The 52925-nt window shown below is 64.8% G+C and carries 66 protein-coding genes and 1 CRISPR repeat array (2 of these 67 only partly in view); of the genes, 24 read left to right on the forward strand and 42 right to left on the reverse strand.

Annotation, left to right across the window (positions count from 1 at the left end; genetic code table 11):
* The 4 genes from FBY21_RS08985 to FBY21_RS09000 all read left to right on the forward strand — a co-directional run.
* Nucleotides 1-927, forward strand: partial view of a sensor domain-containing diguanylate cyclase gene (locus tag FBY21_RS08985; RefSeq protein WP_253543690.1) — the 3' portion only. Its footprint begins 567 nt before the window's first position; 927 of the gene's 1494 nt are visible here — the last part of the coding sequence; its start codon lies off the left edge, out of view; it ends in the stop codon at nt 925-927.
* A 94-nt stretch (nt 928-1021) separates the two neighbouring features.
* On the forward strand, nt 1022-1648 hold the full coding sequence (imuA, locus tag FBY21_RS08990) for a translesion DNA synthesis-associated protein ImuA (protein ID WP_142010432.1): 627 nt from the start codon (nt 1022-1024) through the stop codon (nt 1646-1648).
* A 2-nt stretch (nt 1649-1650) separates the two neighbouring features.
* The gene (locus tag FBY21_RS08995; RefSeq protein ID WP_142010435.1) at nt 1651-3063 is read left to right on the forward strand and encodes a Y-family DNA polymerase; all 1413 of its coding nucleotides are present in this window, start codon (nt 1651-1653) and stop codon (nt 3061-3063) included.
* On the forward strand, nt 3060-6140 hold the full coding sequence (locus FBY21_RS09000) for an error-prone DNA polymerase (protein ID WP_142010437.1): 3081 nt from the start codon (nt 3060-3062) through the stop codon (nt 6138-6140). Before FBY21_RS08995 ends, FBY21_RS09000 begins: the two co-directional genes overlap by 4 nt.
* 50 nt (nt 6141-6190) lie before the next feature.
* On the opposite strand, the gene FBY21_RS09005 is transcribed toward FBY21_RS09000, so the two are convergent.
* Genes FBY21_RS09005 through FBY21_RS09015 form a run of 3 tightly spaced genes read right to left on the reverse strand, consistent with a single transcriptional unit; the run spans nt 6191 to nt 7913 of the window.
* On the reverse strand, nt 6191-6859 hold the full coding sequence (locus tag FBY21_RS09005) for a DUF799 domain-containing protein (RefSeq protein WP_044404210.1): 669 nt from the start codon (nt 6857-6859) through the stop codon (nt 6191-6193).
* Nucleotides 6856-7203, reverse strand: coding sequence for a DUF4810 domain-containing protein (locus tag FBY21_RS09010; protein WP_044404236.1), 348 nt, complete (start codon nt 7201-7203; stop codon nt 6856-6858). The genes FBY21_RS09005 and FBY21_RS09010 overlap by 4 nt, the downstream gene beginning before the upstream one ends.
* Before the next feature lie 26 nt (nt 7204-7229).
* Nucleotides 7230-7913 (reverse strand): CsgG/HfaB family protein, encoded by a 684-nt coding sequence (locus FBY21_RS09015; RefSeq protein ID WP_044404206.1) that lies wholly within the window; start codon nt 7911-7913, stop codon nt 7230-7232.
* Between the two features lie 443 nt (nt 7914-8356).
* On the opposite strand from FBY21_RS09015, the gene FBY21_RS09020 reads away from it, so the two are divergent.
* Both FBY21_RS09020 and FBY21_RS09025 read left to right on the forward strand, forming a co-directional pair.
* On the forward strand, nt 8357-8710 hold the full coding sequence (locus FBY21_RS09020) for a DUF3592 domain-containing protein (protein WP_044404204.1): 354 nt from the start codon (nt 8357-8359) through the stop codon (nt 8708-8710).
* A 137-nt stretch (nt 8711-8847) separates the two neighbouring features.
* Nucleotides 8848-9225 carry a hypothetical protein gene (locus FBY21_RS09025; RefSeq protein WP_142010440.1) on the forward strand — a complete coding sequence of 126 codons (378 nt, stop codon included), beginning with the start codon at nt 8848-8850 and terminating at the stop codon, nt 9223-9225.
* A gap of 84 nt (nt 9226-9309) precedes the next feature.
* On the opposite strand, the gene FBY21_RS09030 is transcribed toward FBY21_RS09025, so the two are convergent.
* Entirely contained in the window at nt 9310-9630 is a 321-nt protein-coding gene (locus FBY21_RS09030) for a hypothetical protein (protein ID WP_142010442.1), read from the reverse strand.
* A 62-nt stretch (nt 9631-9692) separates the two neighbouring features.
* Nucleotides 9693-10112, reverse strand: a complete 420-nt coding sequence (locus tag FBY21_RS29390; RefSeq protein ID WP_160158585.1) for a hypothetical protein — start codon at nt 10110-10112, stop codon at nt 9693-9695.
* Nucleotides 10113-10341: 229 nt separating this feature from the next.
* Between FBY21_RS29390 and FBY21_RS09035 the strand changes: the two genes are divergently transcribed.
* The 4 genes from FBY21_RS09035 to FBY21_RS29395 all read left to right on the forward strand — a co-directional run bounded on the left by FBY21_RS09035 (nt 10342) and on the right by FBY21_RS29395 (nt 12284).
* Nucleotides 10342-10686 carry a hypothetical protein gene (locus FBY21_RS09035; protein ID WP_142010444.1) on the forward strand — a complete coding sequence of 115 codons (345 nt, stop codon included), beginning with the start codon at nt 10342-10344 and terminating at the stop codon, nt 10684-10686.
* Between the two features lie 774 nt (nt 10687-11460).
* Nucleotides 11461-11655 (forward strand): SOS response-associated peptidase family protein, encoded by a 195-nt coding sequence (locus FBY21_RS30230; protein WP_142010446.1) that lies wholly within the window; start codon nt 11461-11463, stop codon nt 11653-11655.
* A gap of 141 nt (nt 11656-11796) precedes the next feature.
* Nucleotides 11797-12030: a hypothetical protein gene (locus FBY21_RS09045; protein WP_142010449.1), complete on the forward strand. Its 234-nt coding sequence runs from the start codon at nt 11797-11799 to the stop codon at nt 12028-12030.
* Nucleotides 12031-12116: 86 nt separating this feature from the next.
* Nucleotides 12117-12284: a hypothetical protein gene (locus FBY21_RS29395; protein WP_160158586.1), complete on the forward strand. Its 168-nt coding sequence runs from the start codon at nt 12117-12119 to the stop codon at nt 12282-12284.
* Nucleotides 12285-12765: 481 nt separating this feature from the next.
* Here FBY21_RS29395 and FBY21_RS09050 read toward each other — a convergent pair whose 3' ends face one another.
* From FBY21_RS09050 to FBY21_RS09135, 18 genes are all read right to left on the reverse strand, one after another.
* A complete protein-coding gene (locus FBY21_RS09050; protein WP_142010451.1) occupies nt 12766-12978 on the reverse strand; it encodes a cold shock domain-containing protein in 213 nt (70 codons plus the stop codon).
* Nucleotides 12979-13400: 422 nt separating this feature from the next.
* Complete coding sequence (locus FBY21_RS09055) at nt 13401-13841, reverse strand: PAS domain-containing protein (protein ID WP_142010453.1); 441 nt, start codon at nt 13839-13841, stop codon at nt 13401-13403.
* A gap of 74 nt (nt 13842-13915) precedes the next feature.
* A complete protein-coding gene (locus tag FBY21_RS29905; protein WP_142010456.1) occupies nt 13916-14182 on the reverse strand; it encodes a hypothetical protein in 267 nt (88 codons plus the stop codon).
* On the reverse strand, nt 14179-14544 hold the full coding sequence (locus FBY21_RS09065; protein WP_142010458.1) for a hypothetical protein: 366 nt from the start codon (nt 14542-14544) through the stop codon (nt 14179-14181). The genes FBY21_RS29905 and FBY21_RS09065 overlap by 4 nt, the downstream gene beginning before the upstream one ends.
* A complete protein-coding gene (locus tag FBY21_RS09070; RefSeq protein WP_142010461.1) occupies nt 14541-15185 on the reverse strand; it encodes a glycoside hydrolase family 19 protein in 645 nt (214 codons plus the stop codon). The genes FBY21_RS09065 and FBY21_RS09070 overlap by 4 nt, the downstream gene beginning before the upstream one ends.
* 11 nt (nt 15186-15196) lie before the next feature.
* Nucleotides 15197-16084: a hypothetical protein gene (locus tag FBY21_RS09075; protein WP_142010463.1), complete on the reverse strand. Its 888-nt coding sequence runs from the start codon at nt 16082-16084 to the stop codon at nt 15197-15199.
* Nucleotides 16074-16664 carry a hypothetical protein gene (locus FBY21_RS09080; RefSeq protein WP_142010465.1) on the reverse strand — a complete coding sequence of 197 codons (591 nt, stop codon included), beginning with the start codon at nt 16662-16664 and terminating at the stop codon, nt 16074-16076. Before FBY21_RS09080 ends, FBY21_RS09075 begins: the two co-directional genes overlap by 11 nt.
* Before the next feature lie 39 nt (nt 16665-16703).
* Nucleotides 16704-18224 (reverse strand): hypothetical protein, encoded by a 1521-nt coding sequence (locus FBY21_RS09085; RefSeq protein WP_142010469.1) that lies wholly within the window; start codon nt 18222-18224, stop codon nt 16704-16706.
* 11 nt (nt 18225-18235) lie between these two features.
* Nucleotides 18236-19807, reverse strand: a complete 1572-nt coding sequence (locus FBY21_RS09090) for a hypothetical protein (protein WP_142010471.1) — start codon at nt 19805-19807, stop codon at nt 18236-18238.
* Nucleotides 19808-19941: 134 nt separating this feature from the next.
* Nucleotides 19942-20319, reverse strand: a complete 378-nt coding sequence (locus FBY21_RS09095) for a hypothetical protein (protein WP_142010473.1) — start codon at nt 20317-20319, stop codon at nt 19942-19944.
* A 1-nt stretch (nt 20320) separates the two neighbouring features.
* Nucleotides 20321-22078 (reverse strand): hypothetical protein, encoded by a 1758-nt coding sequence (locus FBY21_RS29400; protein WP_160158587.1) that lies wholly within the window; start codon nt 22076-22078, stop codon nt 20321-20323.
* A 1-nt stretch (nt 22079) separates the two neighbouring features.
* Complete coding sequence (locus FBY21_RS09105) at nt 22080-22592, reverse strand: hypothetical protein (protein ID WP_142010475.1); 513 nt, start codon at nt 22590-22592, stop codon at nt 22080-22082.
* 14 nt (nt 22593-22606) lie between these two features.
* Nucleotides 22607-25978 carry a phage tail tape measure protein gene (locus FBY21_RS09110; protein ID WP_160158588.1) on the reverse strand — a complete coding sequence of 1124 codons (3372 nt, stop codon included), beginning with the start codon at nt 25976-25978 and terminating at the stop codon, nt 22607-22609.
* A gap of 195 nt (nt 25979-26173) precedes the next feature.
* A complete protein-coding gene (locus tag FBY21_RS09115) occupies nt 26174-26695 on the reverse strand; it encodes a hypothetical protein (protein ID WP_142010480.1) in 522 nt (173 codons plus the stop codon).
* Nucleotides 26696-26739: 44 nt separating this feature from the next.
* Nucleotides 26740-27453, reverse strand: coding sequence for a hypothetical protein (locus tag FBY21_RS09120; protein WP_142010482.1), 714 nt, complete (start codon nt 27451-27453; stop codon nt 26740-26742).
* 105 nt (nt 27454-27558) lie between these two features.
* A CRISPR array of direct repeats spans nt 27559-28197; the repeat unit is 29 nt; unit sequence CGGTTCATCCCCACACCCGTGGGGAACAC.
* Between the two features lie 78 nt (nt 28198-28275).
* Entirely contained in the window at nt 28276-29079 is an 804-nt protein-coding gene (locus FBY21_RS29745) for a Bro-N domain-containing protein (protein WP_205895638.1), read from the reverse strand.
* A complete protein-coding gene (locus FBY21_RS09130; protein WP_142010486.1) occupies nt 29076-29360 on the reverse strand; it encodes a DUF3077 domain-containing protein in 285 nt (94 codons plus the stop codon). The genes FBY21_RS29745 and FBY21_RS09130 overlap by 4 nt, the downstream gene beginning before the upstream one ends.
* Before the next feature lie 401 nt (nt 29361-29761).
* Entirely contained in the window at nt 29762-30562 is an 801-nt protein-coding gene (locus FBY21_RS09135; RefSeq protein ID WP_142010489.1) for a hypothetical protein, read from the reverse strand.
* Between the two features lie 146 nt (nt 30563-30708).
* Here FBY21_RS09135 and FBY21_RS09140 point away from each other — a divergent pair, with 146 nt between their 5' ends.
* On the forward strand, nt 30709-30891 hold the full coding sequence (locus FBY21_RS09140) for a hypothetical protein (protein ID WP_142010491.1): 183 nt from the start codon (nt 30709-30711) through the stop codon (nt 30889-30891).
* Between the two features lie 78 nt (nt 30892-30969).
* The gene (locus FBY21_RS09145) at nt 30970-31245 is read left to right on the forward strand and encodes a hypothetical protein (protein WP_142010493.1); all 276 of its coding nucleotides are present in this window, start codon (nt 30970-30972) and stop codon (nt 31243-31245) included.
* A gap of 136 nt (nt 31246-31381) precedes the next feature.
* Here the strand turns inward: FBY21_RS09145 and FBY21_RS09150 are convergent, their stop codons facing one another.
* From FBY21_RS09150 to FBY21_RS30235, 18 genes are all read right to left on the reverse strand, one after another.
* Nucleotides 31382-32158, reverse strand: coding sequence for a hypothetical protein (locus FBY21_RS09150; RefSeq protein ID WP_142010495.1), 777 nt, complete (start codon nt 32156-32158; stop codon nt 31382-31384).
* A gap of 6 nt (nt 32159-32164) precedes the next feature.
* On the reverse strand, nt 32165-32338 hold the full coding sequence (locus FBY21_RS29555) for a hypothetical protein (protein WP_174244723.1): 174 nt from the start codon (nt 32336-32338) through the stop codon (nt 32165-32167).
* A complete protein-coding gene (locus FBY21_RS09155; protein WP_142010498.1) occupies nt 32335-32805 on the reverse strand; it encodes a hypothetical protein in 471 nt (156 codons plus the stop codon). Before FBY21_RS09155 ends, FBY21_RS29555 begins: the two co-directional genes overlap by 4 nt.
* Nucleotides 32802-33119 (reverse strand): hypothetical protein, encoded by a 318-nt coding sequence (locus FBY21_RS09160; protein ID WP_142010500.1) that lies wholly within the window; start codon nt 33117-33119, stop codon nt 32802-32804. Before FBY21_RS09160 ends, FBY21_RS09155 begins: the two co-directional genes overlap by 4 nt.
* Nucleotides 33116-34105 (reverse strand): major capsid protein, encoded by a 990-nt coding sequence (locus FBY21_RS09165; RefSeq protein ID WP_142010503.1) that lies wholly within the window; start codon nt 34103-34105, stop codon nt 33116-33118. The genes FBY21_RS09160 and FBY21_RS09165 overlap by 4 nt, the downstream gene beginning before the upstream one ends.
* A gap of 66 nt (nt 34106-34171) precedes the next feature.
* Nucleotides 34172-34807 (reverse strand): head decoration protein, encoded by a 636-nt coding sequence (locus FBY21_RS09170; protein ID WP_142010505.1) that lies wholly within the window; start codon nt 34805-34807, stop codon nt 34172-34174.
* Entirely contained in the window at nt 34804-36006 is a 1203-nt protein-coding gene (locus FBY21_RS09175; protein WP_142010507.1) for a head maturation protease, ClpP-related, read from the reverse strand. Before FBY21_RS09175 ends, FBY21_RS09170 begins: the two co-directional genes overlap by 4 nt.
* Nucleotides 36003-37454, reverse strand: a complete 1452-nt coding sequence (locus tag FBY21_RS09180; RefSeq protein WP_142010509.1) for a phage portal protein — start codon at nt 37452-37454, stop codon at nt 36003-36005. Before FBY21_RS09180 ends, FBY21_RS09175 begins: the two co-directional genes overlap by 4 nt.
* Entirely contained in the window at nt 37451-37678 is a 228-nt protein-coding gene (locus tag FBY21_RS09185; RefSeq protein WP_074968265.1) for a hypothetical protein, read from the reverse strand. Before FBY21_RS09185 ends, FBY21_RS09180 begins: the two co-directional genes overlap by 4 nt.
* 2 nt (nt 37679-37680) lie before the next feature.
* Nucleotides 37681-39657: a phage terminase large subunit family protein gene (locus tag FBY21_RS09190; protein WP_142010512.1), complete on the reverse strand. Its 1977-nt coding sequence runs from the start codon at nt 39655-39657 to the stop codon at nt 37681-37683.
* Nucleotides 39658-39659: 2 nt separating this feature from the next.
* Nucleotides 39660-40235, reverse strand: a complete 576-nt coding sequence (locus FBY21_RS09195) for a terminase small subunit (protein WP_142010514.1) — start codon at nt 40233-40235, stop codon at nt 39660-39662.
* Between the two features lie 138 nt (nt 40236-40373).
* Nucleotides 40374-41162: a hypothetical protein gene (locus FBY21_RS09200; RefSeq protein ID WP_142010516.1), complete on the reverse strand. Its 789-nt coding sequence runs from the start codon at nt 41160-41162 to the stop codon at nt 40374-40376.
* 2 nt (nt 41163-41164) lie between these two features.
* Nucleotides 41165-41545, reverse strand: coding sequence for a hypothetical protein (locus tag FBY21_RS09205; protein WP_142010519.1), 381 nt, complete (start codon nt 41543-41545; stop codon nt 41165-41167).
* A 569-nt stretch (nt 41546-42114) separates the two neighbouring features.
* Nucleotides 42115-42474 (reverse strand): hypothetical protein, encoded by a 360-nt coding sequence (locus tag FBY21_RS09210; protein WP_260845193.1) that lies wholly within the window; start codon nt 42472-42474, stop codon nt 42115-42117.
* Nucleotides 42471-44687, reverse strand: coding sequence for a VapE domain-containing protein (locus FBY21_RS09215; RefSeq protein WP_142016369.1), 2217 nt, complete (start codon nt 44685-44687; stop codon nt 42471-42473). Before FBY21_RS09215 ends, FBY21_RS09210 begins: the two co-directional genes overlap by 4 nt.
* A gap of 7 nt (nt 44688-44694) precedes the next feature.
* Nucleotides 44695-44919, reverse strand: a complete 225-nt coding sequence (locus FBY21_RS09220) for a TraR/DksA C4-type zinc finger protein (protein ID WP_142010521.1) — start codon at nt 44917-44919, stop codon at nt 44695-44697.
* Nucleotides 44912-45397: a phage regulatory CII family protein gene (locus FBY21_RS09225; RefSeq protein WP_232104199.1), complete on the reverse strand. Its 486-nt coding sequence runs from the start codon at nt 45395-45397 to the stop codon at nt 44912-44914. The genes FBY21_RS09220 and FBY21_RS09225 overlap by 8 nt, the downstream gene beginning before the upstream one ends.
* Nucleotides 45398-45698: 301 nt before the next feature.
* Nucleotides 45699-45959: a transcriptional regulator gene (locus tag FBY21_RS30235; protein ID WP_142010526.1), complete on the reverse strand. Its 261-nt coding sequence runs from the start codon at nt 45957-45959 to the stop codon at nt 45699-45701.
* A 110-nt stretch (nt 45960-46069) separates the two neighbouring features.
* Here FBY21_RS30235 and FBY21_RS09235 point away from each other — a divergent pair, with 110 nt between their 5' ends.
* The 12 genes from FBY21_RS09235 to FBY21_RS09280 all read left to right on the forward strand — a co-directional run bounded on the left by FBY21_RS09235 (nt 46070) and on the right by FBY21_RS09280 (nt 52740).
* On the forward strand, nt 46070-46822 hold the full coding sequence (locus FBY21_RS09235; RefSeq protein WP_142010529.1) for an XRE family transcriptional regulator: 753 nt from the start codon (nt 46070-46072) through the stop codon (nt 46820-46822).
* Between the two features lie 136 nt (nt 46823-46958).
* On the forward strand, nt 46959-47120 hold the full coding sequence (locus FBY21_RS29405; RefSeq protein ID WP_160158589.1) for a hypothetical protein: 162 nt from the start codon (nt 46959-46961) through the stop codon (nt 47118-47120).
* A complete protein-coding gene (locus FBY21_RS09240; RefSeq protein WP_142010531.1) occupies nt 47117-47662 on the forward strand; it encodes a hypothetical protein in 546 nt (181 codons plus the stop codon). Before FBY21_RS29405 ends, FBY21_RS09240 begins: the two co-directional genes overlap by 4 nt.
* Nucleotides 47663-47672: 10 nt before the next feature.
* Nucleotides 47673-47969: a phage antirepressor KilAC domain-containing protein gene (locus FBY21_RS09245; protein ID WP_142010533.1), complete on the forward strand. Its 297-nt coding sequence runs from the start codon at nt 47673-47675 to the stop codon at nt 47967-47969.
* The gene (locus FBY21_RS29560; RefSeq protein ID WP_174244724.1) at nt 47959-48132 is read left to right on the forward strand and encodes a hypothetical protein; all 174 of its coding nucleotides are present in this window, start codon (nt 47959-47961) and stop codon (nt 48130-48132) included. Before FBY21_RS09245 ends, FBY21_RS29560 begins: the two co-directional genes overlap by 11 nt.
* Complete coding sequence (locus FBY21_RS09250) at nt 48113-48577, forward strand: hypothetical protein (RefSeq protein WP_142010535.1); 465 nt, start codon at nt 48113-48115, stop codon at nt 48575-48577. Before FBY21_RS29560 ends, FBY21_RS09250 begins: the two co-directional genes overlap by 20 nt.
* Complete coding sequence (locus FBY21_RS09255) at nt 48574-48888, forward strand: pyocin activator PrtN family protein (protein ID WP_142010538.1); 315 nt, start codon at nt 48574-48576, stop codon at nt 48886-48888. Before FBY21_RS09250 ends, FBY21_RS09255 begins: the two co-directional genes overlap by 4 nt.
* Before the next feature lie 49 nt (nt 48889-48937).
* Complete coding sequence (locus FBY21_RS09260; protein WP_142010540.1) at nt 48938-49480, forward strand: hypothetical protein; 543 nt, start codon at nt 48938-48940, stop codon at nt 49478-49480.
* Nucleotides 49470-49694 carry a hypothetical protein gene (locus FBY21_RS09265; protein ID WP_142010542.1) on the forward strand — a complete coding sequence of 75 codons (225 nt, stop codon included), beginning with the start codon at nt 49470-49472 and terminating at the stop codon, nt 49692-49694. Before FBY21_RS09260 ends, FBY21_RS09265 begins: the two co-directional genes overlap by 11 nt.
* Before the next feature lie 460 nt (nt 49695-50154).
* Nucleotides 50155-50433 carry a pyocin activator PrtN family protein gene (locus tag FBY21_RS09270; protein WP_142010544.1) on the forward strand — a complete coding sequence of 93 codons (279 nt, stop codon included), beginning with the start codon at nt 50155-50157 and terminating at the stop codon, nt 50431-50433.
* Nucleotides 50434-50670: 237 nt separating this feature from the next.
* Complete coding sequence (locus FBY21_RS09275; protein WP_142010546.1) at nt 50671-51414, forward strand: DUF5131 family protein; 744 nt, start codon at nt 50671-50673, stop codon at nt 51412-51414.
* 21 nt (nt 51415-51435) lie between these two features.
* Nucleotides 51436-52740 carry a three-Cys-motif partner protein TcmP gene (locus tag FBY21_RS09280; RefSeq protein ID WP_142010548.1) on the forward strand — a complete coding sequence of 435 codons (1305 nt, stop codon included), beginning with the start codon at nt 51436-51438 and terminating at the stop codon, nt 52738-52740.
* 64 nt (nt 52741-52804) lie between these two features.
* Here FBY21_RS09280 and FBY21_RS09285 read toward each other — a convergent pair whose 3' ends face one another.
* Nucleotides 52805-52925: the 3' end of a tyrosine-type recombinase/integrase gene (locus FBY21_RS09285; protein ID WP_409563790.1), read on the reverse strand. Its footprint extends 1016 nt past the window's final position; 121 of the gene's 1137 nt are visible here — the last part of the coding sequence; its start codon lies off the right edge, out of view; the stop codon is at nt 52805-52807.

Genomic DNA, 52925 nt, shown 5'->3' on the forward strand with positions numbered 1-52925 from the left:
ATCACCGAGATGAAGCGCATGGCCCGCCGGCTGGAACAGAACATCGAACTGCTGACGGACCTCACCAACGAGATCCCCGGCATGGTCTTCCAGTACCTGCGCCACCCCGACGGCAGCGGCGAATACCGCTACGTCAGCGCCGGCAGCCTGGACATCTACGGCCTCTCCCCCGAGCAGGTAAAGGTCGGGCGTGAACGCATCCTCGCGCTGATCCACCCCGACGACCTGCCGGGCTACCTCAACGCCCTGGAAACCTCCGCCATGGCCCTCACCCCCTGGCACCGGGAATACCGCGTGTGCCTGGCCAGCGGCGAAGTGGGCTGGCGCCTGGGCAATGCACACCCCAAGCGCCTGGGCGATGGCAGCGTGCTCTGGCACGGCTTCATCACCGACATCAGCGAGCAGAAGCGCATCGAGGCCGAGCTGCAGGCCCTGGCCATCACCGACTTCCTCACCCAACTGCCCAACCGCCGGAACTTCATGACCCGTCTGGAAGAGCAGCTGGCCCGCCTGCAACGGCCCGGCAACAGCGGCGCAGCACTGCTGATGTTCGACCTGGACCACTTCAAGGGCATCAACGACCGCTGGGGGCACAGCGCCGGCGACGAGGCCCTGCGCCACTTCGCCGCCCTGCTCAGCGAGCAGATGCGCCGGGTCGACTTCGCCGGGCGCATGGGCGGCGAAGAGTTCGCCGTGGTGCTCAACGACGCCGACCACCGCAGCGCCATGGTCTTCGCCCAACGCCTGCAGCAGCGCCTGGAAGACGTGCCGCTGCTGTACCAGGGCGAACGCATCCCCCTGACGGTGAGCATCGGCATCACCACCCTGGGCACCGACGACATCACCGCCGCCGGCGCCCTGTCCCGCAGCGACATGGCCCTGTACCGGGCCAAGGCGGAAGGCCGCAACCGCATCGAGGTGCACTGACGCACCATCCGTCCGGACGCCGCACGGCAGCTTGACCGCCTTCGGGGAGTGAAATTACTGTATTTATATACAGTAATTTCCGACACACCCTCCCATGTCCACCGTCGTCGCCCTCGACCGCCTGTTCAACGAGCGCCGCCTCTGGCGCGGCCAGGCCACGCCCGCTGCACCTGCCAGCCGCTACCCCAGCGGGCACGCCGCGCTGGACGCCGTACTGCCTGGCGGCGGCTGGCCGGAAGCGGCCCTGAGCGAGTTGCTGGTGAGCCTGCCCGGTGTCGGCGAACTGAGCCTGCTGCTGCCCACCCTTGCCCGCCTCAGCCAGGCCGGTGAGCGCATCGTCCTGGTGGGGCCGCCCCACCTGCCCTACCCGCCCGCCTGGCAGGCCGCCGGAGTGGACCTGGGTCAGCTCATCCTGGTCCAGGCCCAGGGCCGGGATGCCCTGTGGGCCGCCGAGCAGTGCCTGCGCTCCGGCAGCTGCGGCGCCGTGCTGACCTGGCCGGACCGGGCCGACGACCGCGCCCTGCGTCGCCTGCAGGTGGCCGCCGAAAGCGGCCAGACCCTGGCCTTCGCCTACCGCTCCCTGGGGGAAGCCCAGAACCCCTCGCCCGCCGCCCTGCGCCTGGCCATCGAAGCCAACCCGGCGCGCCTGCGGGTGATCAAGTGCCGGGGCGGCCAGCCCAGTGCCCGACCGATCCCGCTGGATGCGCGGGTGGGACCCTGACCGTGCGCTGGGCCTGCATCCTCTTGCCCCAGTTGGCGCTGGACGGCGTGCTGCGCGGCCGGGATGACCGCCAGACGCCGCTGGCGCTGCTCACCGGTCCCGCCCAGCGGCGCATCTTGCAGGCGGTCAACGAGCCGGCGCGGGCCCTGGGGCTGCGCCCAGGGATGGCCCTGAGCGCCGCCCAGGCCCTGGCCTCCGGCTTCGAGCAGGCCGAGTACGACACCGAGTCCATCGAGCGCTGGCGCCTGTTCCTCGCCGCCTGGGCCTACGGCTTCAGCTCCCAGGTCAGCCTGCACTACCCACGCTGCCTGCTGCTGGAGGTGCACAGCAGCCTGGGCCTGTTCGGCCCCTGGCCACGCTTCGAGGCCCGCTTGCGGGCCGAGCTGCAAGCCCTGGGCTTTCGCCACCGCATCACCCTGGCGCCCAACCCGGCGGCTGCACGCGCCCTGGCCAACGTGCACGACGGCCTGGCCGTGGACGACCCGGCCCTGCCCTCGGCCATCGGCGCGCTGCCGCTCGCCCGCATCGGCCTGGAGCCGTCGCAGGCCACCGCCCTGGCCCGCATGGGCCTGCGCCAGGTGGCGCAGGTGCTGGCCCTGCCGCGCAACGAACTGGCACGGCGCTTCCCGGACGGGGTGCTGCAGCACCTCGACACCCTGCTCGGCCGACAGCCCCAGGCGCTGGCCTTCTACCGCCCGGCGGACCGCTTCAGCACCCGCATCGAGCTGAACTTCGAGGTGGAGTCCGCCCAGGCTCTGCTCTTCCCCCTGCGCCGCATGACCGCCGACCTGGCTGCCTACCTGGCCAGCCGCGACCAGGGGGTGCAGCGCTTCAGCCTGTACCTGGAACACCGCACGGGCGCGCCGACCCTCGTCGAGGTGGGCCTGCTGAATGCCGAACGCGAGGCGGCCCTGCTGCTGGAATTCGCCCGCGGCCGCCTGGAGGCCCTGCAACTGCCCGGCCCGGTCATCGCCCTGCGCCTGGACGCGGAAGACCTGCCGGCCTTCGTGCCGGACCGTTACAGCCTGTTCGATGACCGCCCCCAGCAGAGCCTCGGCTGGGAGCAACTGCGCGAACGCCTGCGCGCGCGCCTGGGCGACGACGCCGTGCAGGGCCTGATGACCCAGGCCGACCACCGCCCCGAACGGGCCTGGCGCCCGTGCTTCGTGCCCCTGGCGACCCCGCTGCCGGCCACGGGGCCACGCCCGGCCTGGCTGCTGGCCGCGCCCCAGCCCCTGCCGGAGGGCTCGGTGCGCCTGCTGGGCGGGCCCGAGCGCATCGAGTCCGGCTGGTGGGACGGTGACGACATCCGCCGCGACTACTACCGCGTGCTGACCCACCGGGGCCAGCAGGGCTGGGCCTTTCGTCCGCTGGGTGAAACAGGCCCGCTGCAGTTGCAGGGCTGGTTCGCATGAGCGCGCCGGACTACGCCGAGCTGCACTGCCTGTCCAACTTCAGCTTCCAGCGCGGTGCCTCCAGCGCAGCGGAACTCTTCGAGCGCGCCCGGCAACTGGGCTACCGCGCCCTGGCGATCACCGACGAATGCACCCTGGCCGGTGCCGTGCGGGCCTGGCAGGCCGCCAAGGCCACGGACGTGGCGCTGATCCTCGGCAGCGAGCTGCAAGGGCCCGACGGCGAGCGCCTGGTGCTGCTGGTGGAGGACATCGCCGGCTACCAGGCGCTGTGCCAGTTGATCACCCGCGCCCGCCGACGCGCGCAGAAAGGCGACTACCGCCTGCTGGACGCGGACTTCGAAGTGCCCCTGGAGGGGTTGCTGGCGATCTGGCTGCCCAAGCCGACCAGTTGCCCCGAGGCCGGCCAGCGCTGGCTGGCGCGCTTCCCCGGCCGGCTGTGGCTGGGCGTCGAGCTGCACCGGGGGGCGGACGACGACGTCCGGCTGCAACGTCACCTTCACCTGGCCCGCCAGCTGGCGATACCGGCGGTAGCCTGTGGCGACGTGCACATGCATGCCCGGGGCCGGCGCGCCCTGCAGGACTGCATGACCGCCATCCGCCATCACCTGCCTGTCGCCGAGGCCGGGGCACGGCTGTTCCCCAACGGGGAGCGGCACCTGCGCCGCCGCGAGGAGCTGGCCGCGCTCTACCCGCCCGAGCTGATGGCCGAGACCCTGCGCATCGCCGAACGCTGCCGCTTCGACCTGGGCCAATTGAAGTACCACTACCCCCGCGAGCTGGTGCCGGAGGGCCATACACCCGCCACCTGGCTGCGCCAGCTGGTGGAAGACGGCGCGCGCTGGCGCTGGCCAGACGGTGCCAGCGAGAAGGTCCGTACCCAGGTCGAGCATGAGCTGGCCCTGATCACCGAGCTGGGCTACGAAAGCTACTTCCTCACCGTCCACGACATCGTCCGCTTCGCCCGGGAGCAGGCCATCCTCTGCCAGGGCCGAGGCTCGGCGGCCAACTCGGTGGTGTGCTTCGTGCTCGGCATCACCGAGCTGGACCCGGCCCACAGTCGGCTGCTGTTCGAGCGCTTTCTCTCCCGCGAGCGCAAGGAGCCGCCGGACATCGATGTCGACTTCGAGCACGAGCGCCGGGAAGAGGTCATCCAGTACGTGTTCCGCCGCTACGGCCGTGATCGGGCCGCGCTGACCGCCGTGGTCAACACCTACCACGCCGCCGGTGCGGTGCGTGACGTGGCCAAGGCCCTCGGGCTGCCGGCCGATGCCATCAACGCCCTGGCCACCTGCTGCGGCCGCTGGAGCGACCACCTGCCCACCGAGGCGCGCCTGCGCGAGGCGGGCTTCGACCCGGGCAGCCCGCTGCTGCACCGCACCCTGGTGCTGTGCGGCGAGCTGATCGGCTTCCCCCGTCACCTGTCCCAGCACCCGGGAGGCTTCGTCATCTCCGAGCACCCGCTGCCGACGCTGGTGCCGGTGGAGAACGCCAGCATGGCCGAGCGCACGGTGATCCAGTGGGACAAGGACGACCTCGATGCCGTCGGCCTGCTCAAGGTGGACGTACTGGCCCTGGGCATGCTCAGCGCCCTGCGCCGCTGCTTCGACCTGCTGGCCGCCTACCGGGGCCAGCGCTGGACCCTGGCCAGCCTGCCCCGGGAAGACGCGGCCACCTACGCGATGATCAGCAAGGCCGACACCGTCGGGGTCTTCCAGATCGAGTCGCGTGCGCAGATGGCCATGTTGCCGCGCCTGCGGCCGCAGACCTTCTACGACCTGGTGATCCAGGTGGCCATCGTCCGCCCCGGCCCGATCCAGGGCGACATGGTCCACCCTTACCTGCGGCGGCGTAACGGCGAGGAAAAGGTGGAGTACCCCTCCAAGGAGCTGATCCCGGTCTTCGAGCGAACCCTGGGGGTGCCGCTGTTCCAGGAGCAGGTCATGGAGCTGGCGGTGGTGGCGGCGGAATACACCCCCGGGGAAGCGGACCAGTTGCGCCGGGCCATGGCTGCCTGGAAACGTCATGGCGGGCTGGAGCCGCACCGCATCCGGCTGACCGAGCGGATGCTGAAGAAGGGCTACACCCCCGAGTTCACCGCGCGCATCTTCGAGCAGATCAAGGGCTTCGGCAGCTATGGCTTTCCCGAGTCCCACGCGGCCAGCTTCGCCCTGCTCACCTACGCCAGTTGCTGGCTCAAGTGCCACGAGCCGGCGGTCTACGCCTGCGCCCTGGTGAACAGCTGGCCGATGGGCTTCTACAGCCCCGACCAGGTGCTGCAGGACGCGCGCCGCCACGGCATCCGCGTGCGCCCGGTGGACGTGCGCTACAGCGACTGGGACTGCAGCCTGGAGGACGAAGGCGAGCCGCAGCCGGCCATCCGTCTCGGCCTGCGCCTGGTGAAAGGCTTCCGTCAGGACGACGCCGAGGCCATCGGACAGGCACGCCGGCAAGCCCCCTTCCAGGACGTGACCGACCTCTGCCTGCGCGCCCGCCTGGATGGCCGCGCCCGTGAGCGGCTGGCCGATGCCGGCGCCCTGCGGGCCCTCGCCGGGCACCGTCACCGCGCGCGCTGGGCCATCGCCGCCGTGGAGCCGCAGCTGCCGCTGTTCGCCGCCCTGCCCGCTCCGATCGAAGCGCCGGTGGCCCTGCCGCTGCCCAGCGTCGGCGAGAACCTGATGGCCGACTACGCCACCCTCGGCACCACCCTGGGCCCCCACCCGCTGACGCTGCTGCGCGGCGCCCTGCGTGCCCAGCGCTGCCGCAGTTCGCGGGAGCTGGCCGAGGTGGAATCGGGGCGCCCCATCAGCGTCGCGGGCCTGGTGGTCGGTCGGCAGCGCCCGCAAACCGCCAGCGGAGTGACCTTCGTCACCCTGGAGGACGAGTTCGGCATGATCAACGTGGTGGTCTGGCGCGACCTGGCCGAACGCCAGCGCCAGGCCTTGCTGGGCTCGCAGCTGATGCGGGTGGACGGTCGCTTCGAGTGTGCGGACGGGGTGCGCCACGTGATCGCCGGACGCCTGCGGGACCTGTCCGAGCTGTTGACCGGGCTGGATGTGCGCAGCCGGGACTTCCACTGAGCAGAAGCCCGGCTGGAGCGATGGCGCCCCGTGAAGGGGCGCCGAACGGATCAGTCGGTGCCGTACTTCGGCGAACGCGGACCGTAGAGCAGGCCACCGTTGTAACCGGTGGAAAGCAGCCGGGCACTGGTGATGCCGGCGATGGGATAGGCGGCATCCTCGACGGAGCTGTTGATGATCTGCTTGACGGCTGCGGTGACCAGCATGCCGACCAGGCCGCCCCCGTTGTTGTTGTTGCCCTCCTCGCTGGAGGCACTGGCCGAGCCGGTCCACAGGGTGGTGCCGGTCTTCAGGTCCACCAGACGGGCGCTGGCGGTGACGATGGCGGCACTGCTGAACACCATGTACTGGGTGCCGTACTGGGTGACGGTGATGTACAGCGCCGCATCGGCCCCGTAGACCTCATGCAGCTTGGCCGGCGGCAGCTGGTGGATGTCGCCCGGGGAAGTCAGGCCGTTCTGGCGGAAGGTCTCGTCCACCAGGGCCACCGGCAGCACGTAGTAACCGGCCTCGGCCAGCGGGTAGGTGACCTGGGACATCATGCCGTAGGTGGCCTTGACGTCCGGCGACTCGTTCAGCGGCGGCAGCACCAGGATCGAGCGCGGACGGGCTTCCTTGTAGGCGGAGTAATCAACGCTCTTCTGGGTCGATGCGCAGCCGGTGACCAAGGCGCCGAGGACGCAGCAGACCAGCAGTCGGGACAGGTGGCGAAGGCTCATTGCGCACCTCCCTTGGCGTTCTTCAGCAGCATGTCCATGTAGGTGGCGGACTCGGGGAACAGCGCCTTCTCGGTCTCGAACTCACGCACCATCTGGTCATCCTTGCCGATGCTGGAATACAGCAGGCCGAGCTGGGCGTGGTAGCCCGGCGGCACGGCGCCGTTCTTGGCCTTGATCTTCTGCAGGTCGGCTTCCAGCGCCTCCACCTGGGCTTCCTTGGACTCGCCCTTGAAGTACTGGTTGACCTGGGTCTGGTAACCCTCCCACTGGTAGAGGGTCTTGGGCCCGCTGCAGCCGGCCAACATGGCGCTCGCCAGCAGCAGTGCGGCAAGCGAGGTGTTCATCGGTTTCATTGCATGACGTCCTTGTTTCAGTTCTGCGGTTTCCAGGCGCCGCTGTCGACGGCCGCGACCAGCTTGTTGACGGCTTCGCGCATGGCCAGGTCGAGCACCTTGCCGTTGAGGGTGGAGTCGTAGCTGGCAGTGCCGCCGAAGCCGATCACTTCACGGTTGGACAGGGCGTATTCGCCCGCACCCTGGGTGGAATAGACGACTTCGGAGGTGGAGATGTTGACGATGTTCAGCGCCACCTTGGCGTAGGCGATCTGGGTCTTGCCACGGCCAAGGATGCCGAACAGCTGGTGATCGCCCACTTCCTTGCGGCCGAACTCGGTGACATCACCGGTCACCACGTAGTCGGCCCCCTTCAGGCGCTGGGCCTGGCCCTTGATGGCGGCTTCCTGCTGGATCTCGCTCATGTTGTCGCGGTCCAGCACGTTGAAGCGGTTGGTCTGCTGCAGGTGGGTGATGAGGATGGTCTTGGCCTGGCCGCCGAGGCGGTCGACGCCGTCGGAGAAGATGCCGCGCATGTAGCTGGAGCGGTTGTCGAACTTGCCGACGGCGATGGGTGCGCGCGGGCCGCTGTAGGGACGGTTGACGCTTTCGACCTGCTGCACCGCGACGGCGGTGGAGGTTTCGGTGGCGCAGCCGGACAGGCCGGCCAGGGCCATGGCTGCCAGGACCGGCAGCAGGGCACGCTTCGAGACGATGCTCATGGAGACTCTCCTTGTTTTAAAAGCCAAGGCCTTCGCCACCGGCAGACCGGGCGAAGGCCGAAATAATGAGGGGGAGCGGCCGCAACCGGCTCATCGGGCAGGACGCGCCAACGAGGGTGCGATCAATAACGGAGAAAGGCGTGAAAAACGACGACATCCGATGTCCTGCGACTGCGACAACTCCTGGATTCACCCCGCCGCCAGTGGGTTGCAGGGCAAGGCCTGGGCCGGGCGCGCGGAGATTAATGGCATTTGGCCTTTACGCGCAGCACCCGCCGACGGACGGCTTGATAGCACGGTTTGCGGGGTGTTGTCGCGGGTGACGCGGCAGTACTGTGACGGACTTGCCGGCGCGGCATCGCGTGGTCGGAAATCTCCGTGCTAGGATCGCGCGCCGCGCGCAATGCCTGTTGCGTTATCCGGAAAGATTCAGGGACGAATGCATGAAAATCGGAACGTTTATCAAAGTCGGTGCCTGGACAGCAGCCCTGTTCTTCGGCGTGAAGGAAATCCTGACCTTGCAAAGCTGGACCGAAACCAGTGCGACGGTCACGACCATTTCCTACTCGCGCCACTCCGACTCGAAGCGCCTGGGCGGCGGCTACTACACCGTCTTTATCGATGTGGCCTATGAAGTAAATGGCACCCGCTACACCGACCGCAGCAGCACCGACATCAGCCTTGCCAGCCTGCAGACCTATCTAAAACTGTACAAACCTGGGACCCGGATGAAACTCAAGTACGACCCCAAGGAGCCTTGGGAGTCGGAAGTCATCACGCCAGGCTGGCGGGGCTGAGCACCTCCTCCAGAGGCTTGGCGAAGCGGCTCGCTCCTTCCGACTCACCACCATCCCCACCCTTCACAGATCGATTGCCCAGTCTGCGACTATGCTTGCCGACGAGGTAATCCGCTGGACAACAAGGAGATGGAACGATGAGAAAGACAATGCATGTGCTGGCCGGAACCGCACTGATCCTGATGAGCGCCGGCGCATCGGCCAGTGATGTCGGCTTCGGGATCGGCATCAGCTACGTGTTTGGCGAAGGCCCTGCCCTGGGGATCAAGGCCTTCTCGAACGACGAGGACAACGAAGCCGTTGTCTCGGTAGGCCTCGATTACGTGTTCTCCAGTCAGTCGATCCGTCCGAACATCGGCGTCGGCTACCAGGGCGAAGGCTATTACGGCGATGCCAACGTGGGTTACTCGCTGGAGAAACAGACCGTGGACTTCGGACTGGGCGGCGGCTGGTCCAATTCCGACGACCACAAGAAACACCGATCCGAGCCGGCGCCCCCGCCCGTGCTTATCTGACCAGCGCCCCGCACGTAAACTCTCCCTGGGCCCGGCGTCGAGCCCAGGACACACCGAAAAGCCCGCCATTGAGCGGGCTTTGCATCAGCGCCAACTGCCAGACTGCTGGACCAACGGCGAAGTGTTGGACGCATCCTTGCAGGCGCGATAAGCGATGGCCTGGGATTTTTCGTCAGGCTTGACCGGAAACCCGGCCTCCTCTCCGTTGTATCCCCACTCGCCCAACGCGCAATCGACCCACAAAACCTCCGTGCCGCCGCTTCCATTGTCGAGTTCTATCACCGCCTGGGACTCCGCCAGCAGCTCGACCGAGACCACCTTCAGCCCGCCGCCGAGCAGTTCCTCTGCAGACGCAGCGACAGGAATCAGAGCCGCCGCAACAGCCACCAAGAGCACAATACGCATCGATCACCCCTCCATGGTCTGGAGCGATGACTGTAGTAGAGCGCCGCCCATGCAGATGCTGCCTAACGAGATAAAGCGCGAATCGCGCTCTCACGACGAGAGGCTTGCTCCAAGAAGCTGCTTTCAATCGATGACTCAGGATTCTTGATAAACTGCGCACCCTTCGCGCCAGACACGGATCTGAGCGGTGCAACCCACACTGCCGTCTTTCCGTTTCCGTGAGTGATCGTGCCCATTTCCCTATTTGCTACACGGCGAATTTGACTTGCTACCTGTAGCGAGCGCGGCCCGACAACCATCGGAAACGGGGTAAAACGGGCAGAAATCAGACGTCCCCAAATGCCTCTAGAATCAAGCTCTACGCCAGTAACCACGCGCCCTGCGCTGTCCCGCCGCTTCTCCGTGGCGCCGATGATGGATCGGAATGTTTTTTCTATTTTTATCTTTAAAATCAAATAGTTAAAAACATAAAAAGCTTTCATGTAGCAAATTTGTAGCAGACAAACTCAAAACACTTCGAACAGAGTCCCTGGCGCGTTTGGTGTTTGCCAGCGCCTGTAGCGTCATTACAAGGAGGTTTCATGCGTCACGTCATATATCTAGCAGCCTTGACCCTGACCTTGAGCGGCTGCTTGCATCCCCAGAAAAGACCCCCCTCCTCTAGCCACCGATGCACCGGCTGCATGTTTCTCCAAGCCGCAATGTGACGTGATGTGGAGCGAAGCGGCGGTGCAACTTCAAAGCCTGACAAGGAAGAAGCTCGAAATTCATAACGACACGTTCATGGCGACTTTTGAGAAGGGCGGCTCAGGCGTGATGAGTGGAATGGCTCGCAAGGTGCCCATGCCTGATGGCAGTACCGCCTTCTTCGCAAAATTCACATGCTACTCCTGCCAGGAGCTCGACCTGCTTGCGCTCAATTTGTTCATTCGTGACCTCAAGACCGCAGGAGAGAGATTCGGCCCGACGACGCTTGACGGGCGCTTCATTAATGATCAGTCGATGGAAGACAACCACCTGTCGCCTGATGGTCAATCGATCCCCATGAGCCGATAGGCACGGTCCATATGCGCACAGCACTTCTAGTTGTAGGTATCGCTCTCTTCTCCGGCTGCTCATCATCGCCGCCCAAGCCGTATGTGATACCTCCGATGACTCCAGAGCAGAAAGCGGCTAAAGCAGCGGCCTTGGCCGAACTGCTATACAAACCACCGGCTCACTATTCACTCATCCCGCCCGCCTGCCTTGGTTGCAACCTCGGGGAACTGGCAGCGCACAACGAGAAGATAAAGTACCAAGCCGAAGCTGCAGTTATGCCCGCGCAGTTGCGCAGCCAAGGCTGGACGGTTATTGACTGTGACGTGGAGCCGGAGGTTTGCAGGACGGCAGGCCATGCCCCCAGCAAGTGCGATGAGTTTCCGCAACTGTGCAAGCGCGAAGAGGGGCGGTAATACGGATAGATAGCAGGCAACTGTTAGTCGCTCTTCGACCCCTTGTAGAAGTGGGACCACGCCAAGCCACTGAACCCCAAAATACCTGCTACCAAACTACCGTTTTCCTTCATGGCTACGTACAAGCCCAATAGTCCAAACGGTTGAAGTTCCGGCTTTCCTTCCACCAACACAATGTGCGCTCCTGCTTGCCACAAGACGTACAAGGCAAAAGCGGCAAACCCAACAGTAATGCCGCCCCAAACAAACATTCCAATGTCCCTCAGCGCCATGCCAAGCCCTCCCAGATAATGGTTTGACCGGTATAGCTCAAGGCCAGCATCCATGCACCGTCACGCCACTGATCTACCCTTCCAATAGTTGCTTGAAGGAGGATGCAATGTGCGGTCGCGTTGTTCAGGCAATGACTTGGGCGGAGATTCATCACCTGCTGAAAATCCACAGCGAGCCGCCGGCCCAGGCAGAGCCACGCTACAACGTCGCGCCCACCACCCAGGTGCAGATGGTGCTGCTACTCGTGGCAAGCGCCAGGCTAGCGCCGGTGCGCTGGAGGTGGCTGCCACACTGGGCGTGAGCATTCCCCCCCAAATATTTACTTCAGCCACTTTGTCTGGATTCAAGCCCCCAAGAACTAGGCCGGCTAAAAATAAGCAAAATATCCAAAATCCAAATCAGCTTATGTGTCATGCTGACTTTCTACAGAAGGAGAGAAAGCATGAAAGACTCAAGAATAAGTGTTGGTCAAATTTGGGGTGACGACATACCTAATCGCATCCGCGCAAATGGTTACGACTCATTATTTTGCGTTTATGTAGGACTAAAGCTCGAAGCAGTATTTGTGAGCCTAGAAGAACTGAACAAATTTCTGCCCTACATAGAGAACGAAATAGTCGGCAGCTTCAATGGAACAACAGGCCACCCGCCAATAGCCACCCCCTTGATATCATAAATTAAAATAATCAACCACCCGTCAGCTTTAGCTACTTATATCAATCAAGAGGGGATAGTCTGAAATCTCACAAACGGAGAAACAAAATGAAAAGCCAAATGCAAGATCAAGGCAATGGGAAAGTGAATCAGGACAAAGCGGATGCCAAGGAGAAAGCTGGCCAGCATGAGAAAGGGCAAGATGCCGAAAAGGCCAAGCCCGCCCCTCAGGAACAGCAATACAAGGCAGCCCAACCCAAAGGAACAACCCGTTGATTAAATAGCGGGGTTAAAGTCTCGAGACCCAGCCTAGGCTGGGTTTTCATTTATCGGCTGCGCCCCAAGGCAACGGTGGCAGCATAAGATACTCGGCGCCTGGCGGCTCGCAGGGTGCGGCACCTAAAAGTGCTGCAAGCCTTGCAGAATCTGGCGGGAAAAACATATGACTCCCCCCAGAGACTCGATGAATCCCAATAAGAAAAGGCTCTTTCGACTCAGGCATCAGTGCTCGCTGCCTCATACGTAGGCCTTTTATCTCTCTGTATATGGCGTTTCCGAACCCCAAATTTATCTGGCACCAACTCACAGTATCCACAATCACCCCCAACACTTATTTATTGGCAAGGGCAAATATCTGACCAAAGCCTTAACAACTGCGCACGGCCTCCCTTCCAGCCTACATACCGCAGTTGACTCCAAGGATATTGGCATACGGAACAGCTTCAAAAATCCAATGGCGCTCCGCTCTCACGGCTCATTACTCGATAGTTAGAACATCTTCCGCATGAATCCCTCTCGCTCCATTACCGATCAAAAAAGATACGCGCTGACCTTCTATCAACGTCTTATACCCCTCCCCTTTGATCTGCTTGTAATGAACAAAGATATCCGGCCCCTCTTGGCAAGATATAAAACCGAAACCCTTATCAGCACTAAACCAAAGAACCACTCCAACTTGACGTAAAAACATACACCCTCCGCGACTATAAGTAGACACAAAGACATAGAGCAGACTGATTGCGAAGAATAGGGGACCGAGAAGATAGCTAATAACGCGCAAGCACCTGGGCGGTGCCGCTAAACTGAGCAGGCAGCTACACCAGCATACAGGGTCAGCCGCCCAAAGCCACAAATTTAAAAAATATATTTTCGAAAAAGAAAATAACTAGATCTCTCCAAATAGAGAAGGCTTATATCAAAACACCATTTCCATATTCGTCTTGAAATAAGAGACAGGCCTGCTCAAGATAGCTTTCAACACAAGCCAATGATCGTTCAGACGGAGGTTTATCGTGGGCATGCCTCGCTTCAACTGCCTGTAACTTAGCGACACGCACACACGCCGCCGCCAGCTCCCTCTCAAGCAGGAAGCAGCAGGCATTTTGCGTGGTCCTACAGCTTATCGAGATTGGCGCGCATGAAGTTCTGCAGTTGGCGGTGCTGCTTCATGAAGGAGGTGCCATCCTTGATAATCGACAAGGTCTTGTGATGGGAGCCCTCAAGGCTGATCAACGGGATACAGGTAACGTCCAGCCAGATCAGACTCGAATCGCCCCGCACTGCTTGAACATACCCCTGCCTTTTCTCGGTGATGGGGAAATTACCCAGCAAATTTCTGAAGGTTGCTTTCTCTTCACCCCGCACGAGTAACTGGCTGCAGTGGTAACCGCAGAGCTGCCGGGCGTTGTAGGCAAGCATCAAGCAAAGCGTCGAACTGACCTCCGTTATCACCCCAGTACTGTCTGTATAGAGAATCGCCAACGTCTGCTTAATCGCATCCATAACGTCCGAATCATTCACTGCGTCGGCATATGAAATTGGCTCGTAGCCCATGATCGCCCCAGTTGCCTCCCCCACGGCTGATGGTCTTTTCAGTATGGATCCGCTTCGCTTCCACTGCCTGTGACCTAGCGACACGCATTCGACGCCGCCACCAGTTCCCGCTCATATCCGATACGCTGCCGTCTTTCGGCCAGTAGTGCCCTGACTTTCACCTCCAGTGAGTCACCCACCCCCAGCGTCGATGCTGCCCAGGGCGGCACGGCCACCTCCTCAACCCGGCACGGCACCGCCACCGGGACCTCTACGCGCACAATGCGCGGCTCGGCTTCCTGCCGGCCGGCGCACCCCGCCAGCGCGCAACCAATTCCCACCACCACGATTCCCAGCCTCATAGACTCAGCTCCCGGTTGATCACTGCCTCGGCCGCGGCGCACTGGTCCCCGCCGATCCGCTCCTGCTGCAGCCGCTGGGCGGCGGCGTAGTCGCCGGCAGCGGCCTGGCGCGCCTCCTGCTGGGCCTGGACGGCGGCCTGCAGCCGCTGCTCAGCCTCGGCGCGTAACTGGGCCACCCGGTCGTTCTGCTCGCCCACGGCGCTCTCCAGATCCTGGCGCGCCTGCTGGCACCGCACAGCCCTGGCCTGTGCTTCGTCCAGCAGCGGGCGATAGTGCTGGGCTGCCAGCCAGGCTCCACCAGCAGCGGCGAGCAGCAGCGCCACGCCGGATAGCACCAGGCGCAGCGGTACCGAGGCGATCACGACAACACCGCCCGGGCGCGATCCCACAGCAGGCGCCGCTCGGCGCGTCCGTTCTGGCCGCCGTTGATGCGCTGGGTGATGTCGTCGAACCGGCTGGCGTCGGCCAGGAGATTCAGCCCGGCATCCGCCCAGAACCACACCGCCGACAGCGCCGCATGCTCTGGCCGTTCGAGCAGCTCGGGCTGCTCTACCAGAGGCAGGTCCAGTGCACGACCGCACCGCTGGTACTGTGTTCGCCCGGTGATTTGGAACAGCCCCCGGCCACGGTACCGCCAGCCGTCACCGGAGGCGGCCGGGCCGTTGCCCATTCGATTGCCGTAGACCGCATTGGCGATGGCCTCGGGCTGGCGTTCCAGGCGCAGGGCCAGCCCGTTAGGCACGCGCTGGCGAGCGGTCGGGTCCACGGCGAAGCGGCCGGGCCAGGTATTGGCGAGGCCTGCGGCGCCGTAGTTGAGGTTCTCCACCAGCCGGGTCAGCTCGGCGCTCTCGTGCCCGGCCTGGGCCAGGAACGCGGCCAGACGCACGCGGCTGATGATGTCGTACCGGGCCGCCGCTCGGTTGATGGCGGAAACGAAAACGCCCGCGTTTCGGCGGGCGTTCGGGAGGATCTGCAGCAGCTGCTGCTCGGTGATGATGGGCATGCGCCCTCCTTTCAGCTTCGCCGGACCCGCAGGCCCGAACGCAGGATTGTCATCTGAGACGGCGCCCCTCCGCTGGATTTGAACAGGCGGATGGCGTTGCCGACGGTGATGGATGAGGCACGAACCTCGCTGTAGTGGAGGTCGGTCGTGTCGATGAGCAGGACCCCGTTCAACGTGACCTGCAGGCGGTACACGCCCGGCCCCTCGGGCAGGCAACGTGCCTGCAGGGTGGCGGCCTCCCCGGCCACGGGCGGGATGGCGGTGTCGACGAAGACGCTGTTCCGGCCGGCATCCCGGTAGGAGAGCAACCAGCGGCCGCCGTTGACGTTGTCCGTGTAGCTGCAATACAGCCCGCCTGCGGACTGCGTGAACAGGGTCATGAGGGCGGTGTACCGGTTGTAGGCATTGGAGAGCGTCGGCAGGACGCAGGCGGTAAATGCCGCCCACCCATCCGTCGCGCCTGGGCGCCAGACCTGGTTGCGCTCCAGGGAGTGCAGGGTCAGCGCGGCTTGGCCGGCCGCAGTGGAGCCGGTGGTCAGCCGCATGAAGATCGGCGTCCCCAGGAACTCCAGCCCGGCGCCGGTGCCGGACTGGGTCAGGCTGGCCTGGGGATGGTAGAGGCTGCTCTGCACGCCCATGGCCGCCGGGGTCAGGTGCGGCAGCGACAGCACCTCGCCCAGCTGCAGGTCGTTGAAGTACACCCCGTTGCCCTCGCCGAAGGGGTACGTGAGGAAGGTGTCAAGGGTGAGCGCGGCAGGCCCTGCAGGGCCAACCGGCCCGGGGATGCCCGGCGGGCCCTGGCCACCGGCAGCGATGGCCACCCCGGCGACGCGGGTCGGCTCCACCACCACAGCCACGGGCTGGGCCAGGGCGACGACGGCCGGGGTATCAGCAGCCATGGGCGCACCCTCCTCCGCTGTTCACCAGCACCTGGCCGGCCACCCAGCGGTTCACGGTGCCGTCGGGGTGGGTGATGGTCAGGTCCCATTCACCGCGCGCCCAGGTGATGGCGGCGGTCTGCTCGGCGGTGAGGATCAGCAGCACCCGGCCGAGGCCCTGGAGCTGTACGCCGCCGTTGCCCTGGGTCAGCAGGATGGGGGCGGCGCCCTCGCCCCGGATCTCGGCGCGGATCTCGCAGCCGGTCAGGTCCACCGGGAGGCGGTAGACCAGCAGGCCACCGGCGGCGGTGCGCCCCTGGCCGGCCAGGTCGTTGAACTCCAGGGTGTCGGGGTCCACCACGTGGGCCAGGCGCCCGGGGCTTCGGGCCTTGTCCTGGTTGAGGTCGGGCCAGTTGGGCACGCCCTCGCACCACACCAGCCAGTCCCCGGGCAGGCCGTGGGCGGGCACCTGCAGGCGCACCGGGGCGGTGCCGGCCAGGCCGGTGATTGGGCGGTACTGGTAAACGGGCTGCATCAGCAGCAGTGGCTGCTGCAGCGTGGCGCCCGGGATGACGGGCAGGTCTAGGCGGGCCGGCGTCATGCTGGCTACTCCTCGAATGCAGGTGGTGAAGCGGGGCGATCAGCCCCAGTGGCCGCTCGCGTACCAGACGCCGGTGCGGGGGTCGCAGCGGAAGCGGGCGTGATGGCCGGGGGCGCTCAGTTCGATGGGGCCGGTGGGGTACAGCGAGGCGCCGGCAGCGGGCTCGAAACGCCAGGTCCTGGCATTGCCGGCCGTGACGGTCACCTCGACGAACAGGTCGGGGTCGCCGCCCAGCTGGTCGATGCCGTTGTCGCTGTAGGCCGTGCGGACGGTGTCGTTGAAGCCGGCCGGCAGCTGGACGACCAGGGTGTCCGCCGTGGTGTCGTTCAGGTAGTGGTGCTGCTGAATCACCCGCTCGCTGATGGCAAAGCCGCCGTTCGCGTAGCCGCACTCCATCTCATGCCAGGCCGCTCCCCAGGTGCCCCATACGTTCGGCACCACGGTTCGGCTGGGGTTTTTCATGGCGTCCACCCAGGCCGTATCCAGCGGGTCGACTGCTAGCTGCCAGGCGTAGCCGGTGGCGGTTCGCTCCAGCACGTAGCGGCCACGGCCGGATGGCGGGGCCGGCGAGGCGGTGAACGCACGCAGGGCAAAGGGGGCGGCGAGGCCGCCCATCAGTTGCAGCTCCACGCCACCCGGTCGCAGCAAGTCGGCGGCGCTGATGGTGCTACCGCTGCCACTCTCCCCACCGCCGGCCAGGTCGATCAGGATCGGCTGCGGGTGGAGGGTGACGGTCCCCTGCCCTTGCCCCGATGTCAGGTAGCCCACTACCAGGATGGTGGCGACCTGCAGGTCCTCGGCGGTGGCGGGGACCTCCCCGGCCGGGCCGCGCCCGTTGAGGTACGCGCCGCCCACGGTGACGCCGAACGAGGGCCCGGGCCCACCGCCCAGCAGGCAGACCGGGGCGCCAACCCAGTCATCCAGCGTCCCGGCCGGTAGCGCGCCGGTGTCGGCCTTGAGGTCCACCAGGCTGCAGGTGCCGCCCACCAGCACCTGCACCGGGGCGCCTTCCGCCGCGCCGGTCGTGAGCACGCGCCCGACCAGGTAGCCGGGCAACAGGCCGAGGCCGCTGCCGATGTCTTCCTCCAGCAGGTAGGCATAGCGGTCGGTATGGCCGGGGGTATTGGTGTCGCCGCCGACCGGGTACAGCCCCACCAGTTCGCCACCTTCGGTGGTGGCGGGGCTGCCCCACAGGGCGGTGACGGTGTAGGCGCTGGACGCCCCGGCCCCGGCCCCGGCGCTGGCCGCCAGGGCGTTGGCGACGCCGGCGGTCCAGCGGGCGGAGATACGGGTGCCGGCGGGCCAGGCCTGGGCGGCGGTGCCTTCCTGGGCGCGCTGCACGGTGAGCACGCCCCCGGCGATGGCGTCGACCCGGACGATCTCGCCGCTGTCGTCGTCGCCGGCATCGTCGGCGGTCAGGGTAAGGACGTAGTAATCGCCGCCCGTCAGGTTGCCCAGGGCGGCGGCCTTGTCGGCTTCGACAGTCAGGGTCAGGCCGGCCGGGCCGAGGGGCGCCTGCAGGCGGGCCGCCCAGTTGTTGATGAGCAGGGGTCGTGCCACGGGATGAACTCCTAGATGTAGACGACGGGCGATTCCTCGCCCAGGACGTAGTGCCCGGTGAAGGGGTCGTGTGCGCCGTACAGGGGCCGGGGGCGGCCCTCTGCGGGATACGGTCGGTCCCGCCGCACCGGGTCGACGCCGCCGGGGTAGGCGGTGAAGCCGTAGCGGTCGCGCTGCCGCTGGTCGCTGATGAACCGGAAGGCTTCCAGCAGGCACACCAGGTGGTTGCTCCACCAGTGCGCCCAGCACTGCCAGCTGTAGGTTCTGGAGGGCGCGCGCATGGGCAGGGTGAACACCCGGCGGGCGGCACTCACCAGCCACGCCTCGGGCTCGCCGAAGCGGCCCTGTTCGTCGATGGCCAGGGTGTCCCGGCTCGGCCCTGCGCTGCCGGGCATGAACTGAGAGCCGGCGCCGCTTTCCTCGGCCTGGTCGATGGCCTCGCCGTCGATGCTCAATGCCCAGCCCAGCCGCCAGGTCACCGAGCCCTCCGGGCCCATGCCGTACTGCGGGATGCCCTCCCGGGTGGCGTCCATGCGCTTCTCGAACTCGAACACATGGCGCAGGGTGCGCCGGTCACGCTCGACTCCGCCGACCCGCAGGACGTAGGCCAGGGTCTCGGTCACGCTCCAGGCTTCCCGGCCCTGGATACGGAAAGTGCCCTGCTGAATGGTGCCCTGCCCCGTGAACCCGCAGCTGCCCGTTTCCTGGGACAGGGCCTGTTCGCGCAGCTCCACATAGGGCGTCAGTGCCGTGGCGGTACCGCTCATGTCGTGGTCGCACACCAGGCTGTATTCCAGATCGAGGGTCACCGGCTGCAGGGCGCCGTTCTCGTACCAGTAGCCCAGGACGAAGCCGCCTACCTTGGCGCTGCGGCTGCCGGTGACGAGGGTGATGGCCGGGGTGTTCTCCGAGGGGATGCCGTTGGCGTCGGTGAACAGCTCGCCGCCCTCGCAGCGCACTTCCCATGAGTCGCACGGCCCGCCGGACGGCACCCAGCGCGTGGTCATGGGGAACCGCCAGCCGCACACGCCGCTGAACACCGTCATGTTGTCGACGGTTTCAGTCTGCGCCGCCTGCTCGTACCCACTGAGCCGGCGCAGGCTGGCGCGGAAGGGCTGGGCCTGGCCATCGCCCTTGATGAGCAGTTCGGCAAACGGGCCCCAGGGCTGCATGAGGCGAAATCGCTCGGAGCCCTGCGACCAGCCCAGCACGGCGCGCGAGCCGTCTTCGCTGATGTCCCACACCGTCATGCCGCTAAAGGGCTTGTCGGCGGTGTAGCCCTCCAGGGTCACCGGGACGTCGTGGGCGGGCTCGTCGTCCTCGCCGAAGCGGCCGAACGGGGCCAGGTTGAGGGGCGTGTTCAGGGTCTGCCCGTCATCACTGCCGGTATCCCCCAGGGTGGCCAGCCAGGTGCGCCCGACGCCCTGGGTATACAGCAGCCGCCCACGGGCCGGCAGCCAACCCCAGACCCTCAGCAAACTGCCGCCCCCGGCACCCAGGACCAGCGCCGCTGCGTTGCGCCACTGGTAGCCCAGGGCCGTATCCGAGGCGACCTCTTCAGGGGTGCGGACCACTTCAGGCACGCCGGGCACTCGGACCAGTACGCTGCCAATGGCGTCATCGGCGAAAAACCGGTTCGTGATGGTCCGGCCGTTCGGCAAGGTCAGTTGCCAACCCCTTACCAAGCCGTGGTAAGGGCAGCCCCAGACGGGCGCGGTCATGGGACCACCGCCGACACGTCCGCCAGTTGGACCTCGACCGGCTCGCCGTTGGCATCCTGCAGCTTGAGGGTCTTGATGGCGGGCAGGACGAGCAGGCCATCGGTGCTGGCGTACCCGTTGGGCCACCAGGCCCGCTGCTGGGCGTCTGGCTCCACCAGCGGGCCGGCGATGCCGCCGCCGGTACCGGCCTTGGCCGGCTCCTTCCACACGCCCCGGCCCCGGGTGGCCACTCGCTGGCCCTTGCGCTCCAGGGTGTTGAGCACCTGGGTCTGCCGGCGGGCGGTCTCCAGGCTGTTGAGGTCGCGCTTGAACGTGGAGGCGCGCGAGGCCGCCACGCCGCTGCGGGTAGCGGCGCGTTCGTCTGCGAGGGACATGTCATAGCTCCAGCAGGTCAGTGGGTACCGCCACCCGGTACGTCTGCGCCCGGGGCGCGAGGTATTCGTCGCGGTGGTCGGCGGGGATCTCCGGCGCCTCGATGTCGAAGCGACGCTCGAACCGTTCCTGGGTCGAGTTGTAGTTGGTGTAGTTGCCGGCGAAGCCGAGCTTGGCCTCGTCGTAAGGCGGGCTGTCCACGTGCCCGGAGAACTGGCTGGGCAGGCGGATCAGCGTGGGCATCGCGCCGGCCGGCGTGCTGGGTGGAGGCGGCGGCAGCGTCAGCGGGTCGCTGACCTGGCCACCGCCTTGGCTGACGGCCAGCTCAACGGTGGTGAGGGCCGAACCGCTGTCCAGGTCCCATTCGTGGGCGATGCTGAACACCTTGGCCTGGCAGACGATGGCGCGGCCCAGCACCTCGTCCTCGACCCGCAGCGTGTGCTCCAGGCGGAAGCCGATGGCGTCGGCCGCCGGCAACTGGAACACGAAGCGGTTGCCCCGGTGCGTGCCCAGGATGCGGGTGCTGCCGACGTGCAGCAGGCAGACCACGCCCTCGGCCAGGCGGCCGTTCTCGCGCAGGTCCACCACCCAGTCGCCGAGGGCGTCCTGCACGGCGTCTGCCTCGGGGCCGGTGAACTCGGCATCCTCGAACGCCGAGGCGCGGTCGTTCTCGGTCTCGAAGGCCAGGCGCTCGCGCTCCACCACCTCGCCGGCCTGGGCGATGCTGGCCGGCGCCTCCACCCGCAGCGTGTACTGCTCGGTCACCGGCTGCACCCAGCGCATGGCGCTGGTCCAGGTGGCGCGCACCAGCAGGTCCGGGTAGGGGTTGAGCCAGCTTGAGGGAGGCGTACAAAGCGCGCCGGAACCCGACGGAGGCAGGCGATCCCAACCGGCGTTGATCACCGCCTGATAGCCCGCGCTCTGGCTGGCCTCGGTGATCATGGCGATGTCCGGCATCTCGGTGCCGTCGCGGCGCCATTCCAGGCAGAAGCCGTCGATGATGCTGAGCCCGGCCCAGTCCGGGTGCTCCCAGAAGAACGGCTGGTGACGCTCGCGCAGGCGGCTGAACCGGTAGTCGGCCTCGATCTCCACCACGTTGATGCGGTCGCTCAGCTCCACCGGCGCCCATTCCAGGGACTCGAACAGCACCGCCCCCGGCGGCACCCGCCAGGCCGGCGCGCTGGTCGCCCAGGGCGTCACCTGCAGGGCGCCCTCCAGGCTGAGCTGCAGGCTGGCCGGGCGGGTGCTCATGCGCTCGCTGGCGTAGTCCCAGCGCGAGCGCCCTTCCACCGCCTCGAACACGTCCGCCGACCACAGCCCGCCGGTGATGGCGTCGATGGTGGCGAGGTCCAGCAGCTCCACCTGCTCGTTCAGCTGGTCCGCGCACTCGCAGGACAGCACCCGCGTCTGCAGGCTGAACTGCGGGCCGGTGATCTTGCCCCGGAACACCAGGTGATCGACCCAGGCCCCGCCCACCCAGTGGCGAAACCACAGCTCGGCGGCCTGACCCTGGTAGGTGGCCGGGTTGACCGCTTCGCCGAGAAACTGCAGGTCAAAGTCAGCGATGGCCCGGGCGCCCTCCTCCCGCCGGGTGGTGATGCGCCCGGCCAGCAGGTGGCTGGCGTCCACGCCGTTGAGCAGCAGCCGAGCCGACCAGACCATGCTCACCACCGGGACGATGGTCTGCGGCTCCGCCACCGCGCCACGGGCCGGGGCGCCGTTGAGCGTGCGGCTGTTCATCGGCGATCCGTTCAGCTGCATGTCAGACCTCCTCGGCGGTGATGGACCAGTCGTGGCTCGCGGCCGATGGGTCCAGGGACTCCCCCGGCACGTCGCAGAACACGGTAAACACCGGCATCCAGCAGATCTGGTAAAGCGTGGCGCCCGGTACCTGGGTGATGGTGTAAGCAAGGCTGGCCATGGCCACCGGGTGCCGCTCCCATTCGCGGCCCACCAGCGCCATCACCCAGGGGGCGTAATCCGGGCGCGGGGCGCTGGGCAGGGTTCCGGTCAAGGCCGTGGTGGTGAGGCTCAAGTGCTTGGTGCAGCGCAGCTCCAGGGGCTGGCTGAAGTCCAGGCCCGCCAAGCCGGGCCCCATCCAGCCGCTGCCCCGGAGGGTGACGGCGGTCTTGCGCCAGTGCTGCATCTTCACCGCGGCGCCGCCGGAGCGCCGGGCGAGCGTGGTACCGCCGATGGGCGAGTACTCCTGCACGACCAGGCCACTCCACGGGCGCAGCTCGACGCCGCCGAGCATGACGGGCGGGATCGGGTTCATGGTGACTCCTTAGGTTATCGGGGGCGCGGGGCGCCCTTTCCGCGCATGCGTGCCTCGCGGCGCAGCAGCTGGTGGGTGCTGTCTTGCACCAGGGTGGGGACCTGGGTGCCGCCGGGCAGGACCATGGTCAGGCTGCCGTAGTCGGCCAATTCAGATCGCCCGCCACCGGCCAGAGCCGGGTGCGATGCCGAGGGCGTTGGCCTATCGGCAAGGCCGACGAGGCCGCCAACGGAGTAGCCTCGCCAACGGTTTCTGATCTGGTCCAGCACAGCAGCAACGCCACGGGAACGCATTGCGGACAGCACATTGATAGCGCCGGGCTCGTTCACCACCGTCTGTGGCATGACGTACTCACCCCGGTGGACGATGCCTGCAGGCTCCAGGCGGCCGCCGAAGCCGGTGAAACCGCCGGCTGAAAACCCCTGGTTCGGGAACTGGGTGAAGCTGCCCCCGTCCTGGAAGTAAGCGGCGCCCGACTTGGTCTCCTTGGAGCCCACGCTACCGGGCAGGGTCATCACGGGCGTGATGGTAATCACCAGGCTGCTCTTCAACTGCTCGGCGAGCGCCGCTACCGCTGCCTTTGCCTGCTCCACAGCAGCGACATCCATCACGGGCTGAACTGGCACCTTGGCGGCCTTCTCGGTCGCTGCCTTGCCAGCGTCGTCGATGGCTGCATACGCGGCCTCCGCGATCTTCTGCGCTGCCTTCGCCTGGCCGGCCAGCGCCAAGGTGTTCTTGTCGCCGCTCTTCTGCAGCTCTTCCAGCACCTCGGTGGCCTGATCGGCGTATTTCAGCGCCTGCAGGTAGTCCTTGTTCTGCAGGGAGCTGCGGGCCTTAGCGGTGAGCCCGCTCGCCTGGGTAAACGTCGGCTCCTGCTGAGTGTTCTTCTCGCCAGCAATGGCCTTGGTGCGGTCGTTGATGTCCTTCATCAGGGCATCCCGCTCTTGCACAGCCTTCTTCAGCGCAGCCTTTTCCTTGTCGGTCAGGCTAATCCTTTGCCTGGTGCCAGCCTCGGCGTCCTCCGTCATCTTCTCCTGCGCCGCCGCAGCTGCATCTGCAAGCTCGCTCTGGGCCTTGGCAGCAGCGTCGTTGGCATCCTTGGTCTTTTCAGCGTTCTCCCCGGCGATCTGGAACAGGTCGAAGTAACCATCACGGATGGTCTTGATCTCCGCCTCAACCTTCTGGCGGATCTCCTCCTTGCGCTTGGTGTACTCGTCGATGGCGCTGGGCTTCTCGGCTAGCTTGCTTGCCCCCTTCTCGCGATTCCCGCCCTTGTTGTCCCGCTTGGCAGGTTTTCCGGTGACGCTATCCGCTGCGGCCCGCATTGCCTTGGCCGCAGACTCGCCAAAGGAAGGGATCTTCTCGACCAGCTTGGAAAGGTCGCGCACGAAGTCGGCAAACTTCAGGCGCATGTAGTCCAGCGGATTGGAGAGCGCGAACTTCAGCCCCTCGAAAGCCTCTTCGGCGAACCCCCGGATCGACACAAAGCCAGCGTGCAACTGGGAGACGAGCGCAATGCCTAGGCGCTCGATCCACAGCACCTCCTTGCGCAGATAGGTCCCGATCTGCCACCCCGCAAACGCGGCGCCGACCAAGCCCAGCGCCCAGGTAAGCCCGCGCGCCGCCGTCTCGATGGTCGCCATCGCACGGGTTGCAACGGTGGCACTGCCCTGGGCCTCCGTTCCGATGCGGCGGAAACGCTTGGTGGCGGTCGCGACAAGCCCCTCTCCCATCACCTTGGTGGCGATCTTGTCGACCGCCGTGAACGCGCCGCCAATCTCCGTAAAGATCAGGCGCCCAAGAAAGCGCACCCCTTTCAGCAGCAAGCCGCCACCCAGCAGGTAGGCCAACCCCATCAGGACCGACTGCCCGGTTTCACCGGTGCCCTTCAGCCACTGGGCAAGCCCAGCCACCTGCTTGGAGATCTTGGTGATGACCGGCAGCGCTACCTCGCCAAGCTGGGCGAACGCGTTGTTCAGCGCTGTAGTTGCCTTCCTCGCCTCTACCGCAGCACCCGAGTTGAACCGCTCGAACTCGCGCTGCACGCTGCCGGCATACTTGGTCTCGTCCGCAACCTCGCGTAACTGCTTGCGGTACTCGGCCAGTGAGCCAGAGAGCAGGCTGATGTCGTCGGCGTACTCCTGCCCGAAGAGGACGGTGATGGCCTCGGCCTGGCCCCGGGTATCCAGCTTGCCCAGCTGCGCCAGGAAATTATCCAGTGCGGCCTGGGCGTCCACGTCCATGCTGCGGGTGAAGGCATCCACGTCACCTACCAGGTTCTGCAGTTCGGCCTTGAAGTCATCGGATTGAATGCCAGCGGTCTGCAGCTTGTTGAGCAGCGCGTTGATGCCGGTAGCGGCGACCTCGGGGGACTTGCCCAGCGAGATGAAGGTCGACGCCAGCGCGGCGATCTGCGTGTTGGCCAGCCCGAACTGCTTGCCGATACCACCAACGCGGCCCAGCACGTCCAGGATCTGCGCTTCGCTCGCGCGGCTGTTGTTGGCCAGTTGGTTGACCGCATCGAGCAGCGTGCCGGTCTTCTCAATCGGAATGCCGAGCACCGTGGACAGCGTCGAGATGGACTCCGTCGCCTGGGCGCTGCTCATGTCAAACGCTACGCCAACCTGTGTGGCCTGTTTCACGAAGGCCGCCACCTGATCGCCAGCAATACCGAACTGTCCCGCCAGAGCAGCCGCCTCGGCAAGCTCCGGCACCATGATGCCGGTTTCCTCCGAAAGCGCCTCCAACTGCGTATGCAGGTTGACGATGCCCTGCGGAGAGGAGAAGTCGACTCGGGCCTCCACCTTCTTCAGCGCCGTCTCCAGCCGCACAGCCGGATCAACAGCGGCCTTGATGGCGTAGCCGACCGTCGCAGCCTCCGCCGCCAGACCAAGGCCCTCCCCGCGCACAGCCGAGCGCCGCGATGCAAAGTCTTCCGCGCGATTCTGCGCCTTCTGGATACGCTGCAGCCGGGCCGATTGCCCAGCCAGGCGTTCCTGCTCCTTGGCCAGGTTGCGAACATCGATCCCGGCGGCCTGCAACTCCGTACGGTAGGTGTTGACCTGATTAGTCTGCGCAGCCATGTGGCGCTTGCTTCGCTCCAGCGCGCGCTGCGCCTGGGCCAACGCCAGATCGAGCTCCTTGATGGGCTGGCCAGCCCTTGCAACGGCACGGGCCAGGTCCTCGACGCGCTTCTTGTTGGCGAAGAACTCGGCGCTGGCTGCCTTGGCGGACTCCTTGGCCCGGTTGAAGCTGTCGATCAACTGGCTTTTCTTCGATGTCGCCTCGATCTCCTGCGCCAGTTGCCCCAGGCTCTTGGTCGCATCCTTGATGCTGTTGCGCAGCGCGGCAGACACGGCTCCGCCGATGACGATGCCAATCGACATGTCACTGCTCATTGGAAACCCCCTATAGCGATTTCATGAATGCCCGGAAATCCTCGTCCACAGCTCCGGCGGCGCGGGCTATGCAGAGCTTCAGGCGGTCATCCGATCTGCGGATGGCATTGAGGGCGCGGAGAAAGCCACGCAACTGGGGCAGCGTCATCTCGAGAATCGAGGCTCTGCTATGGCCACTTTCGATCAACAGTTGCGCTGTCTCGAAGAAATCGCCGCGACCAGCTCCACCAGGCTCGCCCGCAGTTGCGGCTGCAGGCGCAGGAAGAAAAAATCCAGATTCAACTCCACAGCAGCGGCCAACAGCCCCAGCAGGTCGTCGAGCGCCAGGCAGTCGATCTCCTCCGGGGTGCGCCGGGTTATCTCGGCCAGAATCTCCAGCAACGCCGGCCGGTGGTCCTCAAGGAGCCGCATGACATCGATACCGGCCAACGCCTGATCGAAGAGCCCCCCAAGGTCGGCGCCGCTCCGGCGAGCAGACTCCAAACCCTGGGCCAAGCCCTCGAACTCTGCGCGCAGAGGCACCAGGTGCCGATTGATTACGGGTACCTGGCGAAGCTGGATCAGGTGAACCTTGTACCCTGGCGCGCGCAGCGGGATGGGCACAGCCTCACCAATGAACTGCGACAGGCTCTGGTCAACGTCTGGTTCCACGTTCTGCTCTCCATAAAAAAACCCGCCGAAGCGGGTTAGGTTGAAGGTGATCAAAAATCAGCACGGCGCGGTTTACCCCGTGCCCGGTGGTGCGCGCTCTAGAGAGGCACCAGATCCACATCCAGCACACTCCAGCCGTAGAGGCTGTTGGGGTCCTGGGTGGGCGTTACGTTGCAATACACCATGTGCGGCAGCATGACGCCGTAGGCGTTGGGCGCGTCGACACGGCCGCGTACTGCGTACACGCCGCCCTGTCGCTCGATGAATCGTGTGGGGTAGGTCTCTGCCTTTACCCCGGTGGGTGACTGGAAGCGATTCTTTGCAATGTCCATACAGGCTTGCCAGGCGTGCCTTGAGGATTGCTCTGCCTCCCTGGGGCTCCGGGTACCGACCAGCTCCGATTGTGCGGGGGTGGTTACAAACACGTAGGCCCAGTTGGCCATGACAGCAACGAGCACCAACCCGGCTAACGAGAAACCGACCGGCCACAGCGCCTTCGGGTAGCGGTGTATGAAATAGCGCCAAAGCAGGAACGTGGGCACCGAGCAGACCATCGCGATCAGCGTCCAGAGCCCCGGGCTGCTGGCAGTGGTACGAATGCCCACCACCGAGATGCCGGTCACCAGCGTCATCACCACCAGCAGCAGCGCCACCCACAACGGCACCCGCTCGCGCGGAGGCGCCGGGGATGCGGCAACCGGCTTGGGCTGCTTCAGCCGCCCCACGATGGCCTGGCGCTGCTCTTCGAAATGCTCAGGGCAAAGGCCCGAGTCGGCATCCGTTGCGGGGGCTCCGCATTGCCTGCACGTCATCACACCACTCCCTGGTCCAAAAGGCTCTGAATGTATCAGAGCCTGTATTCATCCCCACGTCCGTGGGGAACAAGGGTAGACCAAGCGACCGGCTTTCTCGCCGCCCGGCTCATCCCCACTCCCGTGGGGAACACAGCCCTCGCAGCTCGCTCTTGGCCTGGGCGATCGGTTCATCCCCACACCCGTGGGGAACACACCTTGTGGGCGCCGGAGTGGATCAGGGTGACCGGTTCATCCCCACACCCGTGGGGAACACAAGCTCAACGCCGGCGCCACCGGCACCCCGGACGGTTCATCCCCACACCCGTGGGGAACACGCGATGTGGATCATCCGCTCGGCCTCTACGCGCGGTTCATCCCCACACCCGTGGGGAACACGCTACGTTCACGGTGTATTTGACGGTGCCGACCGGTTCATCCCCACACCCGTGGGGAACACCGAACCGTCAAAGAGATCACCCTGGCCAGTGGCGGTTCATCCCCACACCCGTGGGGAACACATCCACTGGCTCACTTCCCCACCTCCTTCAGCCGGTTCATCCCCACACCCGTGGGGAACACCCGGACAGGTGGGTATTACATGCGGAGCACTGCGGTTCATCCCCACACCCGTGGGGAACACCTGTCTGGTTCGACTACATCGAAGCCCAGGCCCGGTTCATCCCCACACCCGTGGGGAACACGTGCGTATACGCCAAGCCGAAGCCGACCGAGACGGTTCATCCCCACACCCGTGGGGAACACACCAAATCTAAACCACTGGCGTAAAAAGGAAAATTCCCTGCCGAATTCACTACCGATTTCTCAGCCTATCCCTCGGCATCACAACGCCGGCACCACCGTCAGCTTGTACGCATAGGGTCGGCCAGCCGAGCCCATGCGCACGCGCCTGTAGCCCAGCAGTTGCAGGGCGCTGCCGACGGCCATCTGTGTGCCGCGGTCGTTGATCAGTGCCAGGGCCTCGATGAGTTGCTGGCCGCTGAACCCCTCGGGCCAGTTGTTGGCCACCAAGTGGGCGCGGATGCGTTGTTGCAACTCGTACTGCCGGCGCTGAGGTTCGGGCAGGTCGGGCCCGTCGAGCCACTGGGTGGCGCCCAGTTCGGCGGCCAGGTCCACACCCGTGGCGCGCTCCGCTGCCTGGTTGGCGCGGGTGGCGGCCAGCCGCCGGGCCATGCCCATGGCCCGGCCGGTGGTGTAGAGGGCACGGAACACCCGGCCGGCGCTGACGATCTCGTCGGCGGCCACATGGGGGGCCATGGGTGCGGGGGCATGGTCCGGCTCGGTGGGAGCCGGCGGCATGATGTAGGCGCCGTGCCGGCGGATGCTCGGCAGCACTTCGGCGGTCACCCAGCGTTTGAAATGCTTGGCCGAGGCCTTGCGGCTGCGCAGGATCGCCGAGTACAGGCCGGACTCGTTGATAACCAGCATTTCCTGAGCGCCGCCAGGGGTGTGCACAATCTGCATACCCTTTTCATCTTCATCGAGATTACGGGTCATCTGCGGAGCAGCTGGGTATCCAAGCGAAGCAGCAATGTCAGCAGCAACCCACCACGGCTCACCCTCTACCAGCACAACCCGTACGACCGCGCCAGAGAATGAGAACTCCATTGGCATGCCCATGCTCATTCCTCCCCACGCAGGCCGCTGATGGACGAGCCCAGCAGGGCCTGTACCGTTTCCAGCAGGTACACGGTGGCCCAGGCCTTGTTCTCCTCGTCCCGCCCATCCGCGACCTCCTGGGCCACGACGTGGGCCTGGGTCAGGCAGGTATCGAGCAATGCAGAGGCATATTCCAGAGCGTGAACAACGGGGATGCCTGACTGCACGGCCAGGGCGTTGAGCCTGGGTGAGATGGCCGCGAATGAGCGGGTGACAGTGCAAGCGGAAACGGATGCGATGGTTTGCATGGCAGTTCTCCAAGACTTCAGCTTTCCCTGCGCCCCAGGCCAATGGGGTGAGCAGAGCCGTGCGGGTTGGCCTACCGGGTCTTGGAACCGGCCACTCTTGCGAGTGCCCACACGACTCCGCCCATAACGGAGCCATGCAGTGGACACAAAAAAACCGCTTTGAGGCGGTCATGTATCCGCCAAGACTTCCGGGAGGCCAATCCCAGGCCGCAGGATTGACTGCGACGGCACCACATTAGGCAGCGCCATGGAGCGTGTCAATACCGGGGCTCGCCCCTCGCCGCCCTGGCTACTGGCGTTGTCGGCTTCGAAATGGCCAGGGTAAGGCTCTGGGCTAATCTGGCTTCATTTTCTGTACGCCATGAAAAACCCGCCGAAGCGGGTTTTGATTAGTCGAGGTACTAATATTCCTCTTTACTTCCATCAGAATAAAGGACCTTGCCGAGCTTGAAATTCAGACGAACGTTTTCCTGCGTTTCATTTCGAAGATTTCGATTGCTTGCAATGAATTCGTTGTAATCAATTGACCCATCCCAAGACAGGCTTTGCCCTGCAGACAACGCTTCATTAACTCTTACGTTAGACCTCAGAATCACGTTCCCAAGCAGGTCGGTGAACTCAAAAACCCCATCAAACGCACGTATATCTTTAGAGCCGTCATTCTTGAAAAGAATGCTGATTGTTATCTTGTCATTACCAAACTCACCCTCGTCAAAGCCCTTACCAATAAGGGCAGCACTCACCACCTGTGCCGGAACAGAGGGCTTTGGAGGATCAACAGTATAGCCGCCAGAACTGGTAGTAGGCTGAGTGGAACCTGTTTGATAGTGAGATGTATCAAGTGCATTGCCCACGAGCCCAAATATCGAGATGCCTCCGTAGACGATGACCACTATTATAATTGCAGCCGGAATTGTTGCGAAAACCCACTTAACCATAAACATGACCATAGACCAAAAGCTCATGTTTATATCTACAACAACGACAGGCTGAGCCCCAGGGTACTTTGTAATTGCATTTCTCATTGCCGGTGGCGCCTTGGCTATTGAAGCACTCAGTTGTGCTTCCGCCTTTTTCTTCTCGGCCAGCTCGGCCATATGCCGTGCGTGACCCTCGTAATTTATTCCACAACTAACACAATCGTTAGGACTTCTTTGAACTTCCGAAAGTGTCGGCTCGTAGTTGCATTTGGGGCACTGCATGTCCATCCCTCCTTGGCTTCAAAGGGCCGAATGTAGCAGAGCACCAACGTCAGACCCAGCGCTTGACTGGATGGATTTCCAGCTACGAGGCCGCTGTGCAGCGTAGTAGCGTTCTGAATCCACACACCAAGACCATGGAGGTCACGATGAGTAACTCGCTCACCCCCAAAAGCCCCGCACACGCTGCCGCTCTGGATGTAGTCCTTGCTGCAATTGCGAGCATTGAGCAGCTCACGCATTCGACACCCTACGAAGAAAGCGGGCGGCAAGTTGCGGCCTTCGTAAACACCTTGTTCAACGAAACTCTCAAGAACTTTCAGAAAAGCTGACAGGAACGGCATCCAGATCAGATAACTGGGTGCCTTGGGTGCATTCGAACCAGAACGCTCATTTCTTAGGGACAAAACATGAAGACTCGCGAACACTACGAGGCGACCTATCGCCTGCGCCATGCAGAGGGGCAGCTCGCCTACACACTTACTGTTTTTGGCGACGAACTTGCGAAACGCCAACAGTACAAAAGCGATCTTGATGGGCTAGAAGCTGTCTATTACTACCTCATCCAGAAGCATCACTGGACCCCCGCCGTAGTCAAGGGGATGAGCTATGAAGACCTCCGCTTTGCGCTTTCGGAAGAGATGAACGGGTTTGTCTTGCCGAAAGAGGCGATTTTCCGGGACTGAAACGTGCTTGTTGCTCCAGGAGGATTGCCGTCCGAGCTTCAAGGAGTGCAATTGCGGCTTTCGAATTTTTCATAATCACCTCAACTCTCACAGGCCCTGATGTCAGGGCCTGTGTTATCCGATCCAAGGCAGCCGGTCAGGCTGCCAGCTCCTTCTTGATTCGGAAATACTTCGAGACACCCGCACCGACCTTGGTGTCGTCGCGCAGTACCTTGGCCGTTGCCTCGAAGCCGCCGAAATCGTCGGTGTTGATCCAGTCCATGGTGGTGGCCAGGTTGAGGCGGCACAGGAAGAACCTGGCCTCGACGCGCTTCTGGGTGCCGGCGGCGTTCTCGCCCTCGAAGAGGAATTCGAACGTCTTGCCGGAGTTGGTCAGGGCCTCGATCACGTCTACGGCCGCGGCGCTGTAGTCGACGCTGACCTTGTACGGGTTGCCACTGGGCGCGGCCTTGATGGCGGCCTCCAGGGCGCCACCGGGCACCACTTCGATGCCGGAGCCGGTCATGTTCCAGTCGTCGAACTCGTCGAAGGTGGCGGTGCCGGCTTCGTTGCTCACGCTGGAGATGGCCAGGGGCATCCGCTCCAGGGCGATGGTGCCGCCGACTGCAGCGGTGTGCTTCTCACCGGTGACGGTGGAGGCGGCCACGCTGGTGGCGCTACCCCATACCAGGGCAGCCAGCACCCAGGTGTAGATCTCGCGGAAATTGATGCTGAGCCCTACGGAGGTGACGCGGTCCAGGCTGTCGTACTCGCCACCCTGGGGGGTGGTGGTGTCGGTCAGGGACAGGCTGTTGGTCTCGGTGGTGTGCTGGATGGTGCTGACCAGGCCGACCTTCTGGAAGGGCAAGCCGCTGCCCGCTTCGCGGGCCTTCAGGTGGCCGCCGATGACGACGGTCTCTTTTCTGGTTGCCATGCTCGGTCACTCCTTGGTGGCTGCGGTTGCTGGGCCCCTGAGCTTCTGGACGCTCTGGAGGAACGCCTGCTGCTTGGGGGTGACGCGGATCGTGTCGCCGGCCTGATAGTCGACGCCGTTGTGGCGGTGCTCGCTGGCGAGTTCTACCTCGACCAGTTGCGGGGGTTTCGCGGTGCTCATCGACGGATCTGCTCCTGGATGATGGTGGTGATGTGGACGGGGACGAGTACCCCGGCATGGCGCTGGCCCTCCCCTGGCGGGAAGGATTCGGTGGCGCCGAGCGATAGAGCGGTGACCCCTTTCGGGAAGCCCTCCGGGGCGCCGGCCATGCGCGGCATGAGGGCCTGACAGATGTCCAGCTCCATGGCCTCGAGCGCGTCCTCGTAGTTGAGGAGGCAGGCCTTGACCAGGCCGATGACGAAGAAGCCGCTGTGCATCCTGATTGCCCCCGGGCCTGGCTCTGGCGGCCTGTTCTTCGCCCGTTGGATCAGGGCGAACTGGTCGGGCAGGTCCTTTTCGTTCAGCACTTCGTTCAGCCACCCGGTCAGGACCTGGTAGCCGATGTCGGTTCTGAAGCCTTCGGCCGTTGTGATGCCCTGGACGCGGGCCACGAGCGCCCGCCGCACTTCGGTCAGTACGTTGCTCATTCGACCTCCGTGCAGACTGCGGTGGCGATGTGGCCGTCGTCGTCCAGCAGGTCATCGACCTGGAACATTGCGCCATCCAGGCAGAACAGGCCGCCCCGCTTGACGCGGGGCAGGCAGCGCTTCTGCCAGGTGACGCCGACCGCGCCGGTGACGATGATGCCCTCGGGCCCCTGGTGGGACAGGTTGCGATCCACGATCAGTCGCAACCCGCCTACGCGCAGGCCGTAGCGGGTGTCCTGGTACTCTCCGATGCCATCGCAGAGGGAGCCCATGATCATGTCGTCCGCGCGGCCCATGGCGGCCGCGAACTTCATGGCTTGCGGGTCAGCTTGATGTTGGCGCGGGGCCGGGTGCAGATGTGCAGCGGGTTGGACTGCGCTTCGCCCTTCACGCCCTTGCCGAAGGCCATCGGTTCCAGCTTGGCGTAGTACGGCAGGCCGGGTGTGTTGACCGTCTCCATGTAGTTGGCCGGCGCGAAGATGGTCTTGAACAGGTCCGGGGCGTTGTCAGGCACCACGTAGGCATCGTCATCCCCCACGAACGGGGCGCCTGGCAGCTTGCCGCGATAGCGAATCCACAGCACGCCGCCGAACTCGAACGCCTCGCGGCGATCCCCGCGCAGCTGGGCTGCTGCCTCGCTGGCGAGGTAGGTCTCGCGCACGGAGTCGGCGCCAATGAGGGCCTTCCAGAAGTTGCGCCCTGCCCAGCCGATCTGCCCGCTGTAGGGCGTGGTGCCCATGGCGTCTTCCTGCAGGTCGAGCACGTCGACCAACTGGGCGCTGACGTCGTCTGCGAAGTCGATTTCGATGCTGTGCTGCTCGATGCCGAAGCGCTGGTAGAGGTCCAGCAGCGTCGAGCCGTCCTTGTTGAGGATGAGGCCCTTGATGGCTCCGACCCGCTGGAATTCGTGGGTCAGGTCCAGCTGCAGGCGGGTCTTCTCCAGGCGCTGGTTGACGACGTCCTGGGCCACTTCCAGCTCGGTGCGCGAGCCGAAGGCGCGAATGCCCTGGATCTCATCCGCGTAGATGGTGAATTCCTGCGGGAGGTGCACGCAGTTGAAGGGGATGAGTTCGCGACCGGCCTTGAGCACCGGCTGGCCCGGGGCGCCGCGCGGCACCGCATCGACCAGCTCCAGGGTGTCGCCGTCCTTCTCGATCTGCTGGGTGACGGTGGCGCTGGGGGTTTCGCTGAACAGGCCAGCGGCGGCGATCTGCCCCGGGACGATGTGGTCGGCGTTGATGGCCACGGCCAGGTTGGGGACCGAAAACGCCTCGTCTTCGAAAATGGAAATCTCAGCCATCATGGGCTCCTTGAAATGACGAGCCCCGCATCAGCGGGGCTCAGGGTGTCAGGTTGGGGTGAGGGGTCAGGGTCGGATGACGATGCCCAGGCCGGCGAAGTCGGTGCGGGCGGGGGCGTCCAGGCCGATCAGGGCCCGCTCGACCACCTCGGCGTCACGGACGATGGCCACGGCCTTTACGTCGGTGTCGGTGGCATCCACCGGGGCGAACAGGATGCCGCCTGCGGTGCGCCGGCCGTCGTCGGTGCCGGTGTCGCTGTAGGGGCCCCACTCGCCCTGCCCGGCCTTCACGGTGAAGGTGAAGCCGTCACCCTTGGCGAAGTCGGTGGCACCGTCGCCCAGGGTAAAGCTGAGCCCGCCGACGCTGAAGGCGGTGCCCACCTTGCCCTTGCCCAGCACCTCGCCACCCGGGGTGCGCACTTCGAACTCGCCGCCGTTGGCGACTGCCTTGGTGATGCTGAGGGTGTAGACCCCGGTCAGGGCCTCGCTGGTGACGGCGGCACCGGAGACGACGCCGTTGCCGGTGTTGCCGGCATTGGCGGCGCTGCTGATGGTGTTGCCGCTGGTGATGCGGCCGATCACGGTGCCGGCATCAAGGATGCCGGAGCCGGCGGTGATGATGATCATCTCGCGGCTGCGGGTTCCGTTGGCCTCCGAGAGGAGGAATGCGCCCGCGTGGGGGCGCTCTTTGCGGATGTTCATTTACGGGCTCCTTTGGCCGGCTGGCGGCGGCTCTGGTAGATGGCAATCGGGTCGAGCGCCGGGCGCTCGGGTTTGTCCTGCAGGGTCTCCAGCGGCGGCTGATTGCTCAGCTCGACCGTGCCGCTTCGGGCGGCGACCTTGTCGTAGAGCAGCGCCTTGGCGGCTGTCTCGTCGGCGCCGCTGGCCAGCAGGCCACCCAGCTCGCCGGGCAGCTTGGCCATGTCACAGAGGGCCTTGAGGGCCTTGCCTCGGTCGATCACTGCGCGGATCTCCGCTTCGCCCTTCAGGCCCCAGGCCTTGAGCAGCTGCGCGGAATGGTCCTGCAGGCCGGCCTCCTTGCAGGCGGCCAGCAGTTGGCTGGTGAGTGCCACCACCTGCTCGGCGCTGGGTGCCGGTTCGTTCTCCGGCGCCGGGTCTGCTGGCGGGTCGGCCGGGGGGTCGGCGGGCGGGTCCGAGGCCAGCAGGGCGCGGGCCGATTCGGGCAGGTTGCGGAACCGGTTGAGGATCTTGCCGCGTTCGCTGTTGCTCACCAGCGGCTGGGAGTCCTGCAGCACTTCGTCCACGAAGCCGGCGGCCTTGGCCTCCTCGGCAGTCATGTAGGTTTCTTCGGTGATGAGGCGGCGCAGCTCGGCCTCGTCGAGGGTGAGCGGGCGGTGCTGGTAGCTGGCGACGATGGCGTCGGTGGCTTTGTCCATCATGTCGGCCATTCGCCGCAGGTCGTCGCTGTCGCCGGCCATCCAGGTCCAGGGGTTGTGGATCATCCACAGGGCGTTGTCGGCCATCTCGACGCGGTGGGCGCCACTGGCGGCCACGCTGCCGGCGCTGAAGCAGGCCCCGACCACGCGCGCGGTGCAGCGCTCGCCCAGGCTGGCCAGCAGGTTGTGCATGGCGATGCCGTCGAAGCAGTCGCCGCCGATGGTGTCGAAATACACCACCACCGGCGACACGCCATCGTCGGCGGCCTTGAGCGAGGCGACGAAGTCACCGGAGCTGAGGCCCCAGGTGCCGATCTCGCCGAAGACATAGGCCTCGATGACGCGCTGGGTGCCCTCGCCCTGGGCTTTGATGCTGTACCAGTGCTGGTCCTGCACCTGGGCCTGGCCGGCTCGGTTCAGTACCCGGGGCCGGGCAAGGGTGCCCATCCCCAGGCTGACCAGCAGCATGGCCACGGCCAGCCGGTAGCTCAGTTTGGTGTTCATGTCGTTACCTCTTTGCGGTTCGCCGCCGGGGCGACGGGGTCGGATGTGTATTGCAGGCCGAGCCGGGCGGCGCGCTGCTGGTCCTGGGCGTTCTCGTCGTCCACCTGCTCGGCGTCCATGCCGGTGCGCAGCACGTGCTCGGTGCGGCTGGCGAGGCCGCCCTTGATCTCCAGGATCTTGCCCTGGGGGTCCTGGACGGGGTGGATGTAGGCCCAGCCCTGGGGTACCCAGCGGGTGCGTTGGTATTCGCGGCGGCGCCGGGTGTAGTCCGGCAGATCGATGGCGCCACTCAGTACGGCGGTGTCGAGCCAGGCCTGGCGCACCGGGCGGCAGAGCTGGAAGACGTAGACCGCGTGCTGCAGCTGCTCGATGCGGCGGCGGAACTCGTTGATCAGCACCCGCAGGACGCGGTCGCTGATGTCGCCCATGTCGCCGGTCAGCAGTTCGTAGGGCAGGTCGACGCCGACAGCGGCGGCCTGCAGCTGCTGCCGCATGAACTCGACATAGGAATTGCCGGCGTCCGGGGGGTCGGAAAAGATGACTTCCTCCCCCTCCTCCAGCTCCTGCATGGTTCCGGGCTCCAGGGCCACCATGGAGGCGCCGTCACGGTCCGCCACGGGGGGCAGCCCTGAGACCGGATCGAGGTTGAGCCGGGTCTCGTTGACCGGCCGCTTGATGAAGCCGGCGAACAGGTTGGCCACCTCCTGCCGGAACAGCACGGCGTCGTCGTAGTTGTCCAGGGACTTGAGCCGCAGCAGCACCGGTGCGAGCCGGGGGATGCCACGCAGTTGGCCGGACTCCAGCGGCTCGAAGATGTGCAGCACTTCGCTGGCCGGCACCCGGTAGAGTTCGTTGTATCCCTGGCTGGCGGCAGTGTCGCCGGGGTGGTAGCGGTACATGAGGTACGCCACCCGCTGCCCTCGGCGGTCGAACTCGATGCCCGCGCGCACCAGGTTCCCGCTTTTGGTGCGGAAGTTCTTGTTCGCGGGGACGAACTCGGAGGGCAGCAGTTGCAGCTGCAGCGGTACCGCGTAGCCGTCGTCCGCGCGGCGGTTGCGCAGCCGCACGAAGCACTCGCCGCTCTCCTCGACCATCCGCGCGACGAGCGCCTGCTGGCCGTAGAAGTCGGTGAGGTTGTCGGCGTCGGACTCGTCGGTCCAGTCGTCCCACAGTTCCTGCAGCGCGGCGCGGATGGCCGGGTCCTGGATCTTGGCGCGCGGCACGATGCCGGTGCCGATCAGGCTGCTGACCCGCTTGGAGATGGCGCTGAAGGCGTAGGGGTCGTTCTTGACCGCCGCGCGGCTGCGCTTGCGCAGGGTCGGCAAGGCGGCGGTGGCGAGGGCGTTGAGCGAGGCGTCCGGCGCGTCCCAGCTGGCTGCGCGCCGACCGGTGCCGGCTGACTCGTAGCTGGCCCGCACGCGCTTGGCGGCCTGGCGCGGGCGACTCATAGGACCCCCTTGCCGCCGTGGCTCAGGCGGATCTGTTTCGGGCTGCGCCGGGCGGCGTTCCTCTCCAGGCCGACCTGTTCGACGCATTGCAATTCCAGTTGCCTCAGTGCGCCCAGGTCGGCCCTTTCCAGGGTCCGGTCCCCTTTGCGAACGCTCTGCCCGTATTTGAGGATGTCGGAGATCGACTCCCGCACTTCTGCAAGCCGTTGTTCGGCTGGAGACATGGTCACCTCCGTTTCAGGTAGCTGCTCCGGGTGAAGCGGCGCCCCAGTGGGTTGGGTTGTTTCGGTGCAGCCGCTGCGGGCGCGGCGCTTTCGCGCTGCGGCTCCGGGGCGGCCGGGTTGCTGAGCTGTGGCACCGGGTCTGCGAACAGGCTGGCCTGGGACACCGCCTGGCGGAGCCGGGCCCAGTCGTTGACGCTGTAGCGGTTCATGCCCAGGTAATGGGCCATGGCCAGGTTGTAGGTGAGCAGGTCGAGCCCTTCGTTGCGGGCCGACTTGGGCTTCACATACTCAGTGCGCTTGTGGCCCTTCACGTAGCGGGTGATCTTCCGTTCGGCCACGATCTGGTCGTAAAAGTCGTCCGCCAGGTCCTTGGAGAAGTGCAGCGCGCCGGGCCCTTCGGCCAGTGGATAGCGGTTGTAGATCCAGTCCTTGGCGGTGTCGGTGCCGATCATCCACAGCTCGACGCCACCCTTTTCCGTTTTGCCCTGCCAGGTGTAGTCCACCTTCGAAGGCCGCTGCGCGATCACGGGCCGGCCGGGCTTGCTGTGGCCACGGATGGCCAGGACGTTGCGCCAGCGCCGCAGGCGGGCGAACTGGTAGACCTCGTCCGTGTGGTGGCCGCCGGAGTCGATGGCGGTGGCGACGATGGCCAGCTCGACGCCCGAGGCGTGCCGATAGCGGCGCTTGAGCTGCTCGTCGAGCAGGTCCCAGGTGCGCAGGTCGGAGGGGTTGCCCATCAGCACCTGGTGATCCACCACCCAGCGCTCCATACCTTCGCCCCAGCCGATCACCAGCAGCTCCAGGCGGTCGCCCTGGGTGTCCACGGCGGCGGTCAGGATGACGGCACCATTGGGCACCTGGCCCAGGGGGTAGTCTTCGGCCCGCGCCTTCAGTTCGCTGGCGTTGGTCATTTCCTGGGAGGCATCCCAGACCCGTGCCAGGCGGGTGTTGTAGAACACCTGCATGGGCTCCAGGTCGCCACGCTCCTCGGCGCGCTTGGCCTTGACGTACTGCTTGGCCAGGCCGGCCCAGCTGACCCAGCCAAGGGGCGCATACAGGGCGTTGAGGTAGAAGCCGACCGTCTCGCCATCCCCCGTGCCGTGGGCGCGCCATTCGCCGTTGGCGAGCATCCAGGCCTTGCTCGACTCTTCGATCTGCGCGTGGCATTCCTCGTTGGCGCAGAGGTAGTCGACGCGGGCGAAGTCGTCGCTGTACTTCAGGTTCTCCCACTCCAGCACCTGCATGTGCCGGCAGTGCGGACAGGGCACGTAGTAGTGGCGCTGGTCGCTCTGCTCGAACAGGTCGGCAATCTTCGACACGCCCTTGATGGTGGGCGAGCTGGAGTAATAGAACTTGGCGCGGCGGCCGAAGGTGGAGCCGCGCGCCTCGGCCAGTTCGACTGGGTCACCCTCGCCGTTGATGTCGATCTCCCAGCGGTCGATCTCGTCGCCGTAGATGTAGCGCGCCGCCAGTTCCGCGAGGTTGGAGGCGGAGCCGGCCGTGGTGCAGTACAGCGTCCCGCCCTCGAATTCCTTGGTGTCGATGGTGTTGCGGGCGTCCCGGGAGCGAGCCTTGGCGACCCGTGCCCGCAGCTGGGGAACGGCGTCGATGTTCTTGCCGATCCGCGAGGAGACCCGCTTGGCCAGGCCGAGGCTGGGCAACAGCGCGAGGATGTTGGCCGGCGCCCGGTGGATGCAGGCGCCGATCCAGTTCAGGCCGATCTGGGTCTTCATCAGCTGCGAGGCCACCATGGTGACGACGCGCTTGGCGGGGTGCGCCGGGGACAGGCACTGCATCGGCTCCCGGGCGTAGGGCGTGCGCTCGGTGTGGTACTTGCCGGGCTCTGCCGCGCCGGCCTCGCGGGGGATGCGCTGGAACTCGTCGGCCCACTGATCGACCCACAGCTCGGGGTCGGGAGTCAGGCCCCTGACGTATGCCGCCCGGTACGCGGCGGCACCGTCGGCATAGTGGTGGTGCATGGCTATGCGGCCTCCTCGGCCTCACTGTCGTCAGGTGGTTGGATCTGGCTGGCGGCGTCGACCAGGGCGGCACGGATCAGCGCCGTCAGCCGCTGCTCCATCTCCCAGGGATCGGTGATCGCCACCAGCTCCCCGGCGACCTTGGTGGGCAGGCCCATCAGCAGGTCGCGCAGGGTGCGGGCTACGTCGAACGCGGTGCGGTCGACCACCTCGCGCTCCACCAGCTCGCCGCGACCCTTGCGGAACTCGTCTTCGGCCAGCAGCGCCAGGTAGTGCTCGCGGTGTGCGCGAGCCTTCTGGAAGTTCGCGCTGCCGCCGCCAGGCTGTGGTGGTAGGGAAGCCGGGGCGGCGGGGGTGACGTGGGCGTGCACGTCCTTGTCGGCACGGTCGCGCTGGTGACGCTCGGCCACCGCGGCCTTGCTCGGGTCGCTGGACTCGGCCAGCAGCTGCTCGGTGGCGGCGACATCGATCTTTCCGCCCTCGTCCAGGACCAGGCGGCCCTGGGCCTTCAGCTTGGAGACGTAGGCGCGGGACCAGCCACGACGCGCCGCGAACTCCGATTGGGTCATCAACTCCATGACATGGCCCCTGTTAACCGGGCAGGCCGAGGCGAGTTAACCGGTTAACCCCTGTTAACTAACCTCCAGACCCTGCCACTAATTCAGAAACGGGGCTCGAATTACCCCTGTTGGGTGCCCCCTGTCAGGGGCCCCGGGTCAGCGCTTTCGCCGGGTGCGGAGCGCTTCGGCCATCGCGCGGCGGAACTGCTCGGGCAGCTCGGTCCGGGCGACCTGCTCGGCGATCTCGAAGAAGTTGAGCGCCGAGCGGTAGGTCGGCGTCTTGTTCACGAACGCCAGCACGATGCGAAGCCCTCTACGTGCGTCACTCGTCCGCTCTGCAACCGCGAAGGGACCGCGCCTCTTGTCGTGCATGACGAAGTAACGATTGTTCCTCTTCGCCTTGCTCTGCTTGCTGTCCGTTGCGTTCGCCTTGTAGCCCTCCTCCGTGTAGAGGCCGGCACCACTGAGGATCTTGCCGATCAAGCCGCTCGACATGTTCCCGAACTGGTCCAGCTCAGCGCGACGCCCCGGGAGAACGTACTGCCCATGCTTCAGAACCCCTCGGCGTCGCAGCATCGAGTCGATGGCCTTGTGGCTTCTCGGCCCGCCGAAGATCTCGGGCGTCAACCATTTGGAGGCCGCCCTACCCTTGCCCCATACACCCTCGCGCCCGATCAGGTTGCCCTTTCCGTTGCGAGTCCTGCCGTCCTTGATCCATACCCGCGCTTCCAGCCTCTGCTTGGTTGCGGGTTCAAGGAACAGGCTGTTCAGGGTGGCGGGCGTGGGCCGGTCGAACACGACCGACATCTCGGCCCGGATGTCCTGAGCCACCACCTGCGCGGTTCGGGTAAGGGCCAGCGCCATAGCGAACGGCAACTGTGTGCGCTCGATGTCGCTCAGACCGGCGAGGGCTTCCTCCAGGCCCGAGGCTGTTACAGAGAACACCTCTACCCCTCGCCCTTCACGGCGCCGCGCAATTCGCGGATCAGCTCCAGCAGCGTGCGGCCCTTGCTCGCCTCGGTGTAGGCGAACCAGCCTCGCACCGAGACCCAGGCGGGCAGGCCGCACACGAATACCACCGCACCCAGGCCGAGCAGCCCTATGTCGTCGTTGATCCAGTGGCCGATATCCAGCCAGCGGATCACGAACGCGCCGCCCAGCAGGCTGGCCACCACGGTGCTGATCAGCGCCACGGTGAACTCGCGGGCGGTGCGCGGCAGGGTCATGGCCATCACCACTACGGCGACGGCCACGGTAGCGAACGCCCCGAGGGCGCCCAACTTGTACAGGGCCAGGCCGCCAACAGCTGTGGTAGCTGGCTCCGTCATGATTGCTTTCCTCATTGCTCTGCCCTCGTCGGGCCAAAAGAAAACCCCGCCGAGGCGGGGTGCGGGTGGCCCATCTCAGGGGCCGGCACCGCCTGGCGGTGCGAGAAATAAAAAACCCGGCACATCGGCCGGGTTTGGTGTGTTGGTGCTGGGTGCACCTCTTCGAAGATGCGTGATTTATACCCCTCCAATCCGGTGGCAGCAACGCAAAAGCGCTGCCACCACACCATCAACGGAAACGCACCGGCAATCAGCGGCGATATAACACCACTGGCTACAGCGCCGCAGGCCCGCCGACCTTGCGCCCCACACCGAAAGCAGCAGGCAAGACGCACAAACACCAGCAGCATCAATGCCCTTCCCTACCGTCCTACCTTGATATTCCTTTCTCACGTAAAGGAAGGGATATAAATACGCTGCGCGTGACGCGCGCGCGTACCCCTGCCTGCGCACCTCACGTGCGGGCGTCATGAAAAGGTGGGCTAGTAGGACGACGCCAGATATGGCGCCGCTTTCAGGCGTCCCCCCAGCAAAAAAGCAGGGAAGACCATGCGAGGCGAAGCGCGAAATCACGCTACGCGCTCCAGCAGCATACCGGCAATTTCCAGGTGGGCGGAATGCAGGCGCTCATAGAACTGCGTTCGGCCACAGCCACACGCCTCCCACTTCAGGTACTCCGGCTTGTTCCGATACACGTAGTGCTCACGCACCACCCGTGCGAGAACCGGCGCGAGGTGCTTATTCACGATCAGCTCGATGTCCGCACTCCAGGACAGCAGCATCCGCGACTGCCTGGCCGAGCCGCGAATCACCTCCCCTCGGCAGTCCATCAACCGGCCCAGCACGCTGCCGGTGCCCACCTCGGCCCCTTCCGGGCTGTGCATGTCCCTCGCCCAGAGCTGCAGCATCTCATCCATTTCCGGGATCAAAACGCGCTCTCCTTCTTCAGCGGCATGGGCTGCTGCCCGCGCTTCCAGTCGTTGGGCTTCTGGTACTCATAACCACGCACACCGCCCGGCCCCGAGCCCTTGCGGCGCCGCGGCCACTTCAGCCGATGCATGATCTTCCCGACCCGCATCTGCTCCGGCTTGCCCCAGTGACTGGGATCGATGTTCAAGGCCTTCTCCAGGATGTGCGCACCCGTCACCGCGTCACCGATGTGCTGGTGCATCAGGTAATGGATGATCGGCTCCTCCCACATGTCGGCCTGGTAGCGCTTGTCCTGCTCGGCTGCAAACAGCTCCGCCTCATCACGCTCCACCCACCACACATCGCCCGCGCGATAGGCTGCCACGGCCTCGGCCCATAGCTGCTCGCGGCTGGCCCGTAGCCCCTCGATGTCCACGCGGGTGCAGGTCACCGGCCAATAGCGGCGGTTGCCCGTGTCGTCCTTCAGGTACTCGTCCTGGTTGGTGGTGCCCACGAACACGCACTGCCGGGGCACATCCAGCACACGGCGGCCGTAGCTCTCGCGGTAGGTGTCCACCGAGGCGCTGAAGAACTGTTTCGCCCGAGTGCTCTCCGCCTTGTTGAAGGCATCCAGCTCGCCCAGCTCGACGATCCACTTACCCCGGATCGCCTGATAGCCGTCCTTGTCGCCCAGGTTGAACGGCGTATCCATGAACCACTCGCCGCCCAGCACCGCCATCGAGGTCGACTTGCCCGCGCCCTGCAGGCCCTCAAGGATCAACACCGAGTCCGCCTTGCAGCCGGGCGAGAACACCCGCGCAACGGCCGACACCATCCAGCGCTTCCCTACCCGCCGCACGTACTCGCTGTCCGGCACCCCCAGGTGGTTCTGCAGCCACTGCTCCAGGCGCGGGGTCCCGTCCCAGGCCAGCCCGTCGAGGTACTGCCGCACCGGGTGGAAGGCATTGTCATGGGCCACCGCGTTGACTGCCTCCAGCACCGTCGCGGACTTCACGCACAGCCCGTACACATCCGCCAGCCAGAGCGTCACGCGCACGTCGTCCAGGTCGGACCAGTCCCCCGGCGCGCCACCATAGGGCGGCGTCTTCAGCTTGCGGATCTTCGAGCTGAAGGAGTCATAGGCGATCACCCCCTTCCAGCGCCGGTCATTCCCCAGGATCAGCGCCACGTTGAACGCATGGGCCACCATCCCGCCCTTCGCCGTGAACAGCAGCTGCTCCCGCCACGGCTCGTCCGCGGCCGGCTTCACCGCCGCCATCACCTGGCGGCGCACCGTCTCCAGCCCCTCCGCACAGTGCAGGTCGTTGAAGTCCGTCCAACGTTCCTCGCGGTCGTTGTCGAACACCGGCAGCACCACCTGCCCACCGGTCACCGTCGCCGCGTTCTCCGCGCGGATACGCCCCGTGTTGTGGGGCTTGCCGTTAATCACCGTCTTCCAGTCATCGTCCGCGCAGAACAGCAACTGCCGGCCCGGATAGCGCTCGCGCAGTGCCTTGCCCACCGGCAGCAGGTTGCCCGCATCGAAGCACACCACCGTCGGCAAATTGGTCGCCATGTGCAGGCTCGCGCCGGTCGCGTAGCCCTCGCACACCAGCACCACATCACCCGGCTCCGGGTCGGGGCCGATGATGTGGGCCGCGCCTTCCTTCTCCAGCCCGTAAGGCCAGTAGGACTTGTCCCGGCCGGTATCCGCCTGCACCTGCGGATACAGCACCTGCAGGCCGCTCAACTGACCGTCCTTAACCCGCCGCATCGGCACCAGGGCGGCGCCCGACTTCTTCGAGTAGCGCAGCCCGAAGGCCACCACCCGCTTGCGCTCCACGTACAGCGAAGTCCCCTTCTCCGGCAGCTTCTTCCACATCGCCGCCGCGCGCCGGGCGGCCGTACGGTGCTTGCGCACCTCGGCCTCGGCGGCCTTGCGCTGGCCCTCCTCCGCCCGCTTCTTCATCACCTCCCGGTCCTCCGCCGAGAGTCGGCCACCCTTGGGCTTGATGCGCTGCCAGCTGCCCTTCTCGCCCTGGCGCCAATCACCGTAAGCGCCGCAGTAGATCGTCCGGTGGTCGCTGGTCAGGTGCTCGTAGATCACGTACCAGCCCGTCTTCTCCGGCGCCTTGTCGTTCTCCGCCTCGCAGCGCACCCGCTTGCCCACCACCAGCGGCGTAGCGGGCCGCAGCCCGTAGTCCTGCAGTTGCTTGAGCACGTCATCCAGCAGATCGAAGTCAGCCATAGAGCACCGCCCTCCGGTGGTCGTTGATTTCCTGGCAGCCAATGCACAGCGTGCACCCCTGCCCCTTCAGCGCCTCACGCCGGGCCTGCGGAATCTCCTCCCCGCAGTCCTCGCACGTCTCCAGGCACTCGGCCTCGGCACGGCTCAACAGGCTTCGCTGGAAAGCCTCCATGGACAGCTCGTGTTGCTCATCAGCGCGATCGGCAAGGTCAGCCATGGTCGACGCCCTCCCGATGCTTCTTGCGCACCGCCGCCCCCAGGCGGAACACCGCCTGTACCAGTCGCTCGGCCAGCAGCTCGAACTCGGCCAGCTCATAGGCGTCGAGCCTGTCGTCATCCAGGCTCTTGCTCAGGTGCTGGGTCAGCTCGCCTTCCTGGGTCAGCATCTCGCTGATCCCCTGCAGCAGCGCGCGGGGCGAATCGGTCTCGCGGAGGTCGGACACATCGATGCCCACATAGCCGATGGGGTGCAGGATGGCGTCCACGATGCGCCGGTCCCGCGTCAGGTCCAGGATCATCTCCAGGTCACGGATGCTCGGCGTATGGGTGGTGTTGGTGAGGGACAGCTTGTGGTTCAGCGTCGTCGGGTTAGCACCGTCGACAGCCGCAATGGCGGTCGCACCGCCGGGGTAATCATGGGCGGCACGGTTGAGTGCCTGGGGCAGCGTCAATAACGTGCGGCGAGCACGCTCCATGCTGCCAAACCGGTTTCGGGTCATGGCAATTCGCTCGAAAGACTGCCAGTGACCGACGTGCCCCCGCTTGCTACAGTTGCGCCGTGGTCACTTGCAAGGTGGTCCACAGGCAGACGGCGACTCTGTGGTAGGACTAGCCGTCTGCCCCCAAGGGCGAGGCCCGCGCTCCGCGCAGACCCCGCCCAACAGCCCGCCACCGTTGGCGCGGTGGCGGGCAACACCAGGCATCCGTGCCTGGGCTTGGTCCACGTCTTGGCGGACGTGAACCGGGGGAATCGAGGCGCCTCAGGGCGCCTTTTTTCTAGGCTGCTTCAGAAAGCCTGTCCGGGATCGGAAAGACATCCGGCAGGTCGGGGCGAAGCTCATGCGGAAGGACTCGATTTCCAACCGCCTTGCAAACTGCAGGCACTCGCTCCGCCGGGACCTTGCCAGCGCGAATCCACTTCCAGACGTAAGACTGCTTGATGGTTCCACCCAGACGGCGGGCAAGCTCGGACTGGTTGTTGTCACAGAGCTGAAGAACCCGAGTCAGGGCTTCAGCTGAAGGGCGGGAGGGGTCCATGTGTGTTCCTCGGTGTTCTTGAAATTCGGCGCCACACTACAACCAAAGCTATATGAACGTCAACGCTTTGGCTTTTTGCTCACCTACAACCAAAGTTATAGCCTTGCAGCATGACCAAAGCCCCCGACACCACCACCCTCCAGGACCGCCTCAAGCACGCCATGAACGATGCCCGCATGACGCAGGAATCGCTCGCGGAAGCTGCAGGCGTGTCGCAGAACACCATTCACAAGCTCGTCACGGGCAAGTCGAGCAGCAGCCGGAAGCTCGTCGAGATCGCCCGCGCACTGCGTGTCAGCCCAACCTGGCTGGCTACGGGAGAGCAGGATGGGGAGCCTGTCCCTCGTGATGGCGCCCCCCTGATCCTTGAGCCGCTGCTGCCCTGGGACGACTCAACCCCAGTCGACGAAGACGAGGTGGAATTGCCGCTCTACAAGGAAGTCGAGATATCAGCCGGGAACGGCCGCACCGCCGTTCGCCACGTCGCGGGCCGCAAGCTCCGCTTCTCCTATGCGACGCTGCGCGCATCGGGCGTAGACCCCTCCTCCGCGATCTGCGCGCCGGTCAAGGGAAACAGCATGGAGCCGCTGATCATGGATGGCTCCACCATTGGCGTGGACCGCGCCACCACGAACGTCGTCGACGGCGAGATCTATGCCCTTGAGCACGACGGAATGCTGCGAGTGAAATTCCTCTATCGCCTACCCGGCGGCGGGCTTCGCCTTCGCAGCTTCAACCGCGAGGAGTACCCGGACGAGGAATATTCCGTCGAGGAAATGCAGGCACGGAACATTCAGATCATCGGCTGGGTGTTCTGGTGGTCGACAGTCAGACACCGCAAAGCCCCTCGGCTGGTCCGCTGAAAACGAGCCCCGCAGAGCGGGGCTTTTTATTGCCTTCGCGATTTCACACAGACCAATTACAACCCTAGCTATTGAATCAACTTAACAACCAAAGCTATATTGCCAGCGTCTTCCTACCACAGAGACGAGGCAAACCATGCAACACGCAACCACCTTGCACGCCCACCCGGCCTGCGACGAGTTCCGCGTCTATGAGCTTCGCCGCGCCGCTCGCATCGCTGGCATCCGCTACATCCCTGCCAAGCCGCGCCTGATCAAGCCGGCCCCCTCCCGCCCATTCGGAGGGGACGCCGCATGAATCGCCTGACCCTCAGCACCTCGGCCGTTCTGCTGCTGCGCCAACAGCTGCGACTGTCCGGCGTGTTCAACCACAGCCTCCAGGCGCCCAACCGCGCCACCGTCCACGCCCAGGTCCGCATCGAGCAGGCCGGCGAACAGGTGCAGGTCACCGCCCGCGTGACCGGCACCTGCAGCACCCTCACGCTGGACCGGCAGCACGCCCGCAACGCCCACACCCTCGCCCGCCTGCTGGAGAACGCCGCCAACGGCTGCCCACTGGCCGGCCAGCCCGACGCGACCGAGGCCGACCTGTGCAGCCGCGTCGAGCACACCCTGCGCCAGGCCGTTCGGCGTCGTGTGGGCGTGTACGTGCTGGACCTGGACGGCGCCGAGGTCAGCCTGACCTTGAGCCCCACCCACGCCGGCACCCGCGCCGCCCTGCACCTGGCCGGTACCGTGGCGCACCTGCCGGTGCCCGAAGACGCCGGCAGCGCCTATGCCCTGCTCCGCCAGCGCGTGCAGCAGCTCGCCCACGACTACCACACCGCCCAGGCGGCCTAGGGGGGCAGCCATGGCACGCAGCTACGACCTGAAGGAAGCGGCCGAGCACCTGGGACTGACCCGCCCCAAGCTCCTCGCCGCCCTGCGCGAGCGCGACCTGCTGGGGGCGGATCGCCTGCCCCGGCACCCGGCCCGGGACGCGCTTTACCTCATCACCCGCGAGGGCAGTTGGTACCACCCGCGCTTCGGCCAGCAGTACAGCCGCTCCACCCGCGTCACCGAGGCGGGCCTGCGCTGGCTGGAACAGAAGCTGGAGATCCAGCGCCCACTCCCCGAACCCAAGGCAGACCCGCGCGATGTCGCATAGCCACCCGCCGCGCCCCCGCCAGCTCGCCCAGCAGATCGCCAACCTCCCCACCAAGGAGGAGCGCCGCCGGGCACTGGAGGAGGTGCCGGAGCATCTGCGCGACATGGTGCGCACCCACGTCGAACTCACCTGGGAACGAAAACATGGACCACAAACTGATTAAGGCCCTGCTCACCGAGCTGCTGCAGCTCCCCGAGCCGCGTTGCACGCCGGAGAAGCTGCTCTCCAACCTGACCCTGGCCGCCACTGCAGCCGGCGTCACCCTCACCAGCGCCGCCGCACCCCTGCAGGTCGAGCACCTGCAGCTCGCCGCCGCCCTGGAGCGCCTGGCCACCGAGCTGGGCGCCCCGTACCGGGGCCGCGCCATGCTGCGCCTGGGGGCCGGATTGGAAGGGGTCGAGCTGGGCGCCGTCATCGAGCCGAACGAAAGCAGCTCCACCCTGCCCCGCTTCGTGGCCTTCGGCTCCACCGCGCGGGAGGCCCTGGGCGGTATCCAGCGGGAGATCCGCGCCACCACCCCCACGCGCAAGCCAGCCACGGGCAAGCGCAAGGCTGGTGTGCTCAGCCTCAAGCGCCTCGCTGAGCAGACCGCAGGGCACGCCGCATGAGCCAGCCAGCCCAACGCGAGCTGCGCCTGCCGCCCGCGCCTCGCCAGCAAACCGTCGAGCTGCTGTATCGCACCCTCGGCGACGTGCTGGTCCCGGTCGAGCAGGTCCGCGCCCGCTACTTCCGCAACCTCAACGACGACAACTTCACCCGCGCCCTCAACGCCGGCCGGGTGCCGCTCCCGGTCACGGTGCTGGACACCAGCGCCAAAGCCCCGAAGTTCGTGGACATCCGGCACCTGGCCATCTTCATCGACGCCCGCAGCGAGGCCGCCGACGCCACCCTGAGCGACACCGTAGCCAACCAGCCGTAACCGCAGCCGCTGCGCCAACAGCGGCACCGACTATCACGGGAGACCACCCATGACGACCACCTTGCAGATCCTCGCCGGCATCGCCCTCACCCTCGGGCTGTTGTTCACCTTCTACGCCGGCTACCGCGCCGGCATGACCGATGGCGAGCAGTCCGCACGGGCCGAGGCAGAGGAACAGGCCCAAGCCTCCCAGACGCTCGCACCGCTCGCCGCCGAAGACGCGCAGGCGCTCACCGAACGGGCCGAGCATTACCTGCGTCTGGTCAACGAGACCGACCGCGACACCCTCAACCGGGCCGCCTCGGCGCTGCACCTCGCAGCCCGCACCTTCAACGGACTGGGCGCAGACGACAAAGCCAGCGACGCCCACCGGCTCGCCCGCCAACTGGAGCAGATCACCACCCGCCCCGTCGGCCAGCACCCCGACGCAGCGCGCATCAACTTCCTGGAGACGGCACACACCGGCCGCGACTTCGACGACGTCGTCCTCTACCTCCCGGTCGGCCCGGACTACAACGGCGCCGGCACTCTGCGCGCAGTCATCGACCACGCCATGGGCCTACAGGCCAAGGAGGTGCGTGATGCGGCATAACTTCCCCCTGCTGCGCCTGGACCCGGTCGCCGCTGGCCGCCTCCAGCGCGACCACGACCGCGCCGTCAGAAAGCTGGCCGCGGCCGAACGCCTCAACGCCGCCCTGCAGGCACGCCTGCGCGCCGACCTGGGCACCGAAGCGCTCTGGCAGATCCAGCGGGAGATTCGCGAGCAGTTGCTGCTCGAAGACTTGTTGAAGGAGCGCGCCGCATGAGCCACCTCGACCGGCTTGCCCGCAGGGCGCTCTGCCTTCACTCAGAAGGCGCAGCCGCACCCCTCGCCACCCACCGCCCCCAAGCCCCGGCCGCGCGAAAGCGCGGCGGCGGCCCCGCTCATAGCTGCCCGGTGAACGCCATGCCCCACGGCCGTCAACCGCTGCCCGAGGGTGGCGAGATAGACAGCCTCTGCCGCGCAGCGGCAGGCATCATTCCGCTCATAACACCGCTCATATCCGCACATAACGAAGCCCACGCATACCCCACGGAAGGCGTGCGCAGGGCGCAGAAAATGGAACTCCGCTCCGCTAACCACCCTTCCCCCGCCGCGCAGCTTGTTAAGGGGTATACGCACCACTCGGCAGCTCACTGCCGCCGACCGCCCCCAGAGCGGGACCTACAGGTGTTCCACATGCAAGCGAACGAGCCGCGCCATCGAGCAGAGAGGGCGACAGGAGGATGAATACAGTATTTCTGTTGATGGCCCAGTACGGCGCCCTGGCGATCATCCCCCTGGAGCGGGTCTGCGCCGACTACTTCAGCCACCTCACGCCGGACAAGTTCAAGCGGAAGGTCGCGGACGGCAGCATTGATCTCCCGCTGATCCGCATCGAGGGCAGCCAGAAAGCCGCCTGCGGCGTTGCATTGACCGACCTGGCGAAGTACCTAGACGAACAGCACCGCCGTGCCACGGTGGAGAACGACAAGCTGCACGGTCGCCGAACCCGAGTCGCTTAACGAATAAGCCGAGAAAGCGCGACCGAGAATCGCTGGGGCTGGACTCTTTCGACAAAGATCACGATTGTAGCCATACACGACGCTCAAATCAGGCTACGTAATAGTCGTTCACCTCATCCACCATGGAAAGGTCAGCTATGCGATACAAAACCAAGACACCTCCTCGACCGCTCGGGGACACTTTGACTGCACTGCAGAATCATCATTAACATCGGTGCAGGACTGGAGTAATTGGGAATGAGCACACAGACAAGCATCGAATGGACAGAAATGACCTGGAACCCCGTAGTAGGATGTACCAAGGTCTCTCCTGGCTGTAAAAACTGCTATGCCGAAAACATGGCACATCGCTTACAGGCGATGGGAACACCGGGCTATGAGAACGGCTTTCGACTTAGTTTACGCCCCGAAAAACTAAAAGAGCCGCTACAGCGTAAAAAGCCCACTATATATTTTGTAAACTCAATGTCCGACCTTTTTCACGAAAGCGTACCGGACGAATACATTGACCAAGTTTTCAAAGTAATAAAGGAAGCATCTCAGCACACCTTCCAGATATTAACCAAACGAGCAGAGCGGCTAGCCGACTACTTCCGCGAGCGGACGCCACCAACTAACGCCTGGCTGGGAGTATCCGTAGAGGACCGAGAGTACGGCGTCCCCAGAATCGATTGCCTCCGCCAAATTAATGCAACAATTCGATTCCTATCAGCAGAACCACTTCTAGAAGACCTAGGCGAACTTGACTTAACCAACATTCATTGGGTCATCGTAGGTGGTGAATCCGGCCCTAAAGCCCGCCCTATGAAGCAAGAGTGGGTAGACAAAATTCACACCCAATGTGATGCCTTTGGCTCTGCATTTTTCTTTAAACAATGGGGAGGATGGGGTGCCGACGGAGTAAAGCGCTCCAAGAAAGCAAATGGCCGATTACTAAAAGGCCAAACCTGGGATGAAATCCCATTGCTGCAGCTTGCATGACACCAGTATAAGGAATAATAAATGGCCAAGGATGACGAGAAGTATCGCTGGGACTGGGCCTCACAAACCTTCCCAACAATAGACCCTCACAGCAAAATAAAACACCAAATTATTGATGAGTACATTCAGACCTACATCGATGTACTCATGAGAAATCAGCAGATGCCAGAACTTGGCTTATCCATCGTCGATGGATTCAGTGGCGGTGGCATCTATGACGATGGTTTCGGTGGTAGGCATTATGGCTCTCCACTGATCGCTCTAGAGGCGATTCAGACATCAGAGATCCGAAACAATATTGACCGCATTAAACCGCGCACCATCAGATCACAGCATTTTTTTGTAGATGTGAAGCCTGAGAATATCGCCTGCCTGCATGCTGTGATGGCGTCTCGAAACCACGCCCATCGAGTTGGCAACGATGTTCATCTTCATAGTGCCGAGTTCACCCAAGCCCTACCATCAATCGTTCAGAAACTCAAATCCTTCGGAAAAGGCGAACGCGCCTTATTCCTTTTGGACCAATATGGATATGGCGAAGTACCATTCCCGAAGATCAATTGGATTTTCAAAAACCTGAGCAAAGCTGAAGTTTTGCTAACTTTCAACGTTGACTTTCTTGTCACTTATCTAGCCGACCGGCACGCCAATCGCAAGGCAATCTCAAACATTGGACTAGACAATCATGTCCCATGGAATTCACTAAAAGAGCTTAAAGCCCACCACCCTAGAAACTGGCAATACATTATTCAGCGCTACCTTTCAGAGGGCATCAAACAGGAAAGCGGCGCCAGATATATGACCATTTTCTTTATTCGCCCGATTGGCAACAACCCTATGACTTATTGGTTTATTCACTTAGCAAATAACTACAGAGCCAATGACGTCATGAAGAAAATCCACTGGAAATATGGCAACAATTTTTCTCACATGCTGTCACCCTCAAGTTTTTTTGGCTACGACGCCAATCGCGATATTGACGTAACCGGTCAACCTGACCTGCTTCTAGAAGAACATCATTTTGATGAATCCACAGATAATCGCATACACAGTGAGTTGTCTGACTTACTACCCAAGCAAGTATATGAACTTGAAAGCCAGCCATTCATCAACCTGATGAGCGGCTTAACAAACTACACCATGGCCGATGAAATCCGCGTAAAGCAGGCTCTAGATACCGCTATTGCAACCGGCGACTTGCAAGCTGTAGACAAAGATGGAAAAACCAGACGCAGAAAAGGCACAAGTATAAAGTCAACGGATATCCTAATCGCCCCCCAACAAAGACCTATATTTTTTCTCCCACCACTCAGAGAGAAAAAGTAAAAATACAAGTTTAAATAAAGTCACCTCAACAGCACTGCCGCTAAAATGGGTTATCAGGGAGGCACTACCCTCCCTCCTTCCTTCTGACCCGCACGCCCAGCAACACAGGCGCGTCGATGATCTTCTCCAACCACGCCCACCCTGCATAGGGGTCTCCCCGGCCTCTCAGGTGCGTGTAGCGGCGC

The organism is Pseudomonas sp. SLBN-26, from assembly GCF_006715895.1.
Taxonomy (GTDB): domain Bacteria; phylum Pseudomonadota; class Gammaproteobacteria; order Pseudomonadales; family Pseudomonadaceae; genus Metapseudomonas; species Metapseudomonas otitidis.

Excerpts from the sequence above, each read along its gene's own strand:
- FBY21_RS09275 (WP_142010546.1), top strand. The coding sequence starts at position 50,671 with ATGAGCACACAGACAAGCATCGAATGGACAGAAATGACCTGGAACCCC.
- FBY21_RS09235 (WP_142010529.1), top strand. The coding sequence starts at position 46,070 with ATGACCAAAGCCCCCGACACCACCACCCTCCAGGACCGCCTCAAGCAC.
- FBY21_RS09080 (WP_142010465.1), bottom strand. The coding sequence starts at position 16,664 with ATGACGCCGGCCCGCCTAGACCTGCCCGTCATCCCGGGCGCCACGCTG.
- FBY21_RS09205 (WP_142010519.1), bottom strand. The coding sequence starts at position 41,545 with ATGACGGAGCCAGCTACCACAGCTGTTGGCGGCCTGGCCCTGTACAAG.
- imuA (WP_142010432.1), top strand. The coding sequence starts at position 1,022 with ATGTCCACCGTCGTCGCCCTCGACCGCCTGTTCAACGAGCGCCGCCTC.
- FBY21_RS09075 (WP_142010463.1), bottom strand. The coding sequence starts at position 16,084 with ATGGCTGCTGATACCCCGGCCGTCGTCGCCCTGGCCCAGCCCGTGGCT.
- FBY21_RS09025 (WP_142010440.1), top strand. The coding sequence starts at position 8,848 with ATGAGAAAGACAATGCATGTGCTGGCCGGAACCGCACTGATCCTGATG.
- FBY21_RS29405 (WP_160158589.1), top strand. The coding sequence starts at position 46,959 with ATGCAACACGCAACCACCTTGCACGCCCACCCGGCCTGCGACGAGTTC.
- FBY21_RS09095 (WP_142010473.1), bottom strand. The coding sequence starts at position 20,319 with ATGTCCCTCGCAGACGAACGCGCCGCTACCCGCAGCGGCGTGGCGGCC.
- FBY21_RS09005 (WP_044404210.1), bottom strand. The coding sequence starts at position 6,859 with ATGAGCCTTCGCCACCTGTCCCGACTGCTGGTCTGCTGCGTCCTCGGC.
- FBY21_RS09020 (WP_044404204.1), top strand. The coding sequence starts at position 8,357 with ATGAAAATCGGAACGTTTATCAAAGTCGGTGCCTGGACAGCAGCCCTG.
- FBY21_RS29400 (WP_160158587.1), bottom strand. The coding sequence starts at position 22,078 with ATGCAGCTGAACGGATCGCCGATGAACAGCCGCACGCTCAACGGCGCC.
- FBY21_RS09145 (WP_142010493.1), top strand. The coding sequence starts at position 30,970 with ATGAAGACTCGCGAACACTACGAGGCGACCTATCGCCTGCGCCATGCA.
- FBY21_RS09000 (WP_142010437.1), top strand. The coding sequence starts at position 3,060 with ATGAGCGCGCCGGACTACGCCGAGCTGCACTGCCTGTCCAACTTCAGC.
- FBY21_RS09180 (WP_142010509.1), bottom strand. The coding sequence starts at position 37,454 with ATGAGTCGCCCGCGCCAGGCCGCCAAGCGCGTGCGGGCCAGCTACGAG.
- FBY21_RS09170 (WP_142010505.1), bottom strand. The coding sequence starts at position 34,807 with ATGAACATCCGCAAAGAGCGCCCCCACGCGGGCGCATTCCTCCTCTCG.
- FBY21_RS29905 (WP_142010456.1), bottom strand. The coding sequence starts at position 14,182 with ATGAGGCTGGGAATCGTGGTGGTGGGAATTGGTTGCGCGCTGGCGGGG.
- FBY21_RS30230 (WP_142010446.1), top strand. The coding sequence starts at position 11,461 with ATGTGCGGTCGCGTTGTTCAGGCAATGACTTGGGCGGAGATTCATCAC.
- FBY21_RS09130 (WP_142010486.1), bottom strand. The coding sequence starts at position 29,360 with ATGCAAACCATCGCATCCGTTTCCGCTTGCACTGTCACCCGCTCATTC.
- FBY21_RS09175 (WP_142010507.1), bottom strand. The coding sequence starts at position 36,006 with ATGAACACCAAACTGAGCTACCGGCTGGCCGTGGCCATGCTGCTGGTC.
- FBY21_RS30235 (WP_142010526.1), bottom strand. The coding sequence starts at position 45,959 with ATGGACCCCTCCCGCCCTTCAGCTGAAGCCCTGACTCGGGTTCTTCAG.
- FBY21_RS09010 (WP_044404236.1), bottom strand. The coding sequence starts at position 7,203 with ATGAACACCTCGCTTGCCGCACTGCTGCTGGCGAGCGCCATGTTGGCC.
- FBY21_RS09265 (WP_142010542.1), top strand. The coding sequence starts at position 49,470 with ATGCGGCATAACTTCCCCCTGCTGCGCCTGGACCCGGTCGCCGCTGGC.
- FBY21_RS29555 (WP_174244723.1), bottom strand. The coding sequence starts at position 32,338 with ATGAGCACCGCGAAACCCCCGCAACTGGTCGAGGTAGAACTCGCCAGC.
- FBY21_RS09105 (WP_142010475.1), bottom strand. The coding sequence starts at position 22,592 with ATGAACCCGATCCCGCCCGTCATGCTCGGCGGCGTCGAGCTGCGCCCG.
- FBY21_RS09270 (WP_142010544.1), top strand. The coding sequence starts at position 50,155 with ATGAATACAGTATTTCTGTTGATGGCCCAGTACGGCGCCCTGGCGATC.
- FBY21_RS09155 (WP_142010498.1), bottom strand. The coding sequence starts at position 32,805 with ATGAGCAACGTACTGACCGAAGTGCGGCGGGCGCTCGTGGCCCGCGTC.
- FBY21_RS09250 (WP_142010535.1), top strand. The coding sequence starts at position 48,113 with ATGGACCACAAACTGATTAAGGCCCTGCTCACCGAGCTGCTGCAGCTC.
- FBY21_RS09135 (WP_142010489.1), bottom strand. The coding sequence starts at position 30,562 with ATGCAGTGCCCCAAATGCAACTACGAGCCGACACTTTCGGAAGTTCAA.
- FBY21_RS09260 (WP_142010540.1), top strand. The coding sequence starts at position 48,938 with ATGACGACCACCTTGCAGATCCTCGCCGGCATCGCCCTCACCCTCGGG.
- FBY21_RS09045 (WP_142010449.1), top strand. The coding sequence starts at position 11,797 with ATGAAAGACTCAAGAATAAGTGTTGGTCAAATTTGGGGTGACGACATA.
- FBY21_RS09110 (WP_160158588.1), bottom strand. The coding sequence starts at position 25,978 with ATGTCGATTGGCATCGTCATCGGCGGAGCCGTGTCTGCCGCGCTGCGC.
- FBY21_RS09030 (WP_142010442.1), bottom strand. The coding sequence starts at position 9,630 with ATGCGTATTGTGCTCTTGGTGGCTGTTGCGGCGGCTCTGATTCCTGTC.
- FBY21_RS09190 (WP_142010512.1), bottom strand. The coding sequence starts at position 39,657 with ATGCACCACCACTATGCCGACGGTGCCGCCGCGTACCGGGCGGCATAC.
- FBY21_RS09050 (WP_142010451.1), bottom strand. The coding sequence starts at position 12,978 with ATGTTTTTACGTCAAGTTGGAGTGGTTCTTTGGTTTAGTGCTGATAAG.
- FBY21_RS29395 (WP_160158586.1), top strand. The coding sequence starts at position 12,117 with ATGAAAAGCCAAATGCAAGATCAAGGCAATGGGAAAGTGAATCAGGAC.
- FBY21_RS09120 (WP_142010482.1), bottom strand. The coding sequence starts at position 27,453 with ATGACGTGCAGGCAATGCGGAGCCCCCGCAACGGATGCCGACTCGGGC.
- FBY21_RS09055 (WP_142010453.1), bottom strand. The coding sequence starts at position 13,841 with ATGGGCTACGAGCCAATTTCATATGCCGACGCAGTGAATGATTCGGAC.
- FBY21_RS09035 (WP_142010444.1), top strand. The coding sequence starts at position 10,342 with ATGTGGAGCGAAGCGGCGGTGCAACTTCAAAGCCTGACAAGGAAGAAG.
- FBY21_RS09070 (WP_142010461.1), bottom strand. The coding sequence starts at position 15,185 with ATGCCCATCATCACCGAGCAGCAGCTGCTGCAGATCCTCCCGAACGCC.
- FBY21_RS09255 (WP_142010538.1), top strand. The coding sequence starts at position 48,574 with ATGAGCCAGCCAGCCCAACGCGAGCTGCGCCTGCCGCCCGCGCCTCGC.
- FBY21_RS09245 (WP_142010533.1), top strand. The coding sequence starts at position 47,673 with ATGGCACGCAGCTACGACCTGAAGGAAGCGGCCGAGCACCTGGGACTG.
- FBY21_RS09150 (WP_142010495.1), bottom strand. The coding sequence starts at position 32,158 with ATGGCAACCAGAAAAGAGACCGTCGTCATCGGCGGCCACCTGAAGGCC.
- FBY21_RS09220 (WP_142010521.1), bottom strand. The coding sequence starts at position 44,919 with ATGGCTGACCTTGCCGATCGCGCTGATGAGCAACACGAGCTGTCCATG.
- FBY21_RS09280 (WP_142010548.1), top strand. The coding sequence starts at position 51,436 with ATGGCCAAGGATGACGAGAAGTATCGCTGGGACTGGGCCTCACAAACC.
- FBY21_RS09015 (WP_044404206.1), bottom strand. The coding sequence starts at position 7,913 with ATGAGCATCGTCTCGAAGCGTGCCCTGCTGCCGGTCCTGGCAGCCATG.
- FBY21_RS09195 (WP_142010514.1), bottom strand. The coding sequence starts at position 40,235 with ATGGAGTTGATGACCCAATCGGAGTTCGCGGCGCGTCGTGGCTGGTCC.
- FBY21_RS09165 (WP_142010503.1), bottom strand. The coding sequence starts at position 34,105 with ATGGCTGAGATTTCCATTTTCGAAGACGAGGCGTTTTCGGTCCCCAAC.
- FBY21_RS29390 (WP_160158585.1), bottom strand. The coding sequence starts at position 10,112 with ATGAAAGCTTTTTATGTTTTTAACTATTTGATTTTAAAGATAAAAATA.
- FBY21_RS09140 (WP_142010491.1), top strand. The coding sequence starts at position 30,709 with ATGAGTAACTCGCTCACCCCCAAAAGCCCCGCACACGCTGCCGCTCTG.
- FBY21_RS09185 (WP_074968265.1), bottom strand. The coding sequence starts at position 37,678 with ATGTCTCCAGCCGAACAACGGCTTGCAGAAGTGCGGGAGTCGATCTCC.
- FBY21_RS29745 (WP_205895638.1), bottom strand. The coding sequence starts at position 29,079 with ATGAGCATGGGCATGCCAATGGAGTTCTCATTCTCTGGCGCGGTCGTA.
- FBY21_RS09240 (WP_142010531.1), top strand. The coding sequence starts at position 47,117 with ATGAATCGCCTGACCCTCAGCACCTCGGCCGTTCTGCTGCTGCGCCAA.
- FBY21_RS09225 (WP_232104199.1), bottom strand. The coding sequence starts at position 45,397 with ATGGAGCGTGCTCGCCGCACGTTATTGACGCTGCCCCAGGCACTCAAC.
- FBY21_RS29560 (WP_174244724.1), top strand. The coding sequence starts at position 47,959 with ATGTCGCATAGCCACCCGCCGCGCCCCCGCCAGCTCGCCCAGCAGATC.
- FBY21_RS09160 (WP_142010500.1), bottom strand. The coding sequence starts at position 33,119 with ATGAAGTTCGCGGCCGCCATGGGCCGCGCGGACGACATGATCATGGGC.